The sequence below is a fragment of the Salinivibrio sp. PR5 genome (genome assembly GCF_001996085.1).
In the GTDB taxonomy this organism is placed as follows: domain Bacteria; phylum Pseudomonadota; class Gammaproteobacteria; order Enterobacterales; family Vibrionaceae; genus Salinivibrio; species Salinivibrio proteolyticus.
Window position 1 is genome coordinate 57,672 of record NZ_MUFK01000001.1, and the last position, 57,671, is coordinate 115,342.

Annotated in this window: 41 protein-coding genes, 2 tRNA genes and 2 rRNA genes (1 of these 45 only partly in view); 27 read left to right on the forward strand and 18 right to left on the reverse strand. The window is 51.2% G+C overall.

Annotated elements, in window-relative coordinates:
- Positions 1–136: 136 nt before the first annotated feature.
- From BZG82_RS00255 to ilvN, 5 genes are all read left to right on the forward strand, one after another.
- Entirely contained in the window at positions 137–676 is a 540-nt protein-coding gene (locus BZG82_RS00255) for a phosphatase PAP2 family protein (protein WP_077765002.1), read from the forward strand.
- Positions 673–1,800, forward strand: a complete 1,128-nt coding sequence (locus tag BZG82_RS00260) for an MJ1255/VC2487 family glycosyltransferase (RefSeq protein WP_077764922.1) — start codon at positions 673–675, stop codon at positions 1,798–1,800. Before BZG82_RS00255 ends, BZG82_RS00260 begins: the two co-directional genes overlap by 4 nt.
- A gap of 157 nt (positions 1,801–1,957) precedes the next feature.
- Entirely contained in the window at positions 1,958–3,748 is a 1,791-nt protein-coding gene (locus BZG82_RS00265; protein WP_077764923.1) for an AMP-dependent synthetase/ligase, read from the forward strand.
- Positions 3,749–4,148: 400 nt separating this feature from the next.
- Positions 4,149–5,867, forward strand: coding sequence for an acetolactate synthase 3 large subunit (locus tag BZG82_RS00270; RefSeq protein ID WP_077764924.1), 1,719 nt, complete (start codon positions 4,149–4,151; stop codon positions 5,865–5,867).
- Positions 5,867–6,364 carry an acetolactate synthase small subunit gene (ilvN, locus tag BZG82_RS00275; protein ID WP_077479504.1) on the forward strand — a complete coding sequence of 166 codons (498 nt, stop codon included), beginning with the start codon at positions 5,867–5,869 and terminating at the stop codon, positions 6,362–6,364. Before BZG82_RS00270 ends, ilvN begins: the two co-directional genes overlap by 1 nt.
- A 60-nt stretch (positions 6,365–6,424) precedes the next feature.
- Here the strand turns inward: ilvN and treC are convergent, their stop codons facing one another.
- The 5 genes from treC to pykF all read right to left on the reverse strand — a co-directional run bounded on the left by treC (position 6,425) and on the right by pykF (position 13,171).
- Complete coding sequence (gene treC / locus BZG82_RS00280; RefSeq protein WP_077764925.1) at positions 6,425–8,089, reverse strand: alpha,alpha-phosphotrehalase; 1,665 nt, start codon at positions 8,087–8,089, stop codon at positions 6,425–6,427.
- Between the two features lie 58 nt (positions 8,090–8,147).
- A complete protein-coding gene (gene treB / locus BZG82_RS00285; RefSeq protein WP_069591000.1) occupies positions 8,148–9,566 on the reverse strand; it encodes a PTS trehalose transporter subunit IIBC in 1,419 nt (472 codons plus the stop codon).
- A gap of 145 nt (positions 9,567–9,711) precedes the next feature.
- Positions 9,712–10,668, reverse strand: a complete 957-nt coding sequence (treR, locus tag BZG82_RS00290; protein ID WP_077764926.1) for a trehalose operon repressor TreR — start codon at positions 10,666–10,668, stop codon at positions 9,712–9,714.
- Positions 10,669–10,951: 283 nt separating this feature from the next.
- Positions 10,952–11,629, reverse strand: coding sequence for a hypothetical protein (locus tag BZG82_RS00295; RefSeq protein WP_077764927.1), 678 nt, complete (start codon positions 11,627–11,629; stop codon positions 10,952–10,954).
- A gap of 129 nt (positions 11,630–11,758) precedes the next feature.
- Positions 11,759–13,171 (reverse strand): pyruvate kinase PykF, encoded by a 1,413-nt coding sequence (pykF, locus tag BZG82_RS00300; protein ID WP_069591007.1) that lies wholly within the window; start codon positions 13,169–13,171, stop codon positions 11,759–11,761.
- Positions 13,172–13,771: 600 nt separating this feature from the next.
- Here pykF and BZG82_RS00305 point away from each other — a divergent pair.
- The 4 genes from BZG82_RS00305 (at position 13,772) to BZG82_RS00320 (ending at position 20,454) form a co-directional block, all read left to right on the forward strand.
- Positions 13,772–15,187 carry a transporter substrate-binding domain-containing diguanylate cyclase gene (locus BZG82_RS00305; protein ID WP_158075968.1) on the forward strand — a complete coding sequence of 472 codons (1,416 nt, stop codon included), beginning with the start codon at positions 13,772–13,774 and terminating at the stop codon, positions 15,185–15,187.
- A gap of 94 nt (positions 15,188–15,281) precedes the next feature.
- Positions 15,282–15,974, forward strand: coding sequence for a translesion DNA synthesis-associated protein ImuA (imuA, locus tag BZG82_RS00310; protein ID WP_077662771.1), 693 nt, complete (start codon positions 15,282–15,284; stop codon positions 15,972–15,974).
- The gene (locus tag BZG82_RS00315; RefSeq protein ID WP_077764929.1) at positions 15,974–17,377 is read left to right on the forward strand and encodes a Y-family DNA polymerase; all 1,404 of its coding nucleotides are present in this window, start codon (positions 15,974–15,976) and stop codon (positions 17,375–17,377) included. The genes imuA and BZG82_RS00315 overlap by 1 nt, the downstream gene beginning before the upstream one ends.
- A gap of 11 nt (positions 17,378–17,388) precedes the next feature.
- The gene (locus tag BZG82_RS00320) at positions 17,389–20,454 is read left to right on the forward strand and encodes an error-prone DNA polymerase (protein WP_077764930.1); all 3,066 of its coding nucleotides are present in this window, start codon (positions 17,389–17,391) and stop codon (positions 20,452–20,454) included.
- Here the strand turns inward: BZG82_RS00320 and BZG82_RS00325 are convergent.
- The 4 genes from BZG82_RS00325 to BZG82_RS00340 all read right to left on the reverse strand — a co-directional run bounded on the left by BZG82_RS00325 (position 20,451) and on the right by BZG82_RS00340 (position 24,573).
- Complete coding sequence (locus BZG82_RS00325) at positions 20,451–21,701, reverse strand: multifunctional CCA addition/repair protein (protein WP_077764931.1); 1,251 nt, start codon at positions 21,699–21,701, stop codon at positions 20,451–20,453. The genes BZG82_RS00320 and BZG82_RS00325 overlap by 4 nt on opposite strands.
- Positions 21,702–21,867: 166 nt before the next feature.
- Positions 21,868–22,479: a TIGR04211 family SH3 domain-containing protein gene (locus tag BZG82_RS00330; RefSeq protein ID WP_069590822.1), complete on the reverse strand. Its 612-nt coding sequence runs from the start codon at positions 22,477–22,479 to the stop codon at positions 21,868–21,870.
- A gap of 128 nt (positions 22,480–22,607) precedes the next feature.
- Positions 22,608–23,864, reverse strand: coding sequence for an inorganic phosphate transporter (locus tag BZG82_RS00335; RefSeq protein ID WP_077479495.1), 1,257 nt, complete (start codon positions 23,862–23,864; stop codon positions 22,608–22,610).
- A 28-nt stretch (positions 23,865–23,892) separates the two neighbouring features.
- Positions 23,893–24,573 (reverse strand): TIGR00153 family protein, encoded by a 681-nt coding sequence (locus tag BZG82_RS00340; protein ID WP_069590816.1) that lies wholly within the window; start codon positions 24,571–24,573, stop codon positions 23,893–23,895.
- 222 nt (positions 24,574–24,795) lie between these two features.
- Here BZG82_RS00340 and BZG82_RS00345 point away from each other — a divergent pair, with 222 nt between their 5' ends.
- From BZG82_RS00345 to glnE, 3 genes are all read left to right on the forward strand, one after another.
- Positions 24,796–26,319, forward strand: a complete 1,524-nt coding sequence (locus tag BZG82_RS00345) for a CYTH and CHAD domain-containing protein (RefSeq protein WP_077662767.1) — start codon at positions 24,796–24,798, stop codon at positions 26,317–26,319.
- Between the two features lie 339 nt (positions 26,320–26,658).
- The gene (locus tag BZG82_RS00350; protein WP_077764932.1) at positions 26,659–28,260 is read left to right on the forward strand and encodes a methyl-accepting chemotaxis protein; all 1,602 of its coding nucleotides are present in this window, start codon (positions 26,659–26,661) and stop codon (positions 28,258–28,260) included.
- 92 nt (positions 28,261–28,352) lie between these two features.
- The gene (gene glnE, locus BZG82_RS00355) at positions 28,353–31,202 is read left to right on the forward strand and encodes a bifunctional [glutamate--ammonia ligase]-adenylyl-L-tyrosine phosphorylase/[glutamate--ammonia-ligase] adenylyltransferase (protein ID WP_077764933.1); all 2,850 of its coding nucleotides are present in this window, start codon (positions 28,353–28,355) and stop codon (positions 31,200–31,202) included.
- Positions 31,203–31,238: 36 nt separating this feature from the next.
- Here glnE and lpxL read toward each other — a convergent pair whose 3' ends face one another.
- Complete coding sequence (gene lpxL / locus BZG82_RS00360) at positions 31,239–32,159, reverse strand: LpxL/LpxP family Kdo(2)-lipid IV(A) lauroyl/palmitoleoyl acyltransferase (RefSeq protein ID WP_077764934.1); 921 nt, start codon at positions 32,157–32,159, stop codon at positions 31,239–31,241.
- Positions 32,160–32,385: 226 nt separating this feature from the next.
- On the opposite strand from lpxL, the gene hldE reads away from it, so the two are divergent.
- Entirely contained in the window at positions 32,386–33,813 is a 1,428-nt protein-coding gene (gene hldE, locus BZG82_RS00365) for a bifunctional D-glycero-beta-D-manno-heptose-7-phosphate kinase/D-glycero-beta-D-manno-heptose 1-phosphate adenylyltransferase HldE (RefSeq protein ID WP_077479490.1), read from the forward strand.
- Between the two features lie 73 nt (positions 33,814–33,886).
- On the opposite strand, the gene tolC is transcribed toward hldE, so the two are convergent.
- On the reverse strand, positions 33,887–35,200 hold the full coding sequence (tolC, locus tag BZG82_RS00370; protein ID WP_077678334.1) for an outer membrane channel protein TolC: 1,314 nt from the start codon (positions 35,198–35,200) through the stop codon (positions 33,887–33,889).
- A 231-nt stretch (positions 35,201–35,431) separates the two neighbouring features.
- On the opposite strand from tolC, the gene nudF reads away from it, so the two are divergent.
- From nudF to idi, 8 genes are all read left to right on the forward strand, one after another.
- Positions 35,432–36,070, forward strand: coding sequence for an ADP-ribose diphosphatase (gene nudF / locus BZG82_RS00375; protein ID WP_077764935.1), 639 nt, complete (start codon positions 35,432–35,434; stop codon positions 36,068–36,070).
- Positions 36,071–36,083: 13 nt separating this feature from the next.
- Positions 36,084–36,530, forward strand: coding sequence for a DUF1249 family protein (locus BZG82_RS00380; RefSeq protein WP_108742936.1), 447 nt, complete (start codon positions 36,084–36,086; stop codon positions 36,528–36,530).
- Positions 36,531–36,552: 22 nt separating this feature from the next.
- A complete protein-coding gene (gene cpdA, locus BZG82_RS00385) occupies positions 36,553–37,377 on the forward strand; it encodes a 3',5'-cyclic-AMP phosphodiesterase (protein WP_077764936.1) in 825 nt (274 codons plus the stop codon).
- Positions 37,378–37,381: 4 nt separating this feature from the next.
- Entirely contained in the window at positions 37,382–37,960 is a 579-nt protein-coding gene (gene yqiA / locus BZG82_RS00390; protein ID WP_077479486.1) for an esterase YqiA, read from the forward strand.
- A gap of 163 nt (positions 37,961–38,123) precedes the next feature.
- Positions 38,124–40,016 carry a DNA topoisomerase IV subunit B gene (parE, locus tag BZG82_RS00395; protein WP_077765003.1) on the forward strand — a complete coding sequence of 631 codons (1,893 nt, stop codon included), beginning with the start codon at positions 38,124–38,126 and terminating at the stop codon, positions 40,014–40,016.
- A 25-nt stretch (positions 40,017–40,041) separates the two neighbouring features.
- Complete coding sequence (gene parC / locus BZG82_RS00400) at positions 40,042–42,300, forward strand: DNA topoisomerase IV subunit A (RefSeq protein WP_077764937.1); 2,259 nt, start codon at positions 40,042–40,044, stop codon at positions 42,298–42,300.
- Positions 42,301–42,408: 108 nt separating this feature from the next.
- The gene (locus BZG82_RS00405) at positions 42,409–43,143 is read left to right on the forward strand and encodes a 1-acylglycerol-3-phosphate O-acyltransferase (protein WP_077479485.1); all 735 of its coding nucleotides are present in this window, start codon (positions 42,409–42,411) and stop codon (positions 43,141–43,143) included.
- A 14-nt stretch (positions 43,144–43,157) separates the two neighbouring features.
- Positions 43,158–43,718 (forward strand): isopentenyl-diphosphate Delta-isomerase, encoded by a 561-nt coding sequence (gene idi, locus BZG82_RS00410; RefSeq protein ID WP_077764938.1) that lies wholly within the window; start codon positions 43,158–43,160, stop codon positions 43,716–43,718.
- Between the two features lie 61 nt (positions 43,719–43,779).
- On the opposite strand, the gene BZG82_RS00415 is transcribed toward idi, so the two are convergent.
- The 7 genes from BZG82_RS00415 to BZG82_RS00445 form a co-directional block, all read right to left on the reverse strand.
- Positions 43,780–44,172 carry a RidA family protein gene (locus BZG82_RS00415; RefSeq protein WP_069589244.1) on the reverse strand — a complete coding sequence of 131 codons (393 nt, stop codon included), beginning with the start codon at positions 44,170–44,172 and terminating at the stop codon, positions 43,780–43,782.
- Between the two features lie 66 nt (positions 44,173–44,238).
- Entirely contained in the window at positions 44,239–44,727 is a 489-nt protein-coding gene (locus tag BZG82_RS00420; RefSeq protein ID WP_069589242.1) for an arginine repressor, read from the reverse strand.
- Positions 44,728–44,895: 168 nt separating this feature from the next.
- On the reverse strand, positions 44,896–45,900 hold the full coding sequence (argF, locus tag BZG82_RS00425) for an ornithine carbamoyltransferase (RefSeq protein WP_077662760.1): 1,005 nt from the start codon (positions 45,898–45,900) through the stop codon (positions 44,896–44,898).
- 26 nt (positions 45,901–45,926) lie between these two features.
- Complete coding sequence (gene arcC / locus BZG82_RS00430) at positions 45,927–46,889, reverse strand: carbamate kinase (protein WP_069589240.1); 963 nt, start codon at positions 46,887–46,889, stop codon at positions 45,927–45,929.
- Positions 46,890–46,947: 58 nt separating this feature from the next.
- On the reverse strand, positions 46,948–48,168 hold the full coding sequence (arcA, locus tag BZG82_RS00435; RefSeq protein ID WP_077662759.1) for an arginine deiminase: 1,221 nt from the start codon (positions 48,166–48,168) through the stop codon (positions 46,948–46,950).
- A 567-nt stretch (positions 48,169–48,735) separates the two neighbouring features.
- On the reverse strand, positions 48,736–50,178 hold the full coding sequence (locus BZG82_RS00440) for a YfcC family protein (protein WP_077662758.1): 1,443 nt from the start codon (positions 50,176–50,178) through the stop codon (positions 48,736–48,738).
- A 519-nt stretch (positions 50,179–50,697) separates the two neighbouring features.
- Positions 50,698–51,198: an RDD family protein gene (locus BZG82_RS00445; protein ID WP_077662757.1), complete on the reverse strand. Its 501-nt coding sequence runs from the start codon at positions 51,196–51,198 to the stop codon at positions 50,698–50,700.
- Between the two features lie 216 nt (positions 51,199–51,414).
- Here BZG82_RS00445 and BZG82_RS00455 point away from each other — a divergent pair.
- The 6 genes from BZG82_RS00455 to BZG82_RS00480 form a co-directional block, all read left to right on the forward strand.
- Positions 51,415–51,501 (forward strand) — tRNA-Leu (locus tag BZG82_RS00455).
- Positions 51,502–51,563: 62 nt separating this feature from the next.
- Positions 51,564–53,111 (forward strand): aminotransferase-like domain-containing protein, encoded by a 1,548-nt coding sequence (locus BZG82_RS00460; RefSeq protein WP_198928525.1) that lies wholly within the window; start codon positions 51,564–51,566, stop codon positions 53,109–53,111.
- A gap of 75 nt (positions 53,112–53,186) precedes the next feature.
- Positions 53,187–53,399, forward strand: coding sequence for a hypothetical protein (locus BZG82_RS00465; protein ID WP_069589232.1), 213 nt, complete (start codon positions 53,187–53,189; stop codon positions 53,397–53,399).
- Between the two features lie 369 nt (positions 53,400–53,768).
- A 16S ribosomal RNA gene (locus BZG82_RS00470) occupies positions 53,769–55,850 on the forward strand.
- 224 nt (positions 55,851–56,074) lie between these two features.
- Positions 56,075–56,150: transfer RNA gene (locus BZG82_RS00475), tRNA-Glu, on the forward strand.
- Positions 56,151–56,404: 254 nt separating this feature from the next.
- Positions 56,405–57,671, forward strand: a 23S ribosomal RNA gene (locus BZG82_RS00480) (it continues 1,308 nt past the right edge of the window).
- Together the 16S and 23S rRNA genes with 1 tRNA gene alongside form the textbook arrangement of a ribosomal RNA operon.

Here is a 57,671-nt window from a genome sequence, read left to right on the forward strand (position 1 = left end):
TAGATAGCACTTTCTCTGTGTTAGGATAACAAACTGTAGGGAGTGTTATCTTCATCAATATGACCTCGTAACGTCACCCCGTTGTCATACCCGCTGTCTAGAGTTTGACCATCAGCTAACCGAAAGCGGGGGCATGATGAGAAGCTTTACAGCGATTCAACGTTTTGACCACACGGTGTCGTACCTGTGCCTTTCTCATCGATTTAGTGCAGCGACAGCCAAAGTAGCGCGGGTGATATCACACTCTGGTGATGGGCCGTTATATGCAGGAATTGGCTTGGCCGCATGGTGGCTCGACGGTGCATTTGGCTTATGGTTGTTGTGCACTGGAATCGTCGCCTTTGCGATTGAATTGCCCATCTATTGGGTTCTTAAACGGAGCTTCCGCCGCGCACGGCCTTCACAGCTGCCCGCTTTTATCACGCCCTCAGATTTATACAGCATGCCTTCTGGCCACACGGCGGCCGCTTTTTTAATGGCTTCACTGATTAGTACCTTTTATCCCCCCTTGGCGGCAGTGGCCTTTATTTGGGCGGGGTTGATTGGGCTGTCCCGCGTATTGCTGGGGGTCCATTTTGTTAGCGATATTCTGGTCGGCGCGGCGTTAGGACTTCTCTGTACTGCGTTGGCACAAAACATCACCGACGATCTTTACTGGATGGCGACAAGTACATGAAGCTTTTATACGGTGTGCAAGGAACCGGTAACGGCCATATTTCACGAGCAAGGGCGATGGCAAGGGCCCTAAAAGCGTATGACGTGAGTGTGGATTTTGTCTTTTCTGGACGACCTTCAGAGCGCTATTTTGATATGGCGCCGTTTGGTGACTATCGCACGTTTACCGGCATGAGTTTTATCAGTCGCGACGGTAAAATTGCGCTGCTTGAGACGGCGAAAAAGCATCACGTTCGGCAACTTTATCGCGATATTCGCGCGCTCGATGTTACCGGCTACGACAAAGTGGTATCCGATTTTGAGCCTATCACGGCTTGGGCGGCACGTCAGCAAGGTGTTCCCTCCGTGGCGATTAGCCATCAAGCTGCCTTTGCCTATGCGGTCCCTAAACAGGGAGAAGGACTGATAAACCGGCTGATTATGCGTTATTTTGCGCCGACGGATCATGCCATAGGGCTTCATTGGTATCACTTTAATCAGCCGATTTTGCCTCCCATCATTGATATCGGCAGTGATGACACCCTTTCACTAAAGGCGAGTCAATCAGAGGATGTCTTGGTCTATCTTCCTTTTGAGTCACTCGATGCAGTGACGGCGCTGTTACTGCGCTTTAACCAAGGTTTTGTTTGTTTTCATCCAGATGTGAAGCAAGGCTATCGGCGAGAGAATATTCGCTTTATGCCACTTGGGAAAGCCAGCTTTCATACTGCGCTAAAGGCTTGCCAAGGTGTGATCGCGAATGGTGGCTTTGAACTGCCTTCTGAAGCATTAACCATGGGGAAAAAGTTGTTGCTAAAACCCTTGGCAGGACAGTTTGAGCAGCTGAGTAATGTGGCAACGCTGGCACAATTAGGGTTGGCGCACGCCATGACACACTTAGACGCTCGCGCGGTGAGAGATTGGTTGAAAGCCCCGGCCAGTGGCGATATCCGTTACCCTGATGTCGCAAGAGCGCTAGCGGAGTGGTTGGTCAAAGGTGAGCTCGACCAAACGCAAAGTTTATTTCACCAGCTTTGGTCACAGGTTCGTTTTCCAGAAGCAGTTGAAGAGTATTTGCTGGATATTAGCCGCCCGCATCCACGTCGACGTCAGCATCCCTTACTGTTAAACCGCTTGATGCGCTGACCGCCCAATAACGGCGGTCTGGTCTGTTGAATCACGTTTTTACATTTTCGCTAGAGCATTCACTCAATTTCTCTTGAGTTTGGTGGTGCGCTCGGTAAACTCGCTGCCATTATTGAGCGTACATGTGTTCGCCAAACGGCAAACCAAGAGAGACACAGTGAACACCCAAAACCATATCGTCACGCGCATCCGCGAGCAAATTACTGCCCAAGGTGAACGCGAAGCTATCCGTTTTCAGCAACAGTCACAGTGGGCGAGTATCAGCTGGCGCCAACTGGGCGAGCGCATTGATCAGCTATCACGCTGTTTACTCAAAGCTGGTTGTCAGGTTCAGCAAACCGTCGCTATCTTTGCGCCGAACAGTGAAAAATGGGCGATGTTGGACTATGCCGCGTTGCAAATTCGTGCCGTGCCGGTGCCGATTTACGCAACCAGTACTGATCAGCAAGCGGCACACATTATCAATGATGCGGACGTGCAATGGATCTTCGCCGGTGACGAACAACTGGAGAGCGCGGTTGCTGCCCTTGAACACTGTCCCAATGTCAAAGGAGTAATCGCCCTCAACCAAGAAACACAGGCACCCGCACATCCCAAAGTGTGGGACTGGGCCAGTTGGTTATTGCAAGACGATCGCAGCTATCAAGCCGAATTAGACGCGCGCATTGATGCGCGATGCATGGATGATTTGATTACCTTGATTTACACCTCCGGCACCACGGGCGATCCGAAAGGGGTGATGCTGGATTATGCCAATGTTGCGGCGCAGCTGGAGGTACATGACCAAGTCTTGGCATTAAGACCCGATGATGTGTCTTTGGCCTTTTTGCCGCTTTCTCATGTGTTCGAGCGTGCATGGAGCTATTACGTCCTGCACCGCGGGGCGGTGAACTGTTATCTTTCAAACCCGCTTCAGGTACGTGATGCATTGGCGGAGATTAAACCGACGGTGATGTGTGCGGTACCGCGTTTTTATGAAAAAATTCATGGTGCTATTCACGATAAACTCAGTCGGGCCACCGGTGTTAAACCGCATTTATTCCGTTGGGCGCTGCGCCAAGGCGAGCGTCATGCCAGTCAGTTACGCGCAGGTCAATCACCGTCGCGACGTCAGCAATGGCAAGTAGCGTTGGCCGACAAGCTGGTACTGAGTAAGCTGCGTGCGCTATTGGGTGGCAAGATGCGCTTGATGCCATGCGGTGGAGCGCGTCTTGACCCTGACATTGGCGCGTTTTTCCATGCCATAGGTATTAACGTCAAGCTCGGTTATGGCATGACCGAAACCACCGCCACGGTTTCTTGTTGGGACGATACGCGCTTTGACCCTCACTCGATTGGTTATCCGATGCCAGGGGCGGAGGTGCGAATTGGTGCGGAGGATGAAATTCAAGTCCGCGGGCCAATGGTGATGCGAGGTTACTTTAATCAGCCCGATGCGACCGCTGCCACCTTTACCGAGGATGGTTTTTTGAAAACCGGCGATGCGGGGTATCTCGATGCCAAGGGCAACGTCTTTATCACCGACCGAATCAAAGAGCTGATGAAAACCTCTGGTGGCAAATACATTGCGCCACAGCGGGTAGAAGGCGCTTTGGTGCGCGATCATTTTATTGATCAGATTGCGGTGGTGGCCGAGGCGCGTCACTTTGTATCGGCCTTGATTGTGCCTTGCTTTGATGCCTTGGAAGAGTGGGCGCGGGCGGCCAATATCGAATATCAAAATCGCAAAGAGCTGCTGAAACACTCCGATGTGGTGGCCTTGTTTGAAAAGCGCTTGCAGAGCTTGCAACACGAGTTGGCCAAATTTGAGCAAGTCAAACGCTTCACTTTATTACCGCAGGGCTTTTGCATGCACAGTGGCGAGCTCACGCCGACCATGAAGCTGCGCCGTAAAGTGATCCTTTCACGTTACCAACATCACATTGAGGCGATGTACCAGCGTCAATGATGTGTAAAGGGGGATGTTTCTCATCGATGAGAAATGTCCCTTCTGTGAAGGCTATTTTCACATCGTTTTTCTCCTCGACAGGTATAGAAAATCTGTAAAAATTGTTTCCTTGTAGTGGATATTTCCGATTTTTGACCTCCCAACCAGTGTTATCCAGCAACATTTGCTCAACATTTAGATTAAAAATGTAAATACCGACTAGCCAATAGACAGTTTTGCAAATAAAACGTTACATTGATTGCAGCTTCATCCGAAGCAGGCCAAGTGACAATCTAACGCCGCCTTACCGCCAGTATTTGGTTTCGATGTCCGCGTGGTGAGTGACCACCAGTACATCTAAGAGTAAGGGGCAGGATTAGGCTAAAAGTAAGTCCTAACTATGCAAACAGGGAGGCGTAGAGTGGAAATGTTATCCGGTGCCGAGATGATCGTGCGTTCCATGATCGATCAAGGCGTAAAACATATTTTTGGTTATCCAGGCGGATCAGTACTGGATATATACGACGCATTGCACGAAAAGAGTGATATCGACCATGTGTTGGTACGCCACGAACAAGCCGCGGTCCACATGGCCGATGGTTATGCGCGTGCCACGGGGGAAGTGGGCGTGGTGCTGGTGACGTCAGGCCCAGGGGCAACCAATGCAATTACCGGCATTGCCACCGCGTACATGGACTCGATCCCCATGGTGGTGTTTTCTGGCCAAGTCATGAGCGGTCTGATTGGCAATGATGCCTTCCAAGAATGCGATATGGTGGGGATCTCCCGCCCGGTGGTCAAGCACAGCTTTTTAGTCCAGCGCGCTGAAGACATTCCTAACATTGTTAAAAAAGCCTTTTATCTTGCCTCAACGGGACGTCCCGGCCCTGTGGTGGTGGATATTCCTAAAGACATGCTAAATCCGGCACAAAAGCACCCTTATCAGTATCCAGACAGTGTGCGCATGCGCTCTTATAATCCGACTACTTCGGGACATAAAGGGCAGATAAAGCGTGGCTTAAAAGCACTATTGGCGGCGAAAAAACCAGTATTGTATGTCGGTGGTGGGGCCATCATGGCCGATTGCGGCGAACAAATCCGCCAACTATCAGAAAGCCTTAACATCCCTGTTGTCAGCACCTTGATGGGGCTGGGGGCGTTTCCCGGCACCCATCAACAATCGCTGGGTATGCTGGGCATGCATGGCACCTACGAAGCGAACATGGCGATGCACCAAGCCGATCTGATCTTTGGTATTGGTGTCCGGTTTGACGATCGCACCACCAACAACTTAGAAAAATACTGTCCCGATGCCACCATCATGCACATTGATGTCGACCCATCGAGCATTTCTAAAACCGTGGCGGCAGACATTCCTATCGTCGGTTCGGCGGATGCGGTACTAAATAGCATGCTGAAATTGCTGGTGGAGCAAGGTGGCAGTAACGACAGTGATGCGATCAGTACTTGGTGGCACAATATTCAAACTTGGCGCGAGCGTCAGTGTTTGAAGTATGACGTGGATCCGGAGCGCATCAAACCGCAGCAAGTGATTGAAACCTTGTATCGCCTTACCGATGGCGAGGCCTATGTAAGCTCCGACGTGGGTCAGCACCAAATGTTTGCCGCACTCTATTATCCGTTTGATAAACCACGTCGTTGGATAAACTCGGGCGGCTTGGGCACCATGGGCTTTGGGCTACCCGCCGCTATGGGGGTGAAGTTCGCGCTACCGGACGCGCAGGTGGTGTGTGTTACCGGTGATGGCAGTATTCAAATGAATATTCAGGAGCTGTCCACCGCACTGCAATATGATATCCCGGTGGTGATCGTTAACCTCAACAACCGTTTCCTCGGGATGGTCAAACAATGGCAGGACATGATTTATCAAGGCCGCCATTCGCACTCCTATATGGACTCGGTGCCGGATTTTGCCGCGATTGCTGAAGCCTATGGCCATGTGGGGATGCGCATTAGCCATCCGTCTGAGTTAGAAGCCGGCCTAGAAAAGGCGCTGGCAATGAAAGATCGCTTGGTGTTTGTCGATATCCATGTCGATGAAACTGAGCACGTGTATCCGATGCAGGTACGCGGTGGGGCGATGAATGAAATGTGGTTGAGCAAAACGGAGAGAACCTAATGCGCAGTATTGTATCGGTTTTAATGGAAAACGAGCCGGGTGCCTTGTCGCGCGTGGTGGGTCTGTTCTCTCAGCGTGGCTACAACATTGAATCACTGACGGTGTCACCCACCGATGATGCGACCTTGTCGCGCTTAAATATCACCACATCAGTGGTCAGCGATGCGGACCGCGAGCAAATCGAAAAGCATTTGCACAAGCTGATTGATGTACTGAAAGTGAGTAATGTCACCGAGAGCGATCACATTGAACGTGAACTGGCGTTGGTGAAAGTGAAAGCGAGTGGCTACGCCCGCGCAGAGGTAAAACGCACCGCCGATATTTTTCGGGGGCAAATTGTCGATGTGACGGCTTCACAATATACCGTGCAGCTGACGGGCGACAGTGACAAGTTGGATGCCTTTATTCGCGCGGTGGGTGAAATTACCGAGATCATTGAAGTGGCACGCAGTGGCGTGGTGGGCATCGCACGCGGCGAGCGAGCGCTGCGCCAGTAACCCAAGCAACGGGTCGAGGTAAGGAAAATGGCACGCCAAGGCGTGCCATTTTTGTGCATGTTAGTCGTGGTTAATCAAGTACACCAAGGCTTCATAGGGTGCCAATTGCATTTCTGGCATCAAGGGCTTGGCTTCTGGGTAATTATGGCTCACCAAGTCTGCGTTCGGGGCAGGGGCGACAGGCAAGGTCGCTGTAACTGGTTCGCCATAAAAATTACACACTACTACCAGTTGGCTGTCGCCATTGTCGCGACGATACGCGAGCAGCTGTGGGTGGTCAGGCAGCAAGTCCTGATAATCCCCTTCACGGATCACGGGTAAGGTTTTTCGCAGGGAAATTAGCTGCTTGTAGTGATAGAACACCGAGTTTTTATCCGCCAGTGCGCTGTCGACATTGACGTCAACATAGTTAGGCGCAGGCTTGAGCCACGGTGTGCCTTTGGTAAAACCGGCGTTTGCTGAACTGTCCCACTGCATGGGGGTGCGCGAGTTGTCGCGTGATCGTGCCGCCAGAATGGCCAACACTTCCCCTTCTGGCATGCCTTGTTCGCACAGCAGGCGGTACATGTTTCGGCTTTCGACGTCTTGATAATCATCAATACGCTGATAGCCAGGGTTGGTCATGCCAATTTCTTCCCCTTGATACACGTAAGGCGTGCCTTGCTGCATATGAATCGCGGTGGCGAGCATTTTGGCGGAGGCAACGCGATGATGGCGATCATCACCAAAGCGGCTGACTACACGCGGTTGGTCGTGGTTACACCAAAACAGTGCTCCCCAACCTTGATTATGTAGGCCGTGCTGCCAAGTACGGAAAAGCTGTTTTAGGGCTAAGAAGTCAAACGGTGCCAGTCGCCACTTCTCGCCGCCCGGATAATCGACTTTTAAGTGGTGGAAGTTAAACACCATGGAGAGCTCTTTGCCATCTGGCGCGGAGTATTGTTGACAATGCTCCAAGGTGGTCGAAGACATCTCGCCCACGGTGACGCTGCCGTAACGCTGGAAAATGTCGCGGCTGATCTCTTGTAAGTATTCGTGAACGCGCGGGCCATCGGTATAAAAACGGCGACCATCGCCTTGATGATCATCAGGGAACGACTGATCTTTGGAGATCAAATTGATCACATCGAGTCGAAAACCATCCACGCCTTTGTCGGCCCAAAAAGCCATTACGTCTTTGACTGCTGCCCGCACCGCTGGGTTTTCCCAGTTAAGGTCGGCCTGTTCGGTGGCAAATAAGTGGAGGTAATACTGGCCGGTCGGTTCATGCCATTGCCACGCGCTACCGCCAAACTTTGATTGCCAGTTGTTTGGCGCACCGCCATTAACCGGATCTTTCCAGATGTAGTAATCGCGATAGGGGCTGTCTTTACCGGTAAGCGCGGATTGAAACCAAGGGTGCTCGGTTGAGGTATGGTTAATTACAATATCCATGATGATGCGGATATCGCGTTTGTGCGCCTCGGCGAGCAGGGTGTCGAAGTCGTCCATGGTGCCTAGGCTAGGGTCAATGGCGTAATAATCGGCAATGTCGTAGCCGTTATCGACTTGTGGTGATACATAAATGGGGGTTAGCCATAATGCATCGATGCCCAAGGCCGAAAAGTAGTCCAGCTTTTCGATAATGCCCGGCAGATCACCTGTCCCTGTTTGTGTGGTATCACGGAAGCTCTTGGGATAAATCTGATAAATGGTGGCCGTTTTCCACCAGGGATGTGCGTGCATAATGTCTCTCTTAACGCTAATAAAGCGGGGAGCGTGCTCCCCGCAGACTGAATGGGAGTTAGACGACCGCCAGTTTGCCTTTGCTGGCTTGACGGCGATACATAAAGGCGGTGAGTGCAATAGGCACAATAATGGCAATTAGCATCGCGACCGCGTAAACACCCCAGAACTGTGGCTGAATAGATAAAATACCCGGCAAGCCACCTACACCAATGCCGTTGGCCATCACACCGGAGAGGCCACACACAATGGCGGCTAGCGCCGAGCCAACCATCGCGCACAGCATTGGGAATTTGTAACGTAAGTTAATCCCGTACATGGCCGGCTCTGTCACGCCAAGATAGGCGGAAATCGCCGCGGGCACAGAGATTTCACGTTCGTTTTCTTTTTTGCTCATCCAAATGATCCCGACAACCGCCGAGGCTTGTGCAATGTTAGACAGAGCAATCAGTGGCCAAATGGGTGTGCCGCCCATCTCTTGCATCAGCTGCAAATCCACCGCGTTGGTGGTGTGGTGAACACCGGTGATCACCAAAGGTGCATACAGGAAGCCGAACAGGGCCGCGCCTATGTAGGCGTAATCGCCGGTCATTGCCGAACGGGCTAAGAAGGCGACGCCATTACCAATCTCGCGGCCAAAGGGGCCGATGAGGGTGTGCGCCAAGATAACGGAAGTGAGTAGCGCGACAAACGGCACCACCACCAAATACAAATAATCCGGAATAATGCGTTTTAACTGGGTTTCAATAAACGCTAACGCCATCCCCGCAAACATGGCTGGGATCACCTGTGCTTGGTAGCCGACTTTTTCAATTGAGAACCAGCCAAAGTCCCACACTTCAGGCATTTCTTTACCGATAAGGTAAGCGTTCATCAACTGCGGCGATACCAGAGTAATACCTAGTACGATACCCAAAATCGGCGTGCCGCCCATTTTTCTGACCGTCGCCCAACACACGCCGACAGGCAGGAAGTGGAAGATGGCTTCGCCAAGCAGCCATAAAAAGCCGTGGGCGGTGGCCCAAAACTCGCTGATCTCGGTTAAGGTTTTGCCATCGAACATGCGGATATCACCGATCACGTTACGGAAGCCGAGGATCAGACCACCGGTGATGATCGCGGGGAGAAGGGGAACAAAAATTTCCGCGAGGTGTGAAATCGCACGCTCTAGCAGGCTCATGTTTTTACGCGCGGCTTGCTTGGCCTCATCTTTTGATTGGCCTTCGACGCCGGTAGCCTGTTGCAACAGGACAAAGGCTTGGTCCACGCTGGTGCCGATCACGACTTGAAATTGGCCAGCGCTGGTAAAGCAGCCTTTAACCATGGGGATCGCTTCAATGGCGGCGACGTCCGCTTTTTCCGGGTCATTTAATACGAAGCGTAAGCGGGTGAGGCAGTGGCTCACGGTGGCGATGTTGTCTTTGCCGCCTATATGAGTGATCAATTGATCAACGGCATTTTTATTTATCTGGCTCATAAGCAATCCTGTATTGCTGTAGGGTATTCATTGGTAACGTTCCCATTGATTATTGATCGTACTAAGCCAATTATCAGTGGAATCGTTCCCACATTTTGAAAACCATCACACAGAAATTCGTAACTGCTTGATTTTTAGTGGGAGGTTAGGGAGTCACCAGATGACAGGGTTGCGTCCAATGTGTGATAGTGGTCACTTCATCATCCAACTGCTTGAGCAGTAACTCAGCAGCATGTTGCCCTGCTTGATGGTAGCCCAGTTCCACACTGACTGCGCGTGGGAACATAAAGCGTAGCATGTCATGGTTGCCAATGCCGCCAATGGCGATATCTTCACGATTTAGGGTTTGTAGGCGTTTTGCGACCCCTAAGGCGAGAGTGTCGGAGGCGCAGACAATGGCGTCAGTCTGTGGGGTTAATAGGCAATCTGTTGCGGCATAGGCGGCATGCAGGCTCATCTCACAACGATGGAGTTGTGGTGAAAGCTGGTGGGTTTGGCAAAAACGCTGATAGGCATCAGAGCGGGCGAAACCTGTGGTTTCATCGCGCTCATCAATCCCCAAGAAGGCAATATGACGGCACCCTTGATGATAAAAATGATCCATGACTTGCGTGACGGCACCTTGGTTGTCGTAACTGACGCTGGCGTATTGCTCACTATCAACGGCCAGCACGACACAGTTGGGGGCGAATGGCGCTAGCGCGTTGAGATCACAGCCAGAAAAACCAAAAAAGATAATCCCATCCACGTTACGGCGTTTTAGCACATCGAGATGGGCTTGTGCTTTTTGTTGTGAGAACTGGCTTTCCATAATGGCTGCGTCATAGCCTTTGGCATACAAGGTATTGAGCAGCCCCGTCAGTGCGGTGTTCTCTGAGTTGGAACTGAGCTTTGCCACGATCACGCCCACAACACCGCTGCGTTGCGCACGCATCGCGCGCGCTGACTTCGATGGTAAAAAGCCATGTTGGTCGATCACCGCTTGTACTTTAGCGCGGGTACTGTCTTTAACGCGTGCGTCATGGTTTAGCACACGCGATACGGTCGATTTCCCCACCCCGGCTAAGCGGGCAATATCCAAAATGGTTAATGGTTTTGTCATTTTTTTCTCTGTGGTAGCGGTAAATCAGCGACTTAGACTCAGCCTCTTCGCGCGCCATGATAACAGGCGTGATTGGCGCTTGCGATTTATTGATTAATTTGTAAACTACAGCCTGATTTTTGAACAACCATCCTACTTTAGACTGAAATGATGATGAGCCACCCTGTCGTACAAACCATCAACAAGTGCCTAGTGCGCATGACTACACTGACGCTCGCGGTAATGGCATTAAAGCTTAGCGCGATTTATTTAGTGCCGTTAGCGGTATTGATCAAAACGCACTTCAAAGAAATTGTCCACTGGTAAGCGCGATAAGCTGATGGTCAATGTGCTGGTTTAGTGATTGCCAGTACAGCTGATAGCGCTGCGTATACGCTTGCGGGCGCGGCGAAACCAAACCGCGCACAATCGGAAATAACTGTTGCCATTGTGCCAGCCAATCTATCTTCACATCAGGATGGGTGAGATAACGCTGGTGCTGTGCCATGACTGGCATCAACGCCTTTTGCAAGTAGGGGTTGATACCACAAAGCAGCTGGGTGTGCAGGGTTTGGTGCCAATAGGCCATGGTGGTGATATCGGCGCTATCTTTGGCGGGTAAGTGCTGAATAGAATGAATCAGTCCCAACACCTGTAATGCAGTCTGTTCATCAAGTTTGCTGGGAAAGCTATCGATGCACGCACCAAACAGACCTTTTAGGGCTTGAATCAATGCCTGCCAGTCTGCTTGGCTTAATGGTGTGAGCCGATAGCCAAGATGAGGCTGATAAAGAACCCGTCCTTCTACCGCTAATAAATGTAACCCATCGCGCGCTGTGGCCATCGACAGGCTGAGTTGCTCACACAAAGCGGAGACAGTGAGTGGATAATCGCCCTCTGCGCGCGCTGTGAGTGATAACTGGCGGGTTAATATGGCTACCCAGATTTGCTCCATAGCGTGTTGGGCTTTGGTGAACTTCATAACACTTCCTGTGCTAGGTCGACGAGGTTGGCTCGCGACTAAATGCAAGCCTCTTTATCATGCCACCGTGTCATGGATAAAAAAACGCCCCGACATTGTCGAGGCGTAGGCGTTGCTATTGGTGCTTAATTACAGCACGTGCACAGAGGCGGTGTTGGTGGTACCAGAAGGCACAAGCGCGCCTGAAACCATGACCACGATGTCGCCTTTATGCGCCAAACCAGACTCAAGCGCGATGGTTTTACCGCGACGGTAGAACTCATCGGTGCTGTCGATGCTTTCGATCATCACAGGCGTCACACCTTTGGTTAGACACAGGTGAGCGGCTGTTTTCGGGTTGGTGGTGACCGCGATGATGTTTGCCGTTGGGAAGTACTTACGTACTGAGCGTGCTGATTTGCCCGCTTCTGTGGCAACAACAATCAAAGGTGCACCCAACTTCTGAGAGGTATCAACCGCGCCTTTACAGACCGCTTCGGTGATACGCAGGCGATCGCTATCGAGACGAGAACCCAGTGCAGGTGACATTTGACGGTCAGTACGCTCACAGATTTGCGCCATGATGCTCACCGCTTCAACCGGGTATTTACCTTTCGCTGACTCGCCAGACAGCATGACGGCATCGGTACCGTCCATGATCGCATTCGCCACATCACCGGCTTCAGCGCGGGTTGGACGTGGGTTTTTGATCATTGAGTCCAGCATTTGTGTTGCGGTAATAACCATCTTGCGAGCACGGTTACACTTCTCGATCATCATCTTCTGCGCGAAGATCACTTCTTCCACTGGGATTTCTACGCCCAAGTCACCACGGGCTACCATGATACCGTCAGACGCTTCCAAGATAGCGTCAAAATTGTCGACACCTTCTTGGTTTTCAATTTTAGAGATGATCTTGATGTCGCTGCCGCCGTTTTGAGCCAGCAGCTCGCGGATTTCTTCCACGTCTTCTTTCTTACGAATAAATGAGGCCGCAACAAAGTCGACGCCTTGCTCACAACCAAATTTTAGATCCGATTTATCTTTTTCAGCCAGTGCAGGCAGGCTCACCGAAACACCTGGCAGGTTAACGCCTTTGTTTTCGCCCAACTCACCGTTGTTCAGTACCTTACAAACCACTTCTTTTTCAGTCGTTTCTAGTACTTCCATCTCAAGCAGACCGTCATCAACGAGTACAGTGTTGCCTGCTTTTAGGTCACGAGGTAGGCCGGCGTAAGTAACGGCTACGCGATCTTTGTTACCCACGACAGAGGTGTCTGTGGTGAAAGTGAACGTTTGACCAGCTTCTAATGCGACGTCGTTACCACCTTCGAGTTTGATGGTGCGGATCTCTGGGCCCTTGGTATCGAGCAGAATCGCAACTTGCTTACCGGTTGTCTTCATGACGTTGCGCAAATTTGTGATACGCGCACCGTGTTCGGCATAGTCACCGTGTGAGAAGTTAAGACGCATCACGTTCATGCCTGCATCAACAAGCTTAGTCAGCATCTCTTCCGATTCAGTTTTAGGTCCAATCGTACAAACGATTTTGGTCTTTTTCATCGACGCATTTCTCCGGTCAAAAATTGAAACATAAACTTGGGGCCTAACTGCAAAAGACTGATTTAAATGTAATTAAACAACATAAACAGGTCGTTATCGCGGTGCAGTTAGCAAAATTCTCGCATTTCTCAATGACGTTACCGCAGCCTTCACGCTGAGGTGACGTCACTGTTTTATCGATCGTGAGTATAGATTGTCTGCGTTGATCTGTGTTGATCACGGGCAATAAAGGCGTTGTTGGTGTAACACGATTTCACCCAGTGCCATCGATTCACCATTCACCTCCCATCCTTTGGGCGCGTAAATTTACCACAGCTCACCGTCCAGATCATTACAAGCCGGTGACAGTAATCGGTTTCAGCACGCTTTTATTTTGATGATTACGTTTTCTGTTGATTCTCACCCCGTGCGACATGGTGGTTGTTTTATGCGCTATTAGTGATTCTTTTGTCATTAATGAGTGTGATCTGTCTTCCAATTTGAACTGGATCATGCTTTTTTATTAAGTCTTTTGCGTTCACCTAGAATTTATCTACTATCAGAGCACTTTCGATGGGCTGCCTAACAATGTTTGCGCGTACTTTACGGTTTTTGACAGGGATGCTGCTTATAGTCTGCACTTATGCGAGTACGCAGGTGTGGGCCGATGACGCCTATCTGTCAGAAAATAAAGACATTTTAGTCGCCACCCATTCCTCTGTGTGGAAGCCTTATAGCTATTTATCCGACTCAGGTCAGCCCAAAGGGCTATTGATCGATTTCTGGCAGGCTTATGCCAAATACAATCATGAACCCATTCAGTTTGTTCTGTTAGATTGGCCTGAAACCCTTTCTTACATGCGAGAAGGCGGTAACCGTGTGCATGCCGGTTTATTACGTTCGCCTGAACGTGAGCGCTTTTTAGATTTTGCGACGCCAATTTTTAATATCAATGGTTCTTTGTATGTGCAAAACCAGCCGGGCAGCACAGATATTAAGCCTTTAGCGGCAGATCAAGTCGTTGGTGTGGTAGCAGAAAGCTATGAATCCTCGTTCTTAGCCAAGCACTATCCACAAGTGGAGCAACGTCGCTTTTTGAATAACGAGGATTTATTTGCGGCCGCGCTAGAGGGTGAGATCCAAGCCCTTGTGGCAGATAGTCAGGTCGCTAACTTTTACTTTTTGACTCAAGGGAAACCGCTAGCATTTGTCGCGGAGCAGGTTCTTTATACCCGTCCAATTTATGCAGCAGTGCCGAAAGGCAACCAAGCATTGCTTGATGAAATACGTGTTGGGATCAGTCGTATTCCGTCTGAGGAACTACTACGGATTAAGCAAAAATGGATTAATACCGAGCGGGTTGAGGCGTATCCCGATTGGTTAATCCCGACCATAGTGATCATGGTGGCATTGAGCGCCGTCGCGTACATCTTTTTCCTCAAGCGCATGGTGTATAAGCGCACCGTTGCCTTGCGCCAAGCCAATGCCCGCTTGCGTGAATTTGCCAATACTGACCCACTGACTCAATTGCTGAATCGACGTGGCCTAGAGGGCTATTTTTCTCGCCTTAAACCCAAACTTCAGCGTCAGCAAGAAATGGGGCTGATCCTCATCGACCTCGATCACTTTAAACAGGTGAATGACAAATACGGTCATATGCAGGGTGATAAAGTGTTAGTGCACCTTGCCAGTTATTTAAAGCGACTGGTGAAGCATGGCGCCGTGGCGCGTTTAGGGGGCGAAGAATTCTGCGTGCTGTGTCCGGCCACGTCATTAGATGAAATGATCGACATAGCCAACCATATCCGCTGCGATGTGGCAGACAGTGTGTTTGAGTTCGATGGCGCCGAGATTCGTGTCACCGTAAGTATTGGCGCAATTGTATCCAGTGATGTTACTGACGACATTGCTTCGCTGGATTTGGATACCTTGACCCATGCCGCTGACCTTCTTATGTACCGTGCGAAAGATCGTGGTCGTAATCAAGTGATGCTGGCCTCCTCTCAATCAGTGACCACACCTATCGCAGAAGCCTGATACCGTTTTCTGTTAGGTAAAAACACGCTTTTCGTTTTCTTTTCTTGCAGCGTTTTCATCATTAAATATACTGTACATATATACAAGTATTTTGATGATGAAAACACTCGACCAATTAGCCCAACAACACGGCCTATGGCGCGCCAGTCAGCGGCCGTTAATGGCGGAATTACCCGATAAAAAAGCGACCGGTTATAGCGCCTTTGATCAGTGCCTTGGTGGACTCCCGTCTCCAGGTGTGACAGATATCATCAGTGACTATGGCGTCGGTGAGTTGCGGCTGGTGTTACCCGCGTTGTATCACGCCAGCGGCCAACAGGTGGTGTGGATTCGTCCACCGGTTGGACTCAACGCAGCGATGCTACACCAGCAAGGCTACTCCACAGACAACACCTTGTTGGTGTCCCCCAAAAGCGATCAAGATGCGCTGTGGGCCGCTGAGCAAGCGGCGCGCAGTGGCGCGTGTCAGGCGGTAGTGTTATGGCCATCTTCGCTCACGGTGGGACAAGTTAAGCGCCTAAAACTGGCGGCTGAACATGGCCAATGTGCGGTGGTGCTGTTGCGCCGCCAGCAGACGTACTCATTGACCTTGCCGGTCGATTTAAGCGTGGCGCTGGCCCCTTCTGCATGTGGCGTGACGGTCACGGTGCGCTATTGTCGCGGCCAATGGCCACCGGCCCCGTTTACTCTTGATTGGCGCACGCAATGGCCCGCGTTGGTAACCTGGCCGAGCAACGCTGAGAATTTGCTTGCCTTTCCCTTACGACAACAGCGGGAGCAAGCGTAATGTCATTGTGGCTGTATCTGCATTGCCCGAGCTTGCTGTTAGATAGCCTTTATGCGCCGTCATCGGTGCAAGCGGTGGGGCTGGTTAGCGAGCAAGAAGGCCGTTTAGTGCAGCTCTCTGTAGCGGCTAGCACGCACGGTCTGAATACCGGTATGGGATTAGGGGCAGCAGCGCTTATTTGTCATCAGCTCGCGGTCTACCCTTATTGCGCGGTGAAAGAGCAGTCCGCGCTTGAGCAGCTCGCCACACAGCTTTATCCGCTGGTCGCGGAAATCAGCCTTAATCCCCCTAAAGGTTTATGGCTATACGTGTCACCGATGTTGGCCTTATATCAGGGATTTCCTCCGCTATGGCAGGCGGTGACTCAAACGCTGGTGGAAAGTGGTATTCGTTATCAGGCCGGGGTGGGCGAAACGCCGCGAGCCGCCGAGCTTATGGCGTATGGCCACGCGGGCAAGATCAGTACCGACCCTGAGCATTTGCAGGCGGCTTTGCAGCAACTGCCTTTGGCTGCAGCCCCCTTACCGGAGAGGGTGAAAACCCAGTTTACGCGTCTGGGCCTCTCTCAGTTAGGAGATCTTATCGCCTTGCCCACCGCTTCGCTGACGCGACGTTTTCCGCGCTCTGTGGTGGATTATCTTGCTGAAGTCAGTGGCGATAAGCCGACGCCGCTGCGTTATTTTCAGCCACCGCTGCAATTTTTTCAGCAACGGGTTTTATTGTTTGAGCTCAGTGAGCAAGCCCATTTATTGCCCATTATCGAGAATCTCGTCTCGGCACTGTGCCGCTTTCTTGAGCAGCGTAGTGCCTGCACGCCTGCGCTGACGTTGGGCTTTAGCTTGCGTGATGGATGTGAAGAAACCCTGCCGGTGATGGCCGCGCATGGTGAGAAAGACGTCGAGCGCTGGATGGCATTGGTGCGTTTACGGCTGGCGTCATGGCAAGTGAGCCAGCCAGTGACGGCAGTGAGTGTGTGCGCCACGCAAATTGATTGCCATCAGCCTGGACAAACCGATCTCTTTAGCGCGCAGCAAGGCGAGCAAAACCGTGATGAGTTGGTCGCGACACTGGCAGCTCGATTAGGGGAGGAGGCGGTCATGCGGTTGGCGTATGTGGATCATCACCGTCCCGAGGCGGCCAGCCAACATGTCCCTCATCATCACCGCGCCACGCCGGCTGCCTCGGCACCCACGCGTCCACGCCCAAGTTTATTGCTACCGCAACCCACACCACTGGTGGGTAAGGTCACCTTACGTGAAGGGCCGGAGCGAATTGTCACGGGCTGGTGGGAAGGCGTGCCTATCCAGCGCGATTACTTTATTGCCCAAAACGCCCAGCAACAATGGCTGTGGGTGTTTCGCACGCCAGAACAAACCTGGTTTTTACACGGCTGGTTTAGTTAGACGATGAAGCGATGAGTACGTATGCCGAGCTGGTATGTTGCAGCAATTTCTCCTTTCTTGAGGGCGCCTCACACCCGGAAGAGCTGGTGGCGCAAGCGGCAGCATTGGGCTATCAAGCGCTTGCGATCACTGATGAATGCTCGGTCGCAGGAGTGGTGCGTGCGTATCAAGCCCAGCGTGATTATCCGCAGCTTTCGCTGATCATTGGCAGTCGCTTTCGCCTGCAGGCGTTAGATGTTGTTCTATTGTGTCCTACCCAAGCGGCTTACCAAGAGTTGTGTCGGATTATCACCAATGCGCGGCGACGCAGCCACAAAGGCGACTACCAGCTGAGCGAGTGGGACTTGATGTCGGTGCGTCATGGCTTGGTGCTATGGCTACCCAGTGGCGCGGAGAATGATCATCACTGGGCAAAATGGCTGCTGCGTTATCATGCCGAGCGCTTGTATCTGGCCGTGCGGCGCGATCTAGCGGATAACGACCATCCGTATCTGGCGCACTGTCGCATGCTGGCAAGCCAGTATGCGCTTCGCGTGACCGCGTGTGGTGATGTGTTGATGCATCACCCTGAGCGACTGGCGTTACATCATACCTTAACGGCAATTCGGCATCGCCAGCCTGTCGCTGAATTGGGAAGGACGTTATTACCCAATGCAGAGCGCGCCTTACGCCCGCTGTCTAAACTACGCTCTTTATTTCCCCCTGAGTGGCTGGCGGAAAGTGCCAACATTGCCGCTCAGTGTCAGTTTTCCTTGGCGAGCTTGAAATACAGCTATCCCAAAGAAGTGGTGCCGACTGGCGAGCCTGCGATGGCGTATCTGCGTGAGGCGGTCAAGCAAGGCGCACAGCAGCGCTTCCCTAAGGGCGTGCCTCGTGACGTGGGAGCCATCATTGAAAAAGAGCTCGCGCTTATCGAGGCGCTCGATTATCCGTATTACTTTTTGACTATTTACGATCTGGTGCGCTTTGCCCAATCGCGTGGGATCTTATACCAAGGGCGCGGATCGGCGGCGAACTCGGTAGTGTGTTATTGCTTAGGGATCACCGCGGTGGATCCATGCAAAGTCGATGTGCTGTTTGAGCGCTTTATTAGCAAAGAGCGCGACGAGCCGCCGGATATTGATGTGGACTTTGAGCACCAGCGCCGTGAAGAAGTGATCCAGTATTTGTATCAAAAATATGGCCGAGAGCGGACCGCCTTAGCGGCAACCGTGATCCGTTATCGGCTGAAAAGTGCATTGCGCGATGTGGGCAAAGCGTTGTCGATCCCCGCTAGCCAGATTGATTTTTTTATTCAAAACCTCAATCGGCGCGATAAAACCCAGCCTTGGACGCAGCAACTTCAGCACTTGGGCCTCGATCCTAAAAGCGCGAAAAGCCAACAATGGCTGTCGCTTACCCAGACATTGATCGGTTTTCCGCGCCACCTTTCTCAGCATGTCGGCGGCTTTGTGATTGCGGATGGGCCTTTGTATGAGTTGGTGCCGGTGGAAAATGCGGCGATGGCAGAGCGGACGGTGATCCAGTGGGATAAAGACGATCTGGAAACGCTGCATCTGATGAAAGTCGACGTGCTGGCGCTGGGCATGCTCACTGCGATTCGGCGTACCTTTGATTTGATTGCCCAAACCGGTGGCCCTCGCTTGAGTTTGGCGGCGATCACCCAACAAGGCGACGATCCGGCGGTGTTTGCGCGTATTCAGCACGCCGATACCGTGGGAGTGTTTCAAATTGAGTCACGGGCACAAATGAGTATGCTGCCGCGGCTCAAACCGGCTTGTTATTATGATTTGGTAATCCAAATTGCCATTGTCCGCCCCGGTCCGATTCAAGGTGACATGGTGCATCCGTATCTAAAGCGACGCGACGGAGAAGAAGTGGTGAGCTACCCGTCTAAAGCTGTTGAGCAAGTGCTGGCGCGTACGCTCGGGGTGCCCATTTTTCAAGAGCAGGTGATCAAACTGGCGATGGTAGCGGCCGGCTTTTCCGGTGGGGAAGCGGATCAGCTGCGCCGCGCGATGGCCGCTTGGAAGAAAAAAGGCGGACTGGCGTCGTTTCGCGACAAATTGATCGCAGGGATGACTGCGCGAGGCTATCGCGCCGACTTTGCCGAGCAGCTTTACCGGCAAATCTGTGGGTTTGGTGATTATGGCTTTCCAGAGAGCCACTCGGCTTCGTTTGCGGTTTTGGCCTATGTCTCAGCGTGGCTAAAGCATTATTATCCCGCCGCGTTTTACACCGGCTTGCTTAATAGCCAGCCGATGGGGTTTTACTCACCGTCACAATTGATGCAAGACGCCACGCGCCATCAGGTGCCTGTGTTGCCGGTTTGCGTGCAACACTCGGGAGCGGATCATTGCTTAGAAAAGGTCGGCGAACAGTGGGGCGTGCGGCTGGGGTTGCGGTTAGTCAAAGGGTTGAGTGCGACGGCAATAGACCGGTTGCTGGCCCATCGTCCAGAGACGGGATTTGCGTCTTTGTCGGCACTGCAAGGGATAAATCTTGACCGCGATGCCTGTCAAGCCCTAGCCAGTAGTGGCGCACTGGCATCGCTGGCTGGTAACCGCTTTCAGGCGCGCTGGGCGCTGATGGATCAGCAGCGGCAGTTGCCGTTACTGGCCGCCAGTGACGATGAGGTGGCGTTGCCTCATTCACCTTCCCAATGGCAGAACGTGATTGAAGATTACGCGGCCTTGGGGCTGTCGCTCACCGATCATCCTATTCGTTTGATGGCGCAAGCCGGCACGCTGGGCCGTTTTACTCGTGGTGTTGAGTTATCACAGTGTGCGTCGCAAAGCTGGGTGGCGGTAGCGGGGGTGGTGACGGGTAAGCAATCCCCGGGTACGGCCAGTGGTGTAACCTTTGTCACCTTGGAAGACGAGACGGGCAATATCAATGTGGTGGTTTGGGCGGGGACGGCACGGGCGCAATCCCGTGCTTTTATGCAAGCCAAGGTGTTGAAAGTGCATGGCATTGTCGAGAGACAGGGCGAGGTGGTGCACGTGATTGCCGGTAAGTTGATTGACCTGACCCCAACGCTCACCACCTTGTCGGTGGCCGCGCGTGAATTCCGTTAACGCGACGCGCTAACCGCGTCGGGACAGGCGGGCGCCGGACACGCGGCTACCGCTTGAATACGCTGACGATGCAGCTCATCACGAATCGCCGCCCCTTTAAAGCCGGCGTCGACAATTGGCTTAACCTCTACCTGTTGCGCGCAAGCAAAGCGCTCGCGTAAGGCATCGGCTTGTGGATAGTGATAGTTTTCACGTCCCTTGCGGCCACGCACATCAGCTAAACACGCCAAGGCCAATTGCTCGACCCGCTCGGGTTTGCGCCACGCATCGATCTGATTAAACAGCGCTACCCAATGCTCAGGGCTGAGTTGATCGCACTTATGAATCTTGGAGTGGTGCGCACTGACCACCAAGGCCAAATCCCGATAGGCGTTGGGGATACGTAGTCGCTCGCACAGCTCTTTGATAACGGGCAGTCCGCGATCACCGTGGCCGCGATGGCCAGGCAGAATAGAGGCAGGGGTGAGGGCTTTACCGAGATCATGGACTTGTGCGGCAAAGCGGATGCTTTTGTCATCGGTCAATGAGGCGGCATAACGGCTGACCATTTCCGTGTGGATGCCGGTATCGATTTCAGGGTGCCAGTTGGCTGGATTCGGCACGCCGTACAGGGCGTCGATTTCAGGAAGCACCACGGCAAGGGCACCACAATCGCGCAGCACAGCAAGAAACACATCGGGACAATCACTGCCGAGCGCTTTTTCCCACTCGCGCCAAACCCGCTCAGGGGTGAGGTGGGCGAGCTCGCCCTTGGCGACCATCGTTTTCATCAGCGTGAGAGTGCCATCGGCAAGGGTAAAGCCGAGTGGCGCAAAACGGGCGGCAAACCGTGCCACGCGCAGTACCCGCAATGGATCTTCGCTAAAGGCGGGCGAGACATGGCGCAAAATCCGGTTGTGTAAATCTTGCTGGCCGCCATACGGGTCAATCAAGCTGCCATCTTCGTCTTGGGCAATGGCGTTGATGGTGAGATCACGGCGCTGAAGGTCCGCTTCCAGTGAGATATCTGGTGAGAAGTCGCAAATAAACCCGGTGTAGCCTTGGCCTGATTTACGCTCGGTACGGGCGAGGGCATATTCTTCGTGTGTGGTGGGGTGTAAAAACACGGGGAAGTCTTGGCCGACTTGCTGGTAACCGGCCGCTTGCATTTGCTCGACGGTCGCGCCCACGACCACCCAATCTTTATCTGTGACCGGCAAGCCTAATAGCGCATCACGTACTGCTCCGCCGACAAGATAATGTTTCACACGAGACTCCTTGTTTGGATTAACCTTGGAATCCGGCATGGCAACCATGCTGACTCCGATTTCTTTCCCAAGTATACATATTGAAATGCAGCACGGATATTTTGTGCCTGAAAATTGGCGTGGCGGTTGCAATAAAAAAGGCCGCCGAGGCAGCCTTTTTCAGTCATTATGCCCAGCCGTCACGGCGACGTTTTTTACGTGGGATAAGATGTGGCAGCACAAGGCCAAACAGTAAGCCGCCGCCAGCCACCATACCGCCGTAGGTAAACCAGCGCATCAGCAGGTCGTCTTTTTGGGTATCAATCTTGGCGCGCAGTGCACGAATTTCACTTTGTGCCTCAATCAACTTCTTATTGAGATCGCTGCTGTGTGCTTCCAGCTTGGAAATTTGTTCGTTGCGTTTTGCTAGCGATTCAACCAAGCCTTTTTGCTGTGCTTTGGCATCATCTTGGGCGCTTGCCAGCGCGGATTTAACCCTTTTCAGCTCCGCTTCTAATGCAGGCAGTCGCTCTTTTAAGCCCGGTTGCGTGGTGACGTAATCACTTTTTACCCAGCCTTTACGGCCACGGCTATCAACCACTTGGGTATAACCAGCATCGCGGTCGCGGCTTAATACGGTGATTTTATCGCCCGCATCGACGCTACCAATAATGCGATATTGTGTACCTGGACCAGAATGCATGTAGGTAAACAATTCGTCGGAAATATAGTTTTCTGCCATTGCACGGGGGGCCACAAGTACAATCAGCAACATAAGAGCAGAATACAGGTGTTTCACGTCTGGGGTCCTTTGCGTTTTTTCAGTATGGGACACATCGCCTTTGTTGCGCATAGTGCCATAGGCCAAAAGGAAAGGGGAGCCATGCTCCCCTTTTTTTGACCGTGATTTGACATCACTCGCTCAGTTTACGCAAATGCAGCGGTCATCACATGGTAAAAGATCACAGCTAGCAAGGCGCCAGCCGGTAGCGTGATAAGCCAAGAGGCGACAATGTTACGCACTACGCCTAAATTGAGTGCGGCAATACCACGGGCAAAGCCGACGCCGAGCACCGCTCCCACCAAGGTTTGGGTGGTCGAGATAGGCAGGCCTGTTCCTGAAGCGACGACGACGGTACTTGCGGTCGCCAATTGTGCAGCAAAACCGCGGCTTGGGGTGAGTTCAGTAATGCCTGATCCCACGGTGGCCATCACGCGGTGTCCGAGTGTAGCCAAACCGACTACGATCCCGATGCCGCCCATAGGCAGAATCCACCAAGCGATATGGGTTTTCTCAGCCACTTCCCCTAGGTTTTGTACCGTGGCCACAATCGCAGACAGAGGACCAATCGCGTTAGCCACATCATTAGAACCATGAGCGAATGCCATTGCACAGGCGGTGACGACCATCAACAAGCTGAAAATACGTTCAACGCCTTGAAAGCCTTGATTCTCGTCGCCGCGATACTTACGGGAAATATAGTACACCCCATAGAACATAATCAGCGCAGAGAGCACGATAGACGCGCTAATGGCCTCAAAGGCGGAGAGGTGAAGACCAACGTGTTTGAGGCCTTTTTTAATGGTTACCATCGCGATGATAAACGCAGTGATAAACATATAAATGGGAACAAAGCGTTTGGCGTTTAGCACCGGATGATCGGTATCGAAGATAAGGCGTTGTGCACTGAGGAAGATGAGGTAGGCAAAGATGCCCGAGATAAGCGGTGTGATAATCCAACTGCCCACAATGCTTTGTACGGTGTGCCAATCCACCGCCTCAGAGCCGACAGACAGGCAGGCAAAGCCAATGATGGCGCCGATGATAGAGTGGGTCGTCGATACTGGCCAGCCCATGTATGAGGCAAGGAGTAACCAAGTGCCAGCCGCCAGCAGGGCTGACATCATACCAAACACCAACTCAAGCGGCTGATCCGCGTAGAGTGCGGTGTCAATTACCCCCTTTCGGATGGTGTCTGTTACCTCGCCGCCAGCAAGATAAGCGCCAGCAAATTCAAAAATCATGGCAACAATAATGGCTTGTTTCACGGTCAGCGCTTTAGAGCCGACCGACGTGCCCATTGCATTGGCGACGTCGTTGGCGCCGATACCAATTGCCATTAAAAAACCAAAAGCCGCGGCGACCATAATTAAAATGGTCCCGTGATTCATCAGGATTTCCATTGTAGTACCTTGTTATTACATCACTCGGTTAGGAACGGGAAAGCATCACCTCTAAGCGCGCGCCAACACGCTGCGCTTGATCGGCGATTTCACCGACCCACTCAAGGATTTTGTACAAGAACATGACGTCGACCGGGTTATATTCGTGTTCGACAGCCATCAATGCTTGGCGAAGTTGGATTTGCATGGAGTCGGTATCGTCTTCAATCACATCCAACTGATGAATCATTTCTGCCACCAAGGTCACTTCGCGGCCTTTGAACCCAGTTTCTAGTAACTCTTCCAGTTCATTGATCACACGGCGTGCTTGATCGGCTGCATCCAAACAACGCTGGACGTAGGCGATAAAGGCATCATTCATCGAGGGGGGCATACGGAGCTGACGGCCAATCACGCGGCCAGCGATATCCTTTGCCAAGTTTGCCAACTTATCCTGTTGGGTGAGCAGCTCCAGCATGTCTGTCCGATCAACAGGCATAAAGAGACCGCGGGGAAGTTTGAGTCGTATATTGCGTTTCAGTGTATCTGCGTCTTTCTCAATATCAGAAATTTGCTGACGCAGTTGGTTAGCCTGTTCCCAATCTTGACGCTCACAGGCGTTAAAAAAAGGAATGAGTAACGCACAGCAATCGTTCACACGATTAACATGGCGTTGTAAGGGTTTAATTGGGCTTTTTGCAAACAGCCCGACAATTGTATTTACTGGCATAGCCGTAATCTACCTGGTTGCCTCGTGCCCAAAGGGCAAAATGGAGGCCAAACGTTCAACGATGGTATATCGGAGCGGCGAATGGTAGCGCAGAACATTGGTTAAAGAAACAGCTTTTGTGATCTCACCCTCATTGCGCCTGATCAAGCCTGATAACTCCAGTACTTGCCGACAGGATCAATTGTTCATATCCTTGTCTGGCAATTGGCTATAGGTACCCGTATGGACACTGAGATAGAGCTCAAGTTTTTTGTCTCTTCTGACTTCTCTCACCGCATTCGCGATAAAATTGTCGGTGTAAAGCAGCTACAGCAGAGCCAGCGCGAGCTGGGAAACATCTACTTTGATACGCCAGATTTTACCCTACGCAAACACGATATCGGTTTGCGGGTGCGCCGCTTTGACGGCGTTTACATTCAAACGCTGAAAACGGCGGGCCGGGTGGTCGCAGGGCTACATCAACGCCCTGAGTACAACGCCGAGCTTAACGGACCTGAGCCGGACCTTTCTTTGATCCCGGTCGAAGCATGGCCCGATGGATTAGATATACAAGCGCTTGCGAGTCAACTTCAGCCGCTATTTTCGACTGATTTTGTGCGCCGTCAGTGGCTTTTGGCGACCGAAGACGGCAGCCAAATCGAACTGGCCTGTGATCAAGGCGAAGTGTCGACGGATGCGGGTGATAAAGACGTGATTTCTGAGGTTGAACTGGAGTTGATTTCTGGTCAAACCGATGCCTTGTTCTCACTGGCGCGTAACTTGGCTGATGAAGGCGGCGTGCGTCTTGGTAATTTAAGTAAGGCTGCGCGTGGCTATCGTTTAGCAACGGGTTACCAAGGCGATCCGGTCACGGCACTATCGATTGTGAAGTTACGTGATGACGACTCTCAAGAGAAAGCGCTGATCCGTATTTTGGAGCATGCGCTGAGCCATTGGCATTACCATGAGCAAATCTACATTGAGCGAGAATCGCTCGATGCGCTGCAAGAAATTCGCTACGCGGTATTACTGATCCGTCAAGCGCTTGCGTTGTTTGGTAGCGTGGTGCCTCGCCGTGCTAGCACCCTTTTGCGCCAAGAGCTGCAATGGTTTGAAGGCGAGCTAGCTTGGCTTGACCATGCCACTGCCATTGCTCGTTTATGCGAAGATAAGGGGCAATATTTACGCAAACTTAATGCCCGTAAATCCTTGGTTAAGGCACTGAAAGACAAGCACGAAACCTTGCCTGAGCGAGAAGATGTGGTTGCGCTACTCCATGCGTCACGTTACTGCAACTTGCTGTTGGATTTAAGTCGGTGGATTTTATCCAAAGGGTGGCAGCCTTTCTTAGATGACAAAGCGGAAGAAAAGCTTGCCCAGCCTATCCAGCAATTTGCCGACAAAGCCTTGCCTGATTCTTGGCAAGAGCTGTTGGCGGTTTTTGATGAGACCAAAACCCTGACGCGGCACGACTATTTTGATCAGTATCCAAGACTGCAACGCAACTTGTTACTGGGTACCTGCCTCGCGTCTTTGTTTGATAAAAGCCGGCGTAAAGCGTTCCGCCTGCCTTGGCTGGATATGTTGCAAGGCATTGAAGAGCTGCGTCTACTCGAGCCTGTGCGTGAACTGGTGGCAGAGTTGGATGACGACGAAGATAAGAAGCAAGCAGAAAAATGGTTGGCGCGTAAAGAAGAGTCGTTATTACACGCGATGACGCAAAGTCGACAAACAGGCCTGACGCTTACCCCCTATTGGCAAGATTAAATGCCTTCTTATAAAAGCAGCTCAAGGAGCTGCTTTTTTTATACTGCGTGTGCGATCGCAAATTGAATAACGATCTTCTCCAAGCGGAAAGAAACGCAATCTACATCAAAACGCTAGGTTACTCGGTTAGTTATAACCGCGCGGTGAGGTATCAGGGGCATCTGTTGTGCTGATTAACTTATCATTATTGAATATGGATGTGGGCAATTATCACAAATAAGGTAAACAAGGGTTTAGTCATCGCCGGATTTACCGATATAACGAATTGTCGAGAATAATTATCGCCCGCCTCGTAGGGTCGCGAGTCAGCATTGATGTGGGCATGGAGTGTGCAGGATTATGGCGAAACATAGCTTCTATGCATGGGAAAAACCAGTAACCAATCTGCGTTTAGTTCCCAAGCTGGTTATTTTGATGGTATTTAGCACCGTGTTGTTGGTGGGTAAGCAATTATGGGATGCACAAACATTCCGTCAATCTGTGGTGGATTTTACCCTCAAACAGACACAAGAATTGGCGCGCTCGGGCGCTGCCATGACCAAAGCATTGATGGCACAGCCTGACGGTGAGCGGCTGATGCGAGAAGCGGTCGAGAGTATGAATGCCGAGTTTAACGAAGGTGCCTATTTGTACTTGGTGAATGATAAAAAGCGTCAGGTGTGGGCACATCCTTCAATGACCCAATTCGCTGAGCTACGCGTGCCAGATGATCACCAAGATAGCGACGTGGCTGACCTATTTCTCAATCAGTCGAGCGCATTTAGCTATACGGTGTATGACGGCGCACGACATGGTTATGCGGTGCCTGTTGCCGGCAGTGATTGGTGGATTGTTGCCTCTCAGCCAACGTCGGAAGCCCAGTCGTATTATCACGACTATATGATCCAAATAGCTTGGCAGACGGCACTGATGATTATCTCCTTTATGGTCATTTTGCTGGGTGGCTCCAATATTATGCTGCGGCAAATCAATTACCTCACCGATAGAATTCGAGCCTTGGCGCAGCGAGATTTAAGCGAGCCAATCGAAATGAACAGCCGTGATGAGTTTGGCGATCTGGCGCGTGAGCTCGAGACCTCTCGCCAACAACTGGTGGATGTGATTGATGCGCAGCGTCAAGCCGCTGATGAGTTATCCTCGTTAGCAGAGATTATGACCATCAGTATGGCGGAGACAAAAGAATCTGCGCAGGAACAGTTTGCCGAAATCGATCAGCTTGCTTCAGCGATGAGTGAGATGAGTGCCACGGTGCAGAATGTGGCTGAACATACGCGTGAAGCCTCGAAAGCCACTGAAGCGTCGAATGAACAGGCGGCAAGTGGTCAGCGCTATGTGGGAACGACCATCAACACCATCAACGAGTTGTCTAGCGACATTAGTCAGTCCTCACAAGTGGTGAGCCAAGTTGAATCGCAAGTGGAAAAAATTGGCACTGTGGTTGTCACTATCCAAGGGATTTCTGAGCAGACCAATTTGCTGGCTCTCAATGCCGCAATAGAAGCGGCGCGTGCTGGGGATAGCGGACGTGGATTTGCGGTGGTTGCCGATGAAGTGCGTAAGTTGGCACAACATACCCAAGAGGCGACGGTGGAAATTCAGGATATGATCACCCAATTGCAGCAAAGTGCGCAACAAGCAGTGAGCTTGATGGAGCGTAGTGTGAGTGAGGCTGATAGCAGTGTTGATTCGGTCAGCCAAGCGGGCGGGGAACTCGATCAAATCGTGGCGCAGATCCGTTCTCTCAATGATATGAATTTCCAAATTGCTTCGTCGTCTGAGCAACAAGCTTCGGTCGCGGGTGAAATGAACCAAAATCTCACCAACGTGAAAGAGCTGGTGCAAGCTTCTGTGACCGTGGTCACCGAGTTGCATGAAACTGCAGAAATGGTGGAGCAAAGTGCCCAATCGCTTAATGAAAAAATTGGCGCATTCAAGATTTAATCGACGCGTTTTTCACACTCTGGAACGGCCCGCTGCGCATGCGGGCCGTTTTTTGTTAATGTCAAAGCAGGATAGCGCAACAAGGAATCACCATGGCTTTGCCTGATATGCTTGCCCCAACTATCAATCATCATACCTCCCAGCTTGAAGCGCACTGTGCAGAGGCATTGGCGCGCTGGCAAGGCTGTGCCCGAGAGCAACTCGAGCGGGCGCTTGGATGCAGTGAATTTATTGCGGCCGCCCTATTACAGCAAGCCGGTTTATTGGACTGGTTATACCAACATCGTGATGATCCATGTCGCGCGAGTCAGTACCCATCCTTATTAGCCCAAGCACTTGAATCGGTTAACGATGAAGCCGCGTTCCATCGCGTGTTGCGTCAGGTGCGCCAACAAGAGCTGGTGTGGATTGCTTGGCAAGATATCCAAGGTAATTGGTCAGTAGAGCAAAGTTTACAGCATCTATCGGCATTGGCTGAGGCGCAAATACTGGCCGCCTATCAATGGCTTTATGCGCATTGCATTCAGTCATGGGGCACGCCAATGAATGCGGAAGGTGAGGCGCAACCTATGTTGATCCTTGGCATGGGCAAGCTGGGGGGCTGTGAGCTGAACTTTTCCTCAGATATCGATTTAATTTTTACCTATCCCGACAATGGCGAAACGCAAGGTGCGCGACGCAGTATTGCCAATGCGCAGTTTTTTACCCGATTAGGACAACGCTTGATTAAAGCGCTCGACCAACCGACCGTGGATGGTTTTTGCTATCGGGTTGATATGCGTTTGCGCCCCTTTGGCGATAGTGGTCCTTTAGTGATGAGCTTTGCTGCGCTCGAAGATTACTATCAAGAACAAGGCCGAGATTGGGAACGCTATGCGATGATCAAAGCGCGGGTGATGGGCAAAGAGCAATACGATTGCTATCAAAGCTTGCGTCAGATGTTGCGCCCATTTGTCTTTCGTCGCTATATAGACTTTAGTGCCATTCAAGCTTTGCGTCGTATGAAGCAGTTAATTCAGCGTGAGGTCCGTCGACGCGGGTTGACGGACAATATTAAATTAGGCGCTGGCGGTATTCGCGAAATTGAATTTATTGCCCAATCTTTTCAGCTGATCCGCGGGGGCCGAGAGCCGAGTTTGCGTCAGCGGGGCTTGTTAGAGACCTTGGCGGCGCTGGATGAGCTGGCGTTATTACCCGCTAACGATGTGGCGCAGTTGAAGGCCGCGTACCTTTACTTGCGTCGGGTAGAAAACCTGCTGCAAGCGATTGACGATAAACAAACCCAAACGCTTCCGGAGACGGAGCTTGATCGAGCACGTTTGTGTGCGGCGTTAAATGAATCGGATTGGCCATCCTTGGTCGCTAAAATTCACCAGCATATGCATGCGGTCCATCAGGTGTTTTCTGGCTTGATTGGGGATGATGAGCAAGAAGGCGATGCCGACGTTGATAGCGAATATCATGACTTGTGGGCGATGGCGCGGGATCCCGATAATGCGAATTTGATCTTGGCCGATCTTGGCGTGCCCGAGACCAGCATCGCAGATCAATTGCTGAGCTTTAAGCAAGAGCTGGCAAAGCGGACCTTGGGCCCGAGAGGTCGGGATGTGTTAAACCGCCTTATGCCAGTATTACTCAGTAAATTACTGGCGCAGCCTCATCCTGAACGCGTACTGCCGCATATTACTCACTTATTGGTCAATATTGCGACACGCACGACCTACCTTGAGCTTCTGGACGAGCACCCTAGCGCCATTGACCAAGTCCTACGCTTATGTGCCGCGAGTCCCTTGGTTGCAGAAAAGCTTGCCCGTTACCCCATGCTGTTGGATGAGCTATTGGATTTAACCCATCTCTATCAACCGTTAGCGCCCGACGCGTATCGGAGTGAGCTTGGGGACTATCTGGCGCGGATCCCGGTTGAAGATATGGAACAGCAGATGGAAGCGGTGCGTCAATTCAAGCAAACCCAGTTACTGAAAATTGCTGCCGCTGATATTGCGGGGGTATTGCCGGTGATGCGAGTGAGTGACCACTTAACCTATTTAGCCGAAGCAATTGTGGAAGCGGTGGTCAATCAAGCGTGGTACCAAATGACCGAAAAATATGGTCAGCCCACGCATTTAACCGACCGTGAAGGGCGCGGGTTTGCCGTGGTCGGCTATGGCAAAGTTGGCGGTTGGGAATTAGGTTATAACTCCGATTTGGATGTGGTGTTTTTGCATGACTGTCCAAGCCATATAGAAACCGATGGCCGCAAGGTGATAGATGGCCGTCAGTTTTATTTACGACTGGCGCAACGGATTGTGCATCTTTTCTCAACCCGCACGGCATCTGGGGTGTTATATGAAATTGATACCCGTCTGCGTCCCTCGGGTACCTCAGGAATGTTAGTCAGTACCTTGGAAGCGTATGCGGATTACCAGCAAAATGAAGCGTGGACTTGGGAGCATCAGGCGCTAGTGCGTGCGCGCATGATCTATGGCGATCCGTCTTTAAGCCGAGCATTTTCTGAAGTTCGTCAGCGTATTCTTACCATCCCAAGAGACCCAGAGACACTGCGTGAGCAGGTCTCGTCGATGCGAGAGAAAATGCGCCAGCATGCGCACCGACATGACCCAGCCGTGTTTGCGATTAAGCAAGATAAAGGTGGGATCACGGATATTGAGTTTCTGGCGCAGTATTTGGTGTTAAGCCATAGCCAGCAGTATCCGGCCTTAACGCGCTACAGCGATAATGCGCGTATTTTTGAACAAGCCGGAGAGACGGGTGTGATGCCGATATCACAAGCTTTGGCGCTGAAAGAGGCGTATACCGGTATGCGTAATGCGCTTCATCGCAGCCACCTTGCTGGTGAATCAGGCGTGGTGCCTCAAAGCGAATTTGTGACGCAAAGAGAGGTGGTCGAACAGGCTTGGCATCAGTGGTTAGGTCAGCCATAGCCGCAAAAAGGGCCGCGCGAGCAGCCCTTTTTTAACTCAATACAACGAAGGCTCACCTTCGGGGCGTGTTTTAAAACGTCGGTGTAGCCACATGTATTGCTCAGGGGCGCGAAGAATTAAACGCTCAACCGCTTGGTTGGTAACCACGGCGGCTTCATGGGCGTCTTTAGGAAAGTGTTTGATTGGCGCCTCTATCTTAACGTGATACTGCCCATTGCGTCGTTGGCGTATCACGGAAAAAGGCACCACGGTTGCATGACCGGCAGTGGCGAGCAAGCTCGTCCCTGTGGTGGTACAGGCTTTTTCGACCGCAAAAAGCGGCGCAAAGGTTGAGCGGCGTCGGCCATAGTCATGGTCGGGGGCGTACCACATCCGGTGTCCTTCTTTGAGGTAGCGGATCATGGACTTGACGTCTTTTCGATCCACGCCAATGTTACGTTTCATTCGGCCACGAAACTGGAACCAGTCATAGACAGGGTTGGTATTGGGGCGGTAAACGCCAACGCCAGGTGTTTGGTCACTAAGGCCACGTGCACCGATTTCTAGATTGAGCGAGTGGACGGCGATCAGCAAAACCCCTTTACCTTGCTTTTCCAGATCAATCAGAGTGTCCAACCCTTCAATGGTGACATGCTTGTTGATTCGCCACTTAGGCCAAAACCACGCCATACCCGTTTCGAACAAGGCAAGGCCCGAATTCGCAAAATTATCTTTGACCATCGCGGCACGCTCAGCGCGGGTCATTTCTGGGAAGCAGAGCGCAAGGTTACGATCGGCGATGCCAACGCGGCGTTTCATCAGCGTATACATGAGTCGACCCAGACCGCGGCCCAAATAAAACTGGACGCGATAAGGAAGCCAACTTGCCAGATACATGAATCCGACACCAAGCCAAGTGTGCCAATACCGAGGGTGAACAAACCCAATCCGAAAAGTGGGCGCTGAAAAATCGCTCATAGCGTTAATGACTCATGAAAACCAAAACCAGAAGGGGCCAAGAGGCTTGCGCTATTGTAGAGCAAAATTAAAAAGCTGTCCCGCCACAATCGTGCGCGAACCTGCCTCACTGTGACGGTATCGAAATGTTTTTGCGTGTTTTTTGTACGGCGCGCCATCTGACAATAGGTCATTTTTATTGGGGCTGTGCTACTATCGCCCAGTAACGACAGTATCGGAGATCCAGATGAAACTTAGCCTTCCTGACTACAGCCAAGCCCAAGTCTTGGTCGTGGGTGATGTGATGCTTGATCGCTATTGGTATGGCCCAACGGGGCGAATTTCGCCTGAGGCACCTGTACCTGTAGTGAAGATCAATCAAACAGAAGAGCGCCCCGGTGGCGCAGCTAACGTTGCCATGAACATAGCTGCGTTAGGGGGTCATACCCAACTCATTGGTTTGACAGGCAAGGATGAGCAAGCCGATGCGCTCACGCAGAAACTTCACTCGCTCAAGGTTGCGTGCGATTTTGTCGCGCTCGATTCCCACCCCACGATTACCAAACTGCGGGTGATGAGTCGCAACCAGCAGCTGATCCGTCTTGATTTTGAAGAGGGGTTTGAGGGCGTGGATGTGGCCCCTATGTTGGCAAAAGTCGAAGCGGCTTTACCGCAATGTCAGGCCATGATTTTGTCCGATTACGCGAAAGGTGCACTGTCGCAAGTCCAACCTTTGATTCAGGCGGCCAAGCAAGCCGGTGTGACCACCTTGGTGGATCCGAAAGGTACTGATTTTGAGCGCTATCGTGGTGCCAGCTTATTAACCCCAAATATGGCTGAGTTTGAAGCGGTTGCTGGACGGGTAGACAGTGATGAAGACTTGGTCGAAAAAGGCGTTGCACTGATTGAAAAATATCAGTTGGGTGCATTATTGGTGACCCGCAGTGAACACGGTATGACGCTACTTCGTCCCGATGTCGCTCCACTGAATCTGCCGACACTGGCCAAAGAAGTTTATGATGTGACCGGGGCTGGCGATACTGTGATTTCGGTATTGGCGGCATCGTTGGCAGCGGGCAAGCCCATCGAAGAGGCCTGCGCACTGGCGAATGCGGCGGCTGGTGTTGTGGTCGGTAAACTCGGTACCTCTACCTTATCTACCATTGAGTTGACTGAAGCGATTCATGGCTCGCACGAATCTGGGTTTGGTGTTACCACAGAAGCGCAGTTGATTGAGGCGGTGAAAGTCGCCAAAGGGCGCGGCGAAAAAGTGGTGATGACCAATGGCTGCTTTGACATTTTACATGCTGGACATGTGGCGTACCTGAATGAAGCCGCCAAACTGGGAGATCGTCTGATTGTGGCGGTGAATACCGACGCATCGGTTCAAGCCTTGAAAGGGCCTGGACGTCCCGTCAACCCGACTGACCGACGTATGGCGGTATTGGCTGGCTTGGGGGCGGTCGACTGGGTGGTGCCCTTTAGTGAAGAAACACCTGCGCGCCTGATTGGTGCTGTCTTGCCAGATCTATTGGTCAAAGGCGGCGATTATCAGGTTGATGAGATAGCGGGTGCTGAGGCGGTGATGGATAACGGTGGCGAGGTGAAAGTGCTGAATTTTGAAGACGGCTGTTCCACCACTGAAATCATTGAGTCAATTCGTCGCGGTCAATAAAACCGAGCGAGTAACCGTCAATAAAAAAGGTGCCTGAGGGCACCTTTTTTGGATCAAAGATAGCGGCTAAGGCTTAGCGCTTTTCAATCAAGCCTTTGTTGATTTCTAGCAAGTCTTGCTCGCTAAGTGTCCCCACGGCTTGACGCAACTGAAGGCGGCTCAAGATGTAGTCGTAACGCGCATTCGATAGGTTACGGTTGGCATCGTACAGGCGGCGTGTGGCGTCAAGGACATCCACAATGGTACGTGTGCCCACTTCAAAGCCTGCTTCTGTCGCTTCAAGGGCTGAACGCGCAGAAATGACCGTTTGCTCATAGGCACGCAAGGCACCGATAGAAGCGTTAATGTCGTTATAGAAGGCGCGAACGTCCTTAACCGTTGAACGGAACGTGGCTTCCAAACTTTCCGAGGCCGCAACGAAGTTATACTGCGCTTTCTCAACGTTCGCTGAGGTGCTTCCCCCTGTAAACAGTGGCAAACTAAAGGTGAGTCCGGCACTGCCTTCGTTGGTATCGCTTGAATACGCATCACTGTGCTGATTATCGACATCTGTCATGCCGTATTTAGCGCTAAACGTTAAAGTCGGAAGATGGCCAGACTCAGCTAGCTTGATCTGCTCTTTGGCCGTATCACGGGCAATACGGCTTGCCAACAGCTTCAAGTTTTTCTCTTCGGCAGTTTCAACCAACGCGGTAGGCTGCTGCTGAGGTTTACTCGCGCTAAAACGTGCGGTATCTAACACGCGCAAATCACGTGGCGCTTCACCAGTGATCTCACGCAAGCCTTCATAGCTATTGGTTAGGGCATTCTGGGCCAAGATTTCGTCGGCGAGTACTGCGTCATATTGCGCTTGTGCATCGTGTACGTCGGTAATCGCGGAGAGCCCGACTTCGAAACGTTGTTTGGTTTGCTCAAGCTGACGGCCAACCGCCGCTTTTTCTGCTTTGACAAATTCCAGCTTGTCCATGGCACGGAGTACATCAAAGTAGGCTTGTGCGACACGCAGCATCAAGCCTTGCTGTTGCGCGGCGTAAACGGCATCTAGCTGACGCGCTTGCATTTCGCTGATATCGAGGTTGATCCAGCTATCACGCTTAAAAATTTGTTGGCTTAGACTGATGTCTGCGCTGGTGGTGTTACTGTCACGCTGATCGTTGCTGTCATTGCGGGTGATCGAATAGCCGGCATTTAACCCAATTTGGGGTAGCAATGTACCGCGCGTTGCATCCACGGCTGAAAACGCAGCGTCACGTTCAGCGGCGGCTTGATTGAGTGTGGGATCACTTTGCTTCGCTTGTTGGTAAATTTGGGCGAGATCGTCGGCTAGAGCCACGGAGCTTAGGCTGCCGAGTGCCAAGCCTAATGCCAAAGGGAGCAATTTTTTCATAGGTAGAATCCCTGAATTTGAGCTGTTCAATAAGAATACGACAACTAGCTTACCGCAATTATGCTTGCGTGAAACTGACAATTTGTTGAGATATTGAGTGTAAACTATCCGGTTTGCGATTGGGACTTAAAAATAGTTGTAACTTTTATCAAAAAAGTTAAGTTTAAGGTTTGCGGCGCAGCCGTGCCAATGATATGACTGCACCGCCACCACGAATAGCAAGGAGCGAGTATGTCCAGCCATCCCCCCGGTCAGTTTGGCCGTGAAGACATTGTGATTGAAGATATCTCACCATGCTATCAAGGGTTTTTCTCAATTCATCGCTATCAGTTTCGTCACCGATTGTTTAAAGGCGGTTGGAGTGGCACCGTGGTTCGCGAGTTGTTTGAGCGTGGTCATGCGGTGGCAGTACTTCCCTATGACCCTGTGCGTGACGAAGTGGTTATGCTAGAACAAATTCGTGTCGGTGCGATGGCAGCAGGGGCTTCGCCATGGCAGCTTGAGATTGTTGCGGGCATGATGGATAAGCAAGAGTCTCCCGAGCAAGTGGCACATCGCGAGGCGCGGGAAGAAGCCGGCCTTTTATTGCAGCAGATGGAGCGAGTGACCCGCTATTTATCCAGCTCCGGCGGCTGCACGGAACAATTAGAGGTCTTTGTGGCGATTGTCGATGCGTCTGAAGCGGCTGGCGTACACGGATTGGCAAGCGAAAATGAAGATATCTTGGTTCATCGATTCTCACGTCAACAGGCGTATCAAAAGGTGGTCGATGGCGAGATTGAAAACGCGGCATCCATCATTGCGCTGCAATGGTTGGAACTCAATGCTAGTCGGCTACGTCAAAGCTATAATGAACAAAACAATCAATAAACAGTAGGTGTGTGTGAAAACAGATTATCGAGTCGACTTGCCGGCGATGATGCGCCTGTATGAAACCAACTACGCCAAACTTGTCCGTTTAATGCCTAAACGCGACGAGGTCGGGCAAGTGTGTCGATACGATATTCAAGGGCAGGAATATGCGTTGGTTGTCCGTGAGTCAACCCGTTACACTACCTTACTGGACATTGCCCAGCTCGGCAAAGGCCAAGCCCCCGACTACTTACGCGCGAATTTAACCGTGCGCCTATACCATGATGCACGTGTTGCTGAAGTGTGTACCACGCAGCAGATTTCACGACTAAAACCGCGTTATGATTATCCGAATCCGCGCATGCATCAGCGCAATGAAAAACATCAGGTTAATGCATTTTTGTCTGATTGGCTGGCGCACTGTTTGCGCCGCGGCGTGACCGCCTCAGACTCCGTGTATAAATCATCGTTAAACTAAACCAGCAAAGGTATTTTCAACGTTGCAGCCTTGCCAGATTGAGAACGCGAACGGCGATTGTATTCGCCTTCTGCAAATCACCGACACGCACCTGTTCGCGGACGAACAGGGCAGTTTGCTGGGTGTTAATACACTGCATAGCTATCATGCGGTGCTTGATGCGATAAGCGCCACACAACGTACCTTTGACGCCATTATTGCGACCGGTGATTTATCTCAAGATCACTCAGCTTTATCTTATCGCCGCTTTGTAGATGGAGTTCAGCGTTGGCAGCAACCCTGTTTTTGGCTGCCGGGAAACCATGATTTTCAACCCGAAATGCGTTCGGTGTTGCAATCTGGCTCGCTGTCGCATTGTTCACAAGTGTTGCTTGGCAAACACTGGCAAATGATATTACTCGACAGCCAAGTGTCGGGCGTGCCACATGGTGAATTGTCTAGCGAACAGTTACGCCTTTTGGAGCAGCATTTAAGCGACTACCCACAGCGCCATGCGCTGGTGTTATTGCATCATCACCCCCTAGAGGCCGGCAGTACTTGGCTTGATCAGCACAAACTGGTCAATCGCGAACGGTTTTGGCAGATCATGGCGGCCCACCCACAGGCAAAAGCTGTGGTGTGTGGGCACATTCACCAAGCGCTGAATGTTCGCCATCAAGGTGTACAAGTTATGGCATCGCCGTCAACCTGTATCCAATTTATGCCGGACTCGCATGATTTTGCATTGGATAACCAAAACCCCGGCTGGCGCTGGTTGGATTTGCACAGTGATGGACGGATTGAGAGCCAAGTCGAGCGTGTGACGGGGCAACAGTTCCGTCCTGATTTTGACTCCAGTGGATACTAACCCTATGGCCTCAGCACTGCTCTATCTCCATGGCTTTAATAGCTCTCCGCAGTCGTTAAAAGCACGACAAATGCGGGCGTATTGTCAAACGATGCGCCCTGATATTCAGGTACTCGTCCCGCAACTGCCTAGCCACCCACAACCCACCGTGAACCTGTTGACTGAGTTGGTCGATACCTATGGTGCCACCCATCAGCTGGGGCTCGTTGGCAGTTCACTGGGGGGATTTCTCGCCACTTGGCTCAGTGAGCGCTATGATATACCGGCGGTGTTGGTCAATCCCGCGGTACGCCCATATGAGTTATTGCAAGATTATATCGGCGAGCAGGTGAATCCTTACACCCATGAGCGCTATCAACTCGATGCTGACGATATTTTGGCGCTGCGCACGCTGGATGTGCCTACCTTGACGCACCCTTCGCAATTTTGGCTGCTGCAGCAAATGGGGGATGAAGTGCTCGACTATCGTCAAGCGGTTGAGAAATTTAGTGCCAGTCGACAAACGGTTGAGCCAGAGGGCGATCATAGCTTTGTTGGCTTTGAACGCTACTGCGCCGACATTATCCAGTTCCTTGGATTGTAGCCTCCTTTTATTGCCAACGTCTTAGGCAAACCTTGTCTCGCCTGAACACGGCGGCGTACGAGGCGGATGGCAGTTCACATAAACTCGCGGTAACAGGGGGCGGAGCTTGACAAGCTAGGCCCCCTTGCTGACCATGTCATCACATTTATTAAGCCAATCGATTATGACAGAGCAAAGTTATAACGCAGGATCGATAGAAGTCCTCAACGGGCTCGAGCCAGTGCGCCGACGCCCGGGTATGTACACAGATACCAGTCGCCCTAACCATTTAGGGCAAGAAGTGATCGATAACAGTGTCGACGAAGCCCTTGCCGGCCACGCGAGTAAAATCGATGTGATCCTTCATGCCGACCAATCATTAGAAGTGATTGATGATGGCCGTGGGATGCCTGTAGATATTCACCCAGAAGAAGGAGTGTCTGGGGTTGAGCTGATCCTCTGTAAGCTTCACGCTGGCGGCAAGTTCTCCAACAAAAGCTATCAATTTAGTGGTGGTTTGCACGGGGTCGGGATCTCTGTGGTTAACGCCTTGTCTCGTCGTGTTGAGATCACGGTCAAGCGCGATGGGCAAGCCTATGACATCGCCTTCGAAAACGGTGACAAAGTGCAAGACTTGACCGTGACTGGCACGTGCGGGCGACGCAACCGTGGCACGCGGGTGCACTTTTGGCCGGATAGTCAATTTTTCGATTCCGGTAAGTTCTCGCTGTCACGCTTAAAAACCATATTAAAAGCCAAAGCTGTCCTTTGCCCGGGCTTAACCATCAATTTCACCGACAAAAATACCGATGAAACCATTAGCTGGTGTTACGAAGCGGGCCTAAAAGACTACCTTGCCGACAGTGTGAAGGGCTTTGAACTGTTGCCTGACACTCCCTTTGTCGGTGAGTTCAGTGGCAAGAACGAAGCGGTCGATTGGGCGGTGATTTGGTTACCGGAAGGTGGTGAATTAACCACTGAAAGCTATGTTAACTTGATTCCGACGCCGCAAGGTGGCACCCATGTCAATGGCTTGCGCCAAGGTATGCTAGAAGCGATGCGCGAGTTCTGCGAGTTCCGCAACCTATTGCCTCGTGGTGTGAAGCTCACCGCGGATGATATCTGGGAGCGCTGTGCATATGTCTTGTCAGTGAAAATCCAAGATCCGCAATTTGCCGGCCAAACGAAAGAGCGTTTGTCCTCACGTCAATGCGCAGCCTTTGTGTCTGGCGTGGTCAAAGATGCCTTTAGCTTGTGGCTGAACGAGCGTCCTCACTTGGCCGACCGTTTGGCTGAGGTGTGCATTGCCAGCGCGCATCGCCGTATGCGCGCCGCGAAAAAGGTGGTACGGAAAAAAGTCGCCTCGGGACCAGCGTTGCCCGGTAAGCTGACAGACTGTGCGATGCAAGATTCCAGTCGCACCGAACTCTTTTTGGTGGAGGGTGACTCGGCAGGCGGCTCAGCGAAACAGGCCCGTGATCGTGAGTTTCAGGCGGTGATGCCGCTGCGCGGTAAAATTCTTAATACGTGGGAAGTATCAGCTGACCAAGTCCTCGCTTCCCAAGAGGTGCATGATATTTCGGTGGCGCTAGGGATAGACCCTGACTCCGGTGACCTGTCCGGGCTGCGCTACGATAAAGTCTGCATTCTCGCCGATGCGGATTCTGATGGTCTACATATTGCGACGCTGTTATGTGCGTTGTTTGTGCAGCATTTCCGTGCCCTGGTCGAAGCAGGACATGTATATGTTGCGATGCCGCCTTTGTACCGTATTGATTGCGGAAAAGAAGTCTTTTACGCCCTCGATGAAGACGAGAAAGCAGGCATCCTTGAGCGATTAAGTAATAAGCGCGGAAAAATCAACGTACAGCGTTTTAAAGGGCTGGGGGAAATGAACCCTTTGCAACTGCGTGAAACCACGATGGATCCAAATACACGCCGTTTGGTGCAACTGACGATTGATGATCCTGAGCAAACCCAATTAATGATGGACATGCTGCTAGGTAAAAAACGGGCAGAAGATCGTCGTAACTGGTTGCAGCAAAAAGGCGACATGGCCGAGCTGACCGAGATTTAAACAAATATAACGGGATACTATCAGCATGACAGAGGTGACTTATGATGGCGTCGAGCAGCTTGCCTTGCGCAAGTTTACAGAGGATGCTTACCTCAACTACTCGATGTACGTCATCATGGACCGTGCGCTGCCGTTTATCGGTGACGGATTAAAACCGGTACAGCGCCGAATTATTTATGCAATGTCTGAGCTGGGGCTGTCTGCCTCCGCCAAATATAAAAAATCAGCGCGTACCGTTGGGGACGTGCTCGGTAAGTATCACCCTCATGGTGATTCTGCCTGCTACGAAGCCATGGTATTGATGGCGCAACCTTTCTCTTATCGTTATCCGCTGGTGGATGGTCAAGGTAACTGGGGGGCGCCGGACGATCCCAAATCGTTCGCGGCGATGCGTTATACCGAATCACGCCTGTCGCGCTTCTCGGAAGTCCTCTTACAAGAGCTAGGACAAGGAACCGTGGATTGGGTGCCAAACTTTGATGGCACCATGAAAGAGCCGAAAACCTTACCTGCGCGTCTTCCTCATATTCTTCTCAATGGGGTGACCGGGATCGCGGTTGGTATGGCCACCGATATTCCCCCGCACAATGCGCGCGAACTTGCTAACGCGCTGGCGGCGATGATTGATAAACCCAGTATCGATCTGGATGGCCTGATGGAATACGTCAAAGGGCCGGATTATCCGACTGAAGCAGAAGTCATTACGCCTCATCACGAGCTGAAAAAGCTCTATACCAGTGGTCGTGGCAGCATCAAGATGCGAGCTCGTTGGCACAAAGAAAGCGGCGATATTGTGATCACAGCACTGCCGCATCAAGTCTCTGGCGCCAAGTTACTCGAGCAAATCGCCAACCAAATGCGGGCGAAAAAACTGCCGATGGTCGATGACTTGCGTGATGAGTCTGACCACGAAAACCCGACACGTATCGTGGTGGTGCCGCGCTCTAACCGAGTTGATAGTGATCAGTTGATGAATCACTTATTCGCGTCAACGGATCTTGAGAAAAACTATCGCGTTAACCTCAATATGATCGGCCTCGATGCACGCCCACAAGTAAAAGGGCTGCAAATGATCCTGTCGGAGTGGTTGACGTTCCGTCGGGATACGGTGCGTCGTCGCTTGGAGTATCGCCTTGAGAAGGTGTTGGCGCGTTTGCACATTCTTGAGGGCTTATTGGTCGCGTACCTCAATATTGATGAGGTGATTGAAATCATCCGCAGTGAGGATGATCCAAAGGCAGAACTGATCAAGCGCTTTGGGCTTAGTGAGAAGCAAGCGGAAGCGATTCTAGAGATCAAACTGCGTCAATTGGCCAAACTCGAAGAGATCAAAATCCGTGGTGAGCAAGATGAGCTCAGCAAAGAGCGGGACAAGTTGCAAACCCTGTTAGGCTCAGAGCGTCGGTTGAATACCTTGATAAAAAAAGAGATCCTCGCCGATGCAGAAAAGTATTGTGATGATCGACGCTCGCCGTTGGTGGAACGTGAAGAAGCCAAAGCCATGACAGAGCGTGATTTGATCCCCAGTGAGCCGATTACCGTGGTGCTGTCGGAAAAAGGTTGGATTCGTCATGCCAAAGGGCACGATGTTGATGCGGCTGGGCTGAACTATAAAGCGGGAGACAAGTTTCTCGATGCGGCACCGGGCAAGAGCAATCAACCCGCGGTGTTCTTGGGGTCAGACGGACGTAGCTATGCCATTGAATCGCACACCTTGCCGTCGGCGCGCAGTCAGGGTGAACCGATCACGGGCCGTATCAATATCACCCCAGGCTCGTCGATTCGTCATGTGATGATGGCGGATGAAAGCCAACTGACGTTACTTGCCTCGGATGCAGGCTATGGCTTTGTGTGTAAACAGGCAGACATGCTGTCGAAAAACCGTAGTGGTAAAGCGCTGTTAACTGTGCCTGAGCACGCCGAAGTGATGCCGCCTCGCCGTATTCACGACTTAGAAACGGATCAGATCTTGGCCATTTCCAATGAGGGGCGGATGTTGGTATTCCCTATCCATGATTTGCCACAGTTGGGCAAAGGTAAAGGAAACAAGATTATCAATATCCCTGGTGCGCGCGCCAAATCACGTGATGAGGTGCTCAGTCAGTTACATGTCTTACCGCAAGGAGCAGGCGTGACCCTGCATGCAGGTAAGCGTAAGTTGACCTTAAAAGCGGCCGATCTCGACAACTTCCGTGGTGAACGGGGGCGTCGTGGCAGCATGCTGCCAAGAGGCCTGCAACGGGTCTCCGCGGTAGAAATCCTTATTGACGAGCAAGACAGCTAGTTCGATGAACGCACCTTCTTTGGAAGGTGCGTTTTTTCACTAGGTGCATTTTTGTTCCGAATCCGTATACTGACTCGCCTTTGACAGTCTGCTCTTTTGGAGAGAGAAATGATTATTGTGTTACGGCTGATTGCCGTACTGATTGTCGCAATCTTGCTATTTGTGTTTGGTGGGCTGTATTGCCTGCTCAGTCCACGTAACCCACGCAACTGCTACCAGATTAGTAAATGGTTTGGTCGGCTATCTGGCTTATTTGGTACCAAGGTAGAGCTGCGCTTTGCCGAGGGCGCACCACGTGAACCGGGCGCGAGTGTGTGTATTGCTAACCACCAAAGTAACTGGGACATGGTCACGCTCTCGAATGCATTGATGCCGGGCGCGGTCACTGTGGGCAAAAAAAGCCTGTTGTGGATCCCGATTTTTGGTCAACTGTATTGGCTTACCGGTAACGTATTGATTGATCGCGCTAACCGCAGTAAAGCGATGGGAACCATTGCTCAAGTGATTGAAAAGATCCGTGAGAAGCAATTATGCGTATGGTTATTCCCAGAGGGAACACGTTCGCGTGGCCGTGGCTTATTGCCGTTTAAAACGGGCGCATTCCATGCCGCCATTGGCGCACAAGTGCCGCTGGTGCCGGTGGTATGTAGCTCGACCCATCATTGCAAAGCGAACCGTTGGAACAACGGCCATGTGATTGTGGAAGTGATGGCACCGATATCGGTCGAGGGCTACAGTAAAGAGAATGTGCGCGAACTTGCTGCACACTGTCATCAACTGATGAAAGCGAAACTTGAGCAGTTGGATGCGGAAGTGGCTGAGCGTAATAAGCAGTCTGCATAATAGAGGAGTGTCTCATGACCCCAACCCAGCGTCACCATGTGGTCTTGGTGTCACCTGAGGGTGAACCCAAGGGGACCGCTGAAAAGTTGGAGGCCCACCAGCAAGGATGGCTGCACTCGGCCTTTTCGCTCATGTTATACCGTCTTAACCAAGACGGTGAGCGTGAGTTCTTGCTTCAGCGTCGTGCTGACAGCAAATATCACAGCGGTGGGTTATGGACCAATACCTGCTGCTCGCACCCCGAAAAAGATGAACCTGTGGCTGCCGCGGCCAAGCGGCGTTTATATGAAGAGCTTGGTATTGCGCGTCCGCTTGATTTCGCCATGGGGCCTGCCTTTATCTACCGTGCTGAACTGGATAATGGTCTGGTTGAGCACGAGTGGGATCAGGTGATTGCGTGTGAAGTGAATCATGTGGAGATGATCTTAAACCCGGATGAGGTATCGGATTGTCGCTGGTGGTCGGAGCAAGATATACAAGCCGCACTGGCGGACTCGCCGGAGCAATTTACGGCTTGGTTCTCACAGGTATTTGCTCACATTTGTGCGATGACGCCGACGCATGCTATGGCTTAGGTGTGAGAAAGCATAAAAAAAGCGGCGTTAAACGCCGCTTTCTTGTATGCAAGGGCATAGGTTACGCGTGACGCACCGCAATCCCTTCAATTTCAATATCTACATCTTTAGGAAGGCGAGCGACTTCCACACAAGAACGGGCGGGATAGTTTTCTACGCCGTGCTCATCAAAAAAAGCGCCGTAGACTTTATTGATTTCCGCAAAGTCCTCAAGGTTTTTAACGAAGACAGTCAGTTTAACAATGTCATTCACTTTGAGGCCCGCCGCTTCAACAACGGCTTTAACGTTATCGAGTGATTGGCGTGTTTGAGCAGTGATCTCTGGTGAAATTTGACCAGTCACTGGATTGACAGGGATCTGACCGGAAGTCAGTACCATGTTGCCGAGATCGACACCCTGTGAATATGGGCCAATAGCTTCAGGTGCCTGCTCAGTTTGCAGTACTTGGGTCATGCTGTGTTCCTTTGTTAAAAAAGCGACGTTAATAGTCTGCAACGGTTGCGCGGCGAGGTAAAGTACTTACTCGCTTGCCAGACGTTCTCGTACTGCTTTTTCGCATAAGTTCAACTCGCTCACACGGCGAGGTGCAACAAAAATCGTGTCGTTACCGCCTACCGTGCCTAAAATCGCAGGGTGACGATTCAGATCGATTAAGCGCGCGATCAACTGCGCACCACCAGGGTGGGTTTTGATTACCACCATGGCATGACTGCACGTGATTTCATCAATTTGAGATCCCACCGATGACACCGCGTAAACGGGCTCAATATCGCCACTGATCGAATACACCTTCTGTCCATGTGCATTGGGGATCTTTGCCACTCCAAGTTTGGAGAGCAAACGAGAGACGGTAGATTGGCTGACGTCGAGATACCCTAGTTGGACTAACTGCTGACGCACTTCGTCTTGAGTGGTAAAGCTTTGGGTTTGTAATAAATGCCGGCAGGCTGAGAGGATGTTCTCCTCCGGATTGGAGGCTGTCACCGACGGAATTGCATAATCACTCACCGGTCACTCCTTTATAATCGATGGCTATTAACCTCGAAAATAGTGAATTTCACTGCTTTCTGGTGATTTTAAACGCATAGTATCAGTGTTGGCGGGGGCAAACCTTGATGATGGTCACTGCTTGACGCAAAGAATAGACGCCGGATGCATAGGCACCCGGCGCGTGGTTCAGTCGCCGAGAGTGGCAACCATGACCGCTTTGATGGTGTGCAAGCGATTTTCTGCTTCATCAAAGACAATCGAATAGTCGGACTCGAAGACATCTTCTGTCACTTCAAGGCCTTTTAAGCCATATTTGGCTTCGATTTCCGCACCCACGGTGGTTTCGTTGTTGTGGAAAGCGGGTAAGCAATGCATGAATTTTACGTGTGGATTGCCGGTTGCTTTGACCACGTCCATATTGACTTGGTAAGGCTTCATCAATGCGACACGCTCATCCCATGCTTCTTTGGATTCACCCATAGACACCCACACGTCGGTGTACAAGAAATCACAGTCTTTGACACCTTCCTGCACGTCCTCGGTGAGGGTAATGCGTGCGCCCGTTTGTTCAGCGATCGCGCGGCATTGTGCAACCAGATCTTCTTCGGGCCAGAATGCTTTTGGCGCCACTAGACGAATATCCATCCCCATTTTAGCCGCACCGACCATCAGAGAGTTGCCCATGTTGTTTCGGGCATCACCGAGGTACGCAAAGCGCATTTCGTGAAGCTGTTTTCCACGACCATGTTCAATCATGGTCATCAAATCCGCCAAGATTTGGGTGGGGTGAAACTCGGTGGTTAATCCGTTCCAGACCGGCACACCAGCATATTCGCCCAGCTCTTCAACAATCGCTTGGCCAAAGCCACGGTATTCAATGCCGTCATACATGCGACCAAGCACGCGGGCCGTGTCTTTCATGGATTCTTTGTGGCCAATTTGGGAGCCTGTTGGGCCGATATAGCTGACTTGTCCGCCTTGGTCGAATACGGCGGTTTCAAACGCACAACGGGTACGAGTCGACGACTTCTCAAAGATCAGCGCGATATTTTTGCCTTTTAAACGTGGGGTTTCATAGCCATTGTATTTGGCTTTTTTGAGTTCAATGGCCATGTCGATAAAGTGTTGGATCTCACGGGGTGTGAAGTCCAGCAGCTTTAGGAAGTTACGGTTACGTAGATTAAATGCCATAGTGGGTAATCCTCTCGTTATTGGTCTCAGGCTTGCGCTGGTGCAGGTTGGCCGTGAGAAATATTGTTGTTATTGACTGCTTGGGCACGAATACGTGTACCGGCTTGGCCGGCAAGAATGGCAAGACCATCCTCTAAGGCACCGATGCCAACCAGTTTTCCGCCTTGACGGATAAATTCGCAGGACGCGTCAATTTTGGGTCCCATGGAGCCTGCGTCGAAGGTGTATTGGCTCAGATCATCAGGGGTGGTATCCGCCAATGCGCGTTGGGTGGGTTGGCCATAGTCCAAATACACCGCGTCGGCATCGGTCAAAATCAGCAAGGCATCGGCATTGATTTGACGAGCAAGGAAAGCCGCTGACATGTCTTTATCAATCACAGCCTCAATCCCTTTAAGCTGATTCCCCTCTTGAATCACAGGAATGCCGCCACCACCGGTACAAATCACAAGGTGTCCTTGCGCAATCAGGCTAGCGATGGCGTCATCTTCCACAATGCCGGTTGGCTGTGGGCTGGGTACAACACGACGATAATATTGGCCATCTGGTTTGATATCCCAGCCATATTTTTCAGCCAGCGCCGAGGCTTCTTGTTGGTCGTAAACGGGACCAATGGGCTTGGTGGGGTTGGCAAACGCGGGATCATTCGGATCGACAGTCATTTGCGTGAGCATGCAAGAAACGTGTTGCTCGGGGGCTAGGTTATGCAGCTCTTGCATTAACATATAGCCAATCATGCCTTGGGTTTCTGAACCGAGAACGTCGAGTGGATATGGCGTGACGGATTTATACTCCAACCCCTGTAAGGCGAGTAGGCCAACCTGTGGACCATTACCGTGCACGAGTACCACGTTGTATTGTTCGCCAATTGCCGCAATGGTTTTTGCCGCTTTGGCAATATTGGCGCGTTGAATGTCAGCTTCTAAAGGCTCACCCCGGCGAAGGAGTGCATTGCCTCCGAGTGCCACCACCACAGTTTGTTTTTTCATACTTAATACTCTCTACAGTCGGTGGGGGCTGAGCTACTTACTCAGCCCAACAAGGCGATTAGATGCCGTCACGATGGATTGGGCAGCTCATGCAGCGTGCGCCGCCACGACCGCGACCTAACTCGTCACCGGGAATAGACAACACAGTGATCCCCGCTTTGTCATACTTTTCATTGGTATAGGTGTTGCGTTCATAACCCACGACTACGCCAGGACGGACAGTCAGCACGTTGTTAGCATCATTCCACTGTTCGCGTTCGGCTTCGAAGCTGTCACCCCCTGTGGTGATCAGATTTAGCGGGCCAACATCCAGTCCTTTTTCAATCGCGGTCAGGAAGTAATCTTCTTCGCGAACGTTGAGTTTTCCGGTGCGATCACCGGTGAGGCTCCAGCATTTGATATCTTTACGGATCACTTCTGGATACACCGAGAAGGTATCTTCGCGCATATGGGTCATCACGGTATCAAGGTGCATGCAAGAGCGGTGTTTCGGTAGCTCCATCGCAATCACTTGTTTGGCTTGGCCGTGTCTAAATAAGCTAGAAGCCAAGTTTTCGACCCCTTGTGGGGTAGTGCGCTCGGACATACCGATAAGTACCACGCCCTTGCCGAGGACGGTAACATCGCCGCCTTCAATGGTGGCGTTGTCATAGTCGATATTTTCGCCGCCGAAGTAGGTAATAAAATCACCGTTCGCAAAGCGAGGGTGCCATTTATAAATGGCGCGAAGATGATTGGTTTCACGTTTACGCGCGGGTTTGGCCATGGGGTTAATTGATACACCACCGTAAACCCAGCAGGAGGTATCGCGGGTGAATAGGTGGTTGGGGAGTGGATCAATAATAAAGTCGGACGGTGCGTGCATGGCTTGCAACATAGAGGTTGTTGCGATTGGCAGCTCAGAATAGGCCAATCCGCCTAAGAACATCGACGCGAGTTCATGGTGAGGCAGGTCATTCAAATAACAACGGATGTCATTAGCAAACGAAGGGCCGAAGGTATAATCCGAGATTTTTAGGTTCATCAGCCATTCTTTGGCTTCAGGTACATCCAGAGTCTCAGCCAGTAGATTTTGGAGCAGGAGGACTTCAACGCCTTGATCACGTAGGGTTTGAGCAAATTTGTCATGCTCTTCACCTGCACGTTCAACGGACAGAACATCATCAAACAGTAAGTCATGACAGTTTGATGGTGTTAAGTGGGTGAGCGCACGCTCAGGACGATGCAGCATCACGGTACGTAATTGACCAATTTCAGAGCCGACATAGAAGTTGTTCATCTTTCTTTCTCCGTATATCTCTGCTTGGCTTTTTATCGGAAGGGATGAATAAAAAGTGCAGATGTATTATTGGGTACAGATTCATTCTAACGCGGTGTCTGGGGTATTCTTGAAGTTAGATCACAGTGAATTAAAACATTGTCTTTTGCCTTTTTTACCCTGTGTTAATGGTATTTATGGCATGAGGTTTTTTTGTTTTTTAATAATTAAGCAGGAATTGTGAGTGTCTAACGAAATATTTTTTAATTTCCCTTTGTTAATGCGGATCTGTTTTCTTTTTTATGCCAATCAGTATTACTTTGAATGATGAGGGTATGCGTAATAAGTGAATGGCTATCTTTCTATTTTTTCTTTGTTAACAAATAAAGCCGTTTTTTTCCTCAACACTGTGATTGATGTCGATATAAATACGTTTTTTGACTGTGTAAAAAAGAGAAATACGGTGCCATGTTGTTTTGAGAAGTGGAATATATCACCGTGGTGAGGCATGGTTGAGCGAGGGAGTGGCAGACATAAAAAAGCGCGCTGACGAATACGTGAGCGCGCTAGTCGGTGTATTAATAGGGGTTATAGCATGACACCTACACTGAGCATGATCATAATCATGATGGTAAGAATACCGAGTAAAGGCGCCACCCATTTGATCCATTTAACATAGGGAACGCGAGCGATCGCAAGGCCACCCATCACCACGCCGGAGGTGGGGGTGACGAGGTTGACGACACCGGATGCAGATTGATAAGCGGTCACGACTAACTCGCGCCCAACGTTTGCAAAGTCAGCCAGTGGCGCCATGATAGGCATGGTGAGGACTGCCAAACCAGATGATGATGGCACCAAGAAAGACAGCAAGACTTCCAGCCAATACATAACGTTGATAAAAACAAAAGACGATAGTCCAGTCACCATACCTTCAGCACTGTTCAAGATGGTATCTGTGATCATGCCTTTATCCATTATCACCACGATACCGCGGGCAATACCGATGATGAGGGCCACACCCAGAAGGTCTCGTGCGCCATCAATAAAGCTGGTGGTGATCTCTTCTTCACTCATACGTGCAATCAGACCAATAATAATTGCAGCACCGAGGAAAACGGCAGAGATCTCGGCCATCCACCATCCTAGTGAGGAGACGCCATAGATCATCACGGCAAACGCGGCAGCAAAAATGCCTAAGATCACTTTACGTGTGGTGGTGAAAGCAAGCGTTTGTGTTTCGTCATGATCGCCAAGGAAGTGTTTTTTATTGCTCTCATACTGATCATAAACAATGGATTGGCTCTGGTCGGCGCGCACTTTGCGGGCATAACGCATCACATAGGCAACACAGATAAGCCAGCCAATGGCCAAAATAGCGAGGCGTAACAGAATACCATCGGTAAAAGGGATACCGGCGGCATTCGCGGCAATGACAGTGGCAAACGGGTTGATGGTTGACCCTAAAGTACCAATACCGGCACCGAGGAGTACGGTAGCCGCTGCTACTACAGGGTCAAAGCGCGCCGCCATCATCACAGGAACGAGTAGGGTATAAAAAGGCAAGGACTCTTCGGCCATCCCGTAAATCGTACCGCCTGCGGCAAAGAGGCCCATTAGGATAGGGATCATCCACTCTTCGCGTCCTTCTAAGCGTTTGGTCACCCGCTCAATCCCTGCATCAATGGCACCGGTTTTGGTCACCAGACCTAAAAAGCCACCAATAATGAGGATGAAAAGTGAGACATCAATGGCGGCCGCTTCATAGGTTTCGTGGTTATAAAAACCGTCAATGGGGGCCAGCAGCACGTCGACTACGCCTTGAGGGTTACTTTCAACTTGGTGGTAGGTGCCTGATACAGGCACATCTCGGCCGAGTTCAGCGTTATATTCTCGTTCGTACTGACCAGCAGGGACTATCCAACTAAGCGCGGCGACCAAGGCAATCAGAATGAACAATATGGTATAGGCGGATGGGAATTTGAGATTGGCGAACCAACCTTTTTTTTCAGGAACACTTTGGGTACTCATACTATCTCCTCATACCTCTTCTGAGTGCAATAAAATAGGGCACTACACGTGTTGAGGTAACTCTTTTAAGTTTCACGTTATTTTCGTTGTTCTTTTCTGCCGATGTCAGTGGCTTTTTCTTTATTGTAAAAGTGCATCCGTGAATAGTTCTTAGTGATATCTCACAAAAGAAAGGGACTGTATGCTGTCGCTTAATTGATGAGCAGATTAAAAGTGAATGGCTGTTTAGTTTGCGTGCTTAGATATATTACTCAGAATGTTCTTAGTATGATGGTGAAGTGGGTTTTTATTGTTTTAAATTTTCTTTAACCGCTAACCACCAAGACACCATGACTTTTCTATGTGAATAGACTGCGTAATTAGTCATGCCTACTCTATAAGTGTGGTGAATAAAAAGCAGATTAAGTAAAAATGTCGCAGGGTTAAAAACTCGCTGTTTTTTTGTTTTATATCAAATTTAGAGGTTGCGATAGAATTGTTGAAGAAAAGAGGAAGGCACTGCAGCCTTCCCAATGATAGCTATTGTTTCTTTCTTTTCGGGGTTTTGGCGGGCTTCGGTAATACGATCATGTCGCATTCTGCGAAGTGATCTTGAAACGCGCGGTTGTTCTTATCGAAAATCACGATAAGGTTACCGAGCCCAAAGCAGGCTGTCGCAAGACGAATCAGTGCTTGTGTGGGGCGAATATTACTACCGTCAGCATTTTGAATGCGCAGGCGCCAGGCCCGCATCCCCAACGTCTGACCGGCTTTACACCAGAAGTAGCCGTAGAATCCGCAAATCACACAGGCGAGATAGGCGGTGTAAAGAGGCTGTGCGATAGGGTGATGGGTGAGGAAATCACTGGCATCTTGATAAGGTGTCATCGACATCCCGAGCGCTTGTGCGATAGCCAATGCTGCCATCACCGCGCCGCCCGCAAGCATAAGTAATGCGGCAACAATCAAAAGATCATAAACCCAAACAGCAAGACGGCGAAAAAAACCGGCGGTTGGGCATGCAATAGAAGAAGTCTGCATGGTTTAGCTACATCCAAGTATCAAAGTCGCCGCTAGCCTAGCACATTCACTGTTTAGGTGAGTAAGCTGATAGGGCGGTTTTGCGATGTCGTTTGCTCATGATTACACCGCCTTTGATGTATTTAACCGCGAATTGGTTAAAAATAGCGCGAACAAACATTTTTTGTTTTTTAATGCTTGCACTCGAAAGGGCGGTACGTATAATTGCCAGCACTTGCCGAGATGGCGGAATTGGTAGACGCAGCGGATTCAAAATCCGCCGCCTTAACGGGTGTGAGGGTTCAAGTCCCTCTCTCGGCACCAAATCCCAAAAAAGCCCCTGTCGAAAGACAGGGGCTTTTTTCGTTTATGCCGCCTGAATCGTGATGACTTCACAATCCTCGGGTATCGCGCAAGGCAAAGCGAACACGGCAAGGTATTATCGAGCCGTGGTTGTCACAGGGAGTGGTATGGTGCAGGTTCGCTATCAAGACATCGCCGTTTGGGTAAAAACGCAAATCGATCAAAGGGTGTGGCAAGCCGGTGAGCGGATCCCTTCCGTTCGTGAGATGAGCCGCCTCCAACATGTTAGCCCAATGACTGTCATGCGCGCTTATGAGCAGTTAGAAGCGGATGGCTGGGTTGAGGCTCGCCCCAGAGCTGGATACTTTGTGCGTCCGCATTACAATCAATTGTCCTCCGACTCTTTGGCGCGTCCTCAAGCAGACTCTCATTGGCTGCAGGCGCATCAAGATGTCTTTGATGTGATCAGTGCGAGCAAGTCAGGCTCATGCTTTCCGTTCGGCTCGGCGTTCCCTGATCCCACGCTATTTCCCATGCAAGCGTTAGGACGGGCGATGGCACGAGTCCTTCGTCAATCATCGCATCCAGATTATCTCACCATGCTTCCTCCCGGCGATGAAGGCTTGCGTCGCATGATTGCGCAGCGCTATCTGCGGCAAGGAATAAAAGTGGCGATGGATGAGATCATCATCACCAATGGTGCCATCGAAGCGTTAAGCCTATCACTGGCGGCCCTGACTCAGCCCGGGGATAAAGTGATCATCGAAGCGCCAGCCTTTTATGGGGTGCTGCAAACCCTTGAGCGGTTGCAACTGGAACCCGTGCCCGTGCCGGTCGATCCTGAAACGGGAGTGAATATAAACGCGCTTGAAGCTGCGTTGAGTACTCACCACGTAGCTGCTTGCTGGCTGATGAGTAACTTTCATAACCCAACGGGGGCATCGATTCCTGAAAAAGATAGACCAGCACTGGTATCACTGCTCGCGCGTCACCAAGTCCCTTTAATAGAAGACGATGTCTATGGTGAGCTCTTTTTCTCTGAATCACGCCCCATGCCACTGAAGTGTTATGACAGCCAAGGGCTAGTTTTGCATTGTGGGTCGTTTTCGAAACAGTTAGCGCCTGGTTTCAGGGTCGGTTGGGTGGCGGCAGGATGTTATGCCACACAAATTGAAAAGCGACAGTATGTGTCCAGTTTATCTGTGGGTGCCCCTAACCAGCTCGCTATCGCGCATTATTTGCAGCAGGGTGGGTATGACGCACACCTGCGCCGTTTGCGCACTGCCTTGTTACAGCGCAAACACGCGGTACGTGACAGCCTGCGTCGTATTTTGCCGGCGAGTACATCGGTCACCGACCCTCAAGGCGGCTACTTCTTATGGGTCGCACTGAATAATGGCATGGACACCCGTCAGCTATTTCGAGAACTCCTGCCCTATGGCATTACACTCGCACCGGGCGCTTTGTTTGCCACTGATGATCGGTTTAACGACTGCTTCCGCTTAAACTTCTCTATCAGTGCGCCTGAGACTGTTGATGCTGATACGCCAGCGAGCGTTGACAGCGGCCTTACACAGATTGCGACTGTGCTCTCATCTTTATCAATAGCCGATACTGTTACAGCTAAATAGCGGTGGCTTTGTACTAATCCCGTCACTGGCCCTAGGCATACACTAACTGGGCACACACTTTAGGGAGAGAAAAGGATGAAATCAGAGCTAAGCATGATGGTCGTTGCGATTATCTGCGCGGCCCTACTGATTCTGGGCCATGTCATCATTATTGAAACATTGGCTTACTACACGTGGGCTGAATGGACCGCTGGCGCCATCCCTTTTGTACTTTTCTTTATGGCGTGGGCGTCTATTCGACATTGCCGCGCGAAAGAGCGGGCAGAAGAGCGCCAGAATCAGCATTAATTGAACGGTAATCTTTGGCGTCTTGACGGTTTTTGTTTGTTTTATAGACAAACAAACCGCAAGGCGCATTTTTTTTATATTTAGGGGTTGCGGGAAAAACTGAAATCTCTATACTTCGCTTCCTGTCGACGGGGCAATGAGACGCAAGTCACGAAATGCCGACCACTAAATCGACACGCTCTTTAACAATTTGACCTATGCAATCTGTGTGGGCACTCGTTGAGAATAGACAAAAAAGATTTATTCGATGAACTGAGTGACCAAACGACAACTTTTAYAGTTGTTCGGCACAGTCAATTCGTTTTTCTCTTYGGAGAKAAACAGTAATCAGTATTCATTGAGCTGAAACTTCGGTTTCGAAAAAAACTTTAATTGAAGAGTTTGATCATGGCTCAGATTGAACGCTGGCGGCAGGCCTAACACATGCAAGTCGAGCGGAAACGGCAGTATTGAAGCTTCGGTGGATTTACTGGACGTCGAGCGGCGGACGGGTGAGTAACGGCTGGGAACCTGCCCTGACGAGGGGGATAACCGTTGGAAACGACGGCTAATACCGCACTAGTTGGTAAGGTAAYGGCTTACCAAGGCGACGATCCTTAGCTGGTTTGAGAGGATGATCAGCCACACTGGGACTGAGACACGGCCCAGACTCCTACGGGAGGCAGCAGTGGGGAATATTGCACAATGGGGGAGACCCTGATGCAGCCATGCCGCGTGTGTGAAGAAGGCCTTCGGGTTGTAAAGCACTTTCAGCAGTGAGGAAGGTAGTGTACTTAATACGTGCATTGCTTGACGTTAGCTGCAGAAGAAGCACCGGCTAACTCCGTGCCAGCAGCCGCGGTAATACGGAGGGTGCGAGCGTTAATCGGAATTACTGGGCGTAAAGCGCATGCAGGCGGTTTGTTAAGTCAGATGTGAAAGCCCGGGGCTCAACCTCGGAACCGCATTTGAAACTGGCAGGCTAGAGTCTTGTAGAGGGGGGTAGAATTTCAGGTGTAGCGGTGAAATGCGTAGAGATCTGAAGGAATACCAGTGGCGAAGGCGGCCCCCTGGACAAAGACTGACGCTCAGATGCGAAAGCGTGGGTAGCAAACAGGATTAGATACCCTGGTAGTCCACGCCGTAAACGATGTCTACTTGGAGGCTGAGGTTTAAGACTTTGGCTTTCGGAGCTAACGCATTAAGTAGACCGCCTGGGGAGTACGGCCGCAAGGTTAAAACTCAAATGAATTGACGGGGGCCCGCACAAGCGGTGGAGCATGTGGTTTAATTCGATGCAACGCGAAGAACCTTACCTACTCTTGACATCCAGNTCCACGCCGTAAACGATGTCTACTTGGAGGCTGAGGTTTAAGACTTTGGCTTTCGGAGCTAACGCATTAAGTAGACCGCCTGGGGAGTACGGCCGCAAGGTTAAAACTCAAATGAATTGACGGGGGCCCGCACAAGCGGTGGAGCATGTGGTTTAATTCGATGCAACGCGAAGAACCTTACCTACTCTTGACATCCAGCGAATCCTTTAGAGATAGAGGAGTGCCTTCGGGAACKCTGAGACAGGTGCTGCATGGCTGTCGTCAGCTCGTGTTGTGAAATGTTGGGTTAAGTCCCGCAACGAGCGCAACCCTTATCCTTGTTTGCCAGCGAGTAATGTCGGGAACTCCAGGGAGACTGCCGGTGATAAACCGGAGGAAGGTGGGGACGACGTCAAGTCATCATGGCCCTTACGAGTAGGGCTACACACGTGCTNCTGAGACAGGTGCTGCATGGCTGTCGTCAGCTCGTGTTGTGAAATGTTGGGTTAAGTCCCGCAACGAGCGCAACCCTTATCCTTGTTTGCCAGCGAGTAATGTCGGGAACTCCAGGGAGACTGCCGGTGATAAACCGGAGGAAGGTGGGGACGACGTCAAGTCATCATGGCCCTTACGAGTAGGGCTACACACGTGCTACAATGGCAGATACAGAGGGCAGCGAGACAGCGATGTTAAGCGAATCCCTTAAAGTTTGTCGTAGTCCGGATTGGAGTCTGCAACTCGACTCCATGAAGTCGGAATCGCTAGTAATCGCAGATCAGAATGCTGCGGTGAATACGTTCCCGGGCCTTGTACACACCGCCCGTCACACCATGGGAGTGGGCTGCACCAGAAGTAGATAGCTTAACCTTCGGGNGCGAGACAGCGATGTTAAGCGAATCCCTTAAAGTTTGTCGTAGTCCGGATTGGAGTCTGCAACTCGACTCCATGAAGTCGGAATCGCTAGTAATCGCAGATCAGAATGCTGCGGTGAATACGTTCCCGGGCCTTGTACACACCGCCCGTCACACCATGGGAGTGGGCTGCACCAGAAGTAGATAGCTTAACCTTCGGGRGGGCGTTTACCACGGTGTGGTTCATGACTGGGGTGAAGTCGTAACAAGGTAGCCCTAGGGGAACCTGGGGCTGGATCACCTCCTTACTGACGCTATTCTTGCGAGTGTTCACACAGATTGTATAGGTTGAAAGTATAAAGAGGGGTTTGGCATCCCAATGCCAAACACGCCTAGGAATTATTGCTTAGGCGTGATGATTTGCTTAGATAGCAAGGCGCTTGAAGTGCGAATGGCCTGAGCATAGAAATACTATGTGATTGCCTGAGCAATGAAAGCAACGCGGCTAGCGAAGATAAATCATCCGCATAAAGTCCCATTCGTCTAGAGGCCTAGGACACCGCCCTTTCACGGCGGTAACAGGGGTTCGACTCCCCTATGGGACGCCACTTTATAAACATACTTTCGAGTGTGATTACAAAGTGGTTTATTTAGCAATAAACGACATGCTCTTTAACAATCTGGAAAGCTGACAAGTCATTCTTTAAAGAATGACAGTAAAGTTCTCAATCAGTGACAGAAATGTCACTCACACAATCAAGTGTGCTTGGGCTTTGTCTTATTTGATAAGCAAAGTCTCTATTTTGAGTCCGGCAAAAACAAAACCTTAGTTGTTTTCATGCAAGACCTTTTGGGGTTGTATGGTTAAGTGAYTAAGCGTAGACGGTGGATGCCTTGGCAGTCAGAGGCGATGAAGGACGTATTAACTTGCGATAAGCCCAGATAAGGCAGTAAAAGCCATTTGAGTCTGGGATTTCCGAATGGGGAAACCCACCTGCATAAGCAGGTATCTTAGCGTGAATACATAGCGCTAAGAGGACGAGTAGGACGGGACACGTGATATCTTGTCTGAACATGGGGGGACCATCCTCCAAGGCTAAATACTCCTGACTGACCGATAGTGAACCAGTACCGTGAGGGAAAGGCGAAAAGAACCCCTGTGAGGGGAGTGAAATAGAACCTGAAACCGTCTACGTACAAGCAGTGGGAGCCTCTTCGTGGGGTGACCGCGTACCTTTTGTATAATGGGTCAGCGACTTAATGTTAGTAGCAAGGTTAACCGCATAGGGGAGCCGTAGGGAAACCGAGTCTTAACTGGGCGTMSAGTTGCTAGCATTAGACCCGAAACCGAGTGATCTAGCCATGGGCAGGTTGAAGGTTGAGTAACATCAACTGGAGGACCGAACTCACTAACGTTGAAAAGTTAGGAGATGACCTGTGGCTAGGGGTGAAAGGCCAATCAAACTCGGAGATAGCTGGTTCTCCCCGAAAGCTATTTAGGTAGCGCCTCGGACGAATACTACCAGACCGCCAGCTAAGGTCCCAAAGTTATCGCTAAGTGGGAAACGATGTGGGAAGGCTCAGACAGCCAGGATGTTGGCTTAGAAGCAGCCATCATTTAAAGAAAGCGTAATAGCTCACTGGTCGAGTCGGCCTGCGCGGAAGATGTAACGGGGCTAAGCGATACACCGAAGCTGCGGCAATGTCCTTATGGATATTGGGTAGGGGAGCGTTGTGTAAGCYGTTGAAGGTGTGCTGAGAGGYATGCTGGAGGTATCACAAGTGCGAATGCTGACATGAGTAACGATAAAGGGGGTGAAAAACCTCCTCGCCGGAAGACCAAGGGTTCCTGTCCAACGTTAATCGGGGCAGGGTAAGTCGGCCCCTAAGGCGAGGCCGAAAGGCGTAGTCGATGGGAAACGGGTTAATATTCCCGTACTGCTGCTTACTGCGATGGGGGGACGGAGAAGGCTAGGTGGGCCTGGCGATGGTMGTCCAGGTTCAAGTGCGTAGGCTGATTTCTTAGGCAAATCCGGGAAATCAAGGCCGAGACACGATGTCGAGCCACCAAGGTGGTGAAGTCATTGATGCCATGCTTCCGGGAAAAGCCTCTAAGCTTCAGGTAAGTA

Excerpts from the sequence above, each read along its gene's own strand:
- lpxL (WP_077764934.1), bottom strand. The coding sequence starts at position 32,159 with ATGAGCGATTTTTCAGCGCCCACTTTTCGGATTGGGTTTGTTCACCCT.
- BZG82_RS00315 (WP_077764929.1), top strand. The coding sequence starts at position 15,974 with ATGTCATTGTGGCTGTATCTGCATTGCCCGAGCTTGCTGTTAGATAGC.
- BZG82_RS00405 (WP_077479485.1), top strand. The coding sequence starts at position 42,409 with ATGATTATTGTGTTACGGCTGATTGCCGTACTGATTGTCGCAATCTTG.
- BZG82_RS00335 (WP_077479495.1), bottom strand. The coding sequence starts at position 23,864 with ATGGAAATCCTGATGAATCACGGGACCATTTTAATTATGGTCGCCGCG.
- BZG82_RS00415 (WP_069589244.1), bottom strand. The coding sequence starts at position 44,172 with ATGACCCAAGTACTGCAAACTGAGCAGGCACCTGAAGCTATTGGCCCA.
- BZG82_RS00460 (WP_198928525.1), top strand. The coding sequence starts at position 51,564 with ATGACTTCACAATCCTCGGGTATCGCGCAAGGCAAAGCGAACACGGCA.
- BZG82_RS00255 (WP_077765002.1), top strand. The coding sequence starts at position 137 with ATGAGAAGCTTTACAGCGATTCAACGTTTTGACCACACGGTGTCGTAC.
- BZG82_RS00445 (WP_077662757.1), bottom strand. The coding sequence starts at position 51,198 with ATGCAGACTTCTTCTATTGCATGCCCAACCGCCGGTTTTTTTCGCCGT.
- imuA (WP_077662771.1), top strand. The coding sequence starts at position 15,282 with ATGATGAAAACACTCGACCAATTAGCCCAACAACACGGCCTATGGCGC.
- BZG82_RS00465 (WP_069589232.1), top strand. The coding sequence starts at position 53,187 with ATGAAATCAGAGCTAAGCATGATGGTCGTTGCGATTATCTGCGCGGCC.
- BZG82_RS00340 (WP_069590816.1), bottom strand. The coding sequence starts at position 24,573 with ATGCCAGTAAATACAATTGTCGGGCTGTTTGCAAAAAGCCCAATTAAA.
- ilvN (WP_077479504.1), top strand. The coding sequence starts at position 5,867 with ATGCGCAGTATTGTATCGGTTTTAATGGAAAACGAGCCGGGTGCCTTG.
- glnE (WP_077764933.1), top strand. The coding sequence starts at position 28,353 with ATGGCTTTGCCTGATATGCTTGCCCCAACTATCAATCATCATACCTCC.
- BZG82_RS00305 (WP_158075968.1), top strand. The coding sequence starts at position 13,772 with ATGCTGCTTATAGTCTGCACTTATGCGAGTACGCAGGTGTGGGCCGAT.
- yqiA (WP_077479486.1), top strand. The coding sequence starts at position 37,382 with ATGGCCTCAGCACTGCTCTATCTCCATGGCTTTAATAGCTCTCCGCAG.
- BZG82_RS00260 (WP_077764922.1), top strand. The coding sequence starts at position 673 with ATGAAGCTTTTATACGGTGTGCAAGGAACCGGTAACGGCCATATTTCA.
- treB (WP_069591000.1), bottom strand. The coding sequence starts at position 9,566 with ATGAGCCAGATAAATAAAAATGCCGTTGATCAATTGATCACTCATATA.
- treC (WP_077764925.1), bottom strand. The coding sequence starts at position 8,089 with ATGCACGCACATCCCTGGTGGAAAACGGCCACCATTTATCAGATTTAT.
- BZG82_RS00320 (WP_077764930.1), top strand. The coding sequence starts at position 17,389 with ATGAGTACGTATGCCGAGCTGGTATGTTGCAGCAATTTCTCCTTTCTT.
- tolC (WP_077678334.1), bottom strand. The coding sequence starts at position 35,200 with ATGAAAAAATTGCTCCCTTTGGCATTAGGCTTGGCACTCGGCAGCCTA.
- argF (WP_077662760.1), bottom strand. The coding sequence starts at position 45,900 with ATGGCATTTAATCTACGTAACCGTAACTTCCTAAAGCTGCTGGACTTC.
- parC (WP_077764937.1), top strand. The coding sequence starts at position 40,042 with ATGACAGAGGTGACTTATGATGGCGTCGAGCAGCTTGCCTTGCGCAAG.
- treR (WP_077764926.1), bottom strand. The coding sequence starts at position 10,668 with ATGACAAAACCATTAACCATTTTGGATATTGCCCGCTTAGCCGGGGTG.
- nudF (WP_077764935.1), top strand. The coding sequence starts at position 35,432 with ATGTCCAGCCATCCCCCCGGTCAGTTTGGCCGTGAAGACATTGTGATT.
- idi (WP_077764938.1), top strand. The coding sequence starts at position 43,158 with ATGACCCCAACCCAGCGTCACCATGTGGTCTTGGTGTCACCTGAGGGT.
- pykF (WP_069591007.1), bottom strand. The coding sequence starts at position 13,171 with ATGAAAAAGACCAAAATCGTTTGTACGATTGGACCTAAAACTGAATCG.
- BZG82_RS00295 (WP_077764927.1), bottom strand. The coding sequence starts at position 11,629 with ATGAAGTTCACCAAAGCCCAACACGCTATGGAGCAAATCTGGGTAGCC.
- BZG82_RS00350 (WP_077764932.1), top strand. The coding sequence starts at position 26,659 with ATGGCGAAACATAGCTTCTATGCATGGGAAAAACCAGTAACCAATCTG.
- arcC (WP_069589240.1), bottom strand. The coding sequence starts at position 46,889 with ATGAAAAAACAAACTGTGGTGGTGGCACTCGGAGGCAATGCACTCCTT.
- hldE (WP_077479490.1), top strand. The coding sequence starts at position 32,386 with ATGAAACTTAGCCTTCCTGACTACAGCCAAGCCCAAGTCTTGGTCGTG.
- arcA (WP_077662759.1), bottom strand. The coding sequence starts at position 48,168 with ATGAACAACTTCTATGTCGGCTCTGAAATTGGTCAATTACGTACCGTG.
- BZG82_RS00440 (WP_077662758.1), bottom strand. The coding sequence starts at position 50,178 with ATGAGTACCCAAAGTGTTCCTGAAAAAAAAGGTTGGTTCGCCAATCTC.
- parE (WP_077765003.1), top strand. The coding sequence starts at position 38,124 with ATGACAGAGCAAAGTTATAACGCAGGATCGATAGAAGTCCTCAACGGG.
- BZG82_RS00345 (WP_077662767.1), top strand. The coding sequence starts at position 24,796 with ATGGACACTGAGATAGAGCTCAAGTTTTTTGTCTCTTCTGACTTCTCT.